Annotated in this window: 50 protein-coding genes and 6 pseudogenes (1 of these 56 running past the window's edge); 28 read left to right on the forward strand and 28 right to left on the reverse strand. The window is 72.6% G+C overall.

Annotated features, from left to right (window positions below):
- Positions 1–790 precede the first annotated feature (790 nt).
- The 3 genes from ACZ7D7_RS08565 to ACZ7D7_RS08575 all read right to left on the reverse strand — a co-directional run bounded on the left by ACZ7D7_RS08565 (position 791) and on the right by ACZ7D7_RS08575 (position 2,668).
- On the reverse strand, positions 791–1,225 hold the full coding sequence (locus ACZ7D7_RS08565) for an Hsp20/alpha crystallin family protein (protein ID WP_470823226.1): 435 nt from the start codon (positions 1,223–1,225) through the stop codon (positions 791–793).
- A 223-nt stretch (positions 1,226–1,448) separates the two neighbouring features.
- Positions 1,449–1,898, reverse strand: a complete 450-nt coding sequence (locus tag ACZ7D7_RS08570) for a pyridoxamine 5'-phosphate oxidase family protein (RefSeq protein WP_470823227.1) — start codon at positions 1,896–1,898, stop codon at positions 1,449–1,451.
- 470 nt (positions 1,899–2,368) lie between these two features.
- Positions 2,369–2,668, reverse strand: coding sequence for a hypothetical protein (locus ACZ7D7_RS08575; protein WP_470823228.1), 300 nt, complete (start codon positions 2,666–2,668; stop codon positions 2,369–2,371).
- Positions 2,669–2,931: 263 nt separating this feature from the next.
- Here ACZ7D7_RS08575 and ACZ7D7_RS08580 point away from each other — a divergent pair, with 263 nt between their 5' ends.
- Positions 2,932–3,933, forward strand: coding sequence for an Acg family FMN-binding oxidoreductase (locus ACZ7D7_RS08580; RefSeq protein WP_470823229.1), 1,002 nt, complete (start codon positions 2,932–2,934; stop codon positions 3,931–3,933).
- Positions 3,934–4,030: 97 nt separating this feature from the next.
- Here the strand turns inward: ACZ7D7_RS08580 and ACZ7D7_RS08585 are convergent, their stop codons facing one another.
- Positions 4,031–4,423 carry an STAS domain-containing protein gene (locus ACZ7D7_RS08585; protein ID WP_470823230.1) on the reverse strand — a complete coding sequence of 131 codons (393 nt, stop codon included), beginning with the start codon at positions 4,421–4,423 and terminating at the stop codon, positions 4,031–4,033.
- A 339-nt stretch (positions 4,424–4,762) separates the two neighbouring features.
- Between ACZ7D7_RS08585 and ACZ7D7_RS08590 the strand changes: the two genes are divergently transcribed.
- From ACZ7D7_RS08590 to ACZ7D7_RS08625, 8 genes and pseudogenes are all read left to right on the forward strand, one after another.
- Positions 4,763–4,963 (forward strand): hypothetical protein, encoded by a 201-nt coding sequence (locus ACZ7D7_RS08590; protein WP_470823231.1) that lies wholly within the window; start codon positions 4,763–4,765, stop codon positions 4,961–4,963.
- Positions 4,964–5,163: 200 nt separating this feature from the next.
- The gene (locus tag ACZ7D7_RS08595) at positions 5,164–6,045 is read left to right on the forward strand and encodes a universal stress protein (RefSeq protein ID WP_470823232.1); all 882 of its coding nucleotides are present in this window, start codon (positions 5,164–5,166) and stop codon (positions 6,043–6,045) included.
- Between the two features lie 159 nt (positions 6,046–6,204).
- Positions 6,205–6,996: an HAD family hydrolase gene (locus ACZ7D7_RS08600; protein WP_470823233.1), complete on the forward strand. Its 792-nt coding sequence runs from the start codon at positions 6,205–6,207 to the stop codon at positions 6,994–6,996.
- Complete coding sequence (locus ACZ7D7_RS08605; RefSeq protein ID WP_470823234.1) at positions 6,993–9,362, forward strand: glycoside hydrolase family 65 protein; 2,370 nt, start codon at positions 6,993–6,995, stop codon at positions 9,360–9,362. Before ACZ7D7_RS08600 ends, ACZ7D7_RS08605 begins: the two co-directional genes overlap by 4 nt.
- Before the next feature lie 148 nt (positions 9,363–9,510).
- A complete protein-coding gene (locus tag ACZ7D7_RS08610; protein ID WP_470823235.1) occupies positions 9,511–10,413 on the forward strand; it encodes a universal stress protein in 903 nt (300 codons plus the stop codon).
- A gap of 39 nt (positions 10,414–10,452) precedes the next feature.
- Complete coding sequence (locus tag ACZ7D7_RS08615) at positions 10,453–10,575, forward strand: hypothetical protein (RefSeq protein WP_470823236.1); 123 nt, start codon at positions 10,453–10,455, stop codon at positions 10,573–10,575.
- A 139-nt stretch (positions 10,576–10,714) separates the two neighbouring features.
- Positions 10,715–11,338, forward strand: coding sequence for a hypothetical protein (locus ACZ7D7_RS08620; protein WP_470823237.1), 624 nt, complete (start codon positions 10,715–10,717; stop codon positions 11,336–11,338).
- Positions 11,339–11,473: 135 nt separating this feature from the next.
- Positions 11,474–11,901 (forward strand): annotated as a pseudogene (locus tag ACZ7D7_RS08625) (Crp/Fnr family transcriptional regulator).
- 59 nt (positions 11,902–11,960) lie between these two features.
- Here ACZ7D7_RS08625 and ACZ7D7_RS08630 read toward each other — a convergent pair.
- Complete coding sequence (locus ACZ7D7_RS08630) at positions 11,961–12,293, reverse strand: OsmC family protein (protein ID WP_470823688.1); 333 nt, start codon at positions 12,291–12,293, stop codon at positions 11,961–11,963.
- Positions 12,294–12,407: 114 nt separating this feature from the next.
- Between ACZ7D7_RS08630 and ACZ7D7_RS08635 the strand changes: the two are divergent.
- Positions 12,408–12,689, forward strand: a pseudogene (locus tag ACZ7D7_RS08635) (hypothetical protein); the annotation flags it as partial.
- A gap of 264 nt (positions 12,690–12,953) precedes the next feature.
- On the opposite strand, the gene ACZ7D7_RS08640 reads toward ACZ7D7_RS08635, so the two are convergent.
- From ACZ7D7_RS08640 to ACZ7D7_RS08655, 4 genes and pseudogenes are all read right to left on the reverse strand, one after another.
- Positions 12,954–13,502, reverse strand: a complete 549-nt coding sequence (locus tag ACZ7D7_RS08640; protein ID WP_470823238.1) for a phosphatase PAP2 family protein — start codon at positions 13,500–13,502, stop codon at positions 12,954–12,956.
- Positions 13,503–13,629: 127 nt separating this feature from the next.
- Positions 13,630–13,980: pseudogene (locus ACZ7D7_RS08645) on the reverse strand (YihY/virulence factor BrkB family protein); the annotation flags it as partial.
- 394 nt (positions 13,981–14,374) lie between these two features.
- Complete coding sequence (locus ACZ7D7_RS08650) at positions 14,375–14,884, reverse strand: Rv1733c family protein (RefSeq protein ID WP_470823239.1); 510 nt, start codon at positions 14,882–14,884, stop codon at positions 14,375–14,377.
- A gap of 294 nt (positions 14,885–15,178) precedes the next feature.
- Positions 15,179–16,743, reverse strand: a pseudogene (locus ACZ7D7_RS08655) (SulP family inorganic anion transporter).
- Between the two features lie 349 nt (positions 16,744–17,092).
- On the opposite strand from ACZ7D7_RS08655, the gene ACZ7D7_RS08660 reads away from it, so the two are divergent.
- Genes ACZ7D7_RS08660 through ACZ7D7_RS08670 form a run of 3 tightly spaced genes read left to right on the forward strand, consistent with a single transcriptional unit; the run spans position 17,093 to position 21,050 of the window.
- A complete protein-coding gene (locus tag ACZ7D7_RS08660) occupies positions 17,093–19,786 on the forward strand; it encodes a bifunctional acetate--CoA ligase family protein/GNAT family N-acetyltransferase (RefSeq protein WP_470823240.1) in 2,694 nt (897 codons plus the stop codon).
- 15 nt (positions 19,787–19,801) lie between these two features.
- A complete protein-coding gene (locus tag ACZ7D7_RS08665) occupies positions 19,802–20,536 on the forward strand; it encodes a CBS domain-containing protein (protein WP_470823241.1) in 735 nt (244 codons plus the stop codon).
- Between the two features lie 16 nt (positions 20,537–20,552).
- Positions 20,553–21,050, forward strand: coding sequence for a flavodoxin domain-containing protein (locus tag ACZ7D7_RS08670; protein ID WP_470823242.1), 498 nt, complete (start codon positions 20,553–20,555; stop codon positions 21,048–21,050).
- Positions 21,051–21,121: 71 nt separating this feature from the next.
- On the opposite strand, the pseudogene ACZ7D7_RS08675 reads toward ACZ7D7_RS08670, so the two are convergent.
- The 9 genes and pseudogenes from ACZ7D7_RS08675 to ACZ7D7_RS08715 form a co-directional block, all read right to left on the reverse strand.
- Positions 21,122–21,323: pseudogene (locus ACZ7D7_RS08675) on the reverse strand (tyrosine-type recombinase/integrase); the annotation flags it as partial.
- Positions 21,324–21,327: 4 nt separating this feature from the next.
- Positions 21,328–21,936, reverse strand: a complete 609-nt coding sequence (locus tag ACZ7D7_RS08680; protein ID WP_470823243.1) for a dihydrofolate reductase family protein — start codon at positions 21,934–21,936, stop codon at positions 21,328–21,330.
- 235 nt (positions 21,937–22,171) lie between these two features.
- The gene (locus ACZ7D7_RS08685) at positions 22,172–22,714 is read right to left on the reverse strand and encodes a DUF4396 domain-containing protein (protein WP_470823244.1); all 543 of its coding nucleotides are present in this window, start codon (positions 22,712–22,714) and stop codon (positions 22,172–22,174) included.
- Positions 22,715–22,774: 60 nt separating this feature from the next.
- A complete protein-coding gene (locus ACZ7D7_RS08690) occupies positions 22,775–23,068 on the reverse strand; it encodes a heavy-metal-associated domain-containing protein (RefSeq protein ID WP_470823245.1) in 294 nt (97 codons plus the stop codon).
- A gap of 429 nt (positions 23,069–23,497) precedes the next feature.
- Complete coding sequence (locus ACZ7D7_RS08695) at positions 23,498–24,814, reverse strand: lysine N(6)-hydroxylase/L-ornithine N(5)-oxygenase family protein (protein ID WP_470823246.1); 1,317 nt, start codon at positions 24,812–24,814, stop codon at positions 23,498–23,500.
- Complete coding sequence (locus tag ACZ7D7_RS08700; protein WP_470823247.1) at positions 24,811–25,413, reverse strand: GNAT family N-acetyltransferase; 603 nt, start codon at positions 25,411–25,413, stop codon at positions 24,811–24,813. Before ACZ7D7_RS08700 ends, ACZ7D7_RS08695 begins: the two co-directional genes overlap by 4 nt.
- Positions 25,410–27,209: an IucA/IucC family protein gene (locus ACZ7D7_RS08705; RefSeq protein WP_470823248.1), complete on the reverse strand. Its 1,800-nt coding sequence runs from the start codon at positions 27,207–27,209 to the stop codon at positions 25,410–25,412. Before ACZ7D7_RS08705 ends, ACZ7D7_RS08700 begins: the two co-directional genes overlap by 4 nt.
- Positions 27,206–28,744, reverse strand: coding sequence for a pyridoxal phosphate-dependent decarboxylase family protein (locus ACZ7D7_RS08710; protein ID WP_470823249.1), 1,539 nt, complete (start codon positions 28,742–28,744; stop codon positions 27,206–27,208). Before ACZ7D7_RS08710 ends, ACZ7D7_RS08705 begins: the two co-directional genes overlap by 4 nt.
- A 12-nt stretch (positions 28,745–28,756) precedes the next feature.
- The gene (locus tag ACZ7D7_RS08715) at positions 28,757–30,568 is read right to left on the reverse strand and encodes an IucA/IucC family protein (protein WP_470823250.1); all 1,812 of its coding nucleotides are present in this window, start codon (positions 30,566–30,568) and stop codon (positions 28,757–28,759) included.
- A 248-nt stretch (positions 30,569–30,816) separates the two neighbouring features.
- Between ACZ7D7_RS08715 and ACZ7D7_RS08720 the strand changes: the two genes are divergently transcribed.
- Entirely contained in the window at positions 30,817–32,304 is a 1,488-nt protein-coding gene (locus ACZ7D7_RS08720; RefSeq protein ID WP_470823689.1) for an MFS transporter, read from the forward strand.
- Between the two features lie 39 nt (positions 32,305–32,343).
- Here ACZ7D7_RS08720 and ACZ7D7_RS08725 read toward each other — a convergent pair whose 3' ends face one another.
- From ACZ7D7_RS08725 to ACZ7D7_RS08755, 7 genes are all read right to left on the reverse strand, one after another.
- Positions 32,344–34,422, reverse strand: a complete 2,079-nt coding sequence (locus tag ACZ7D7_RS08725; RefSeq protein ID WP_470823251.1) for an iron ABC transporter permease — start codon at positions 34,420–34,422, stop codon at positions 32,344–32,346.
- Entirely contained in the window at positions 34,422–35,417 is a 996-nt protein-coding gene (locus ACZ7D7_RS08730) for an ABC transporter substrate-binding protein (protein WP_470823252.1), read from the reverse strand. Before ACZ7D7_RS08730 ends, ACZ7D7_RS08725 begins: the two co-directional genes overlap by 1 nt.
- A gap of 70 nt (positions 35,418–35,487) precedes the next feature.
- On the reverse strand, positions 35,488–36,297 hold the full coding sequence (locus ACZ7D7_RS08735) for an ABC transporter ATP-binding protein (RefSeq protein WP_470823253.1): 810 nt from the start codon (positions 36,295–36,297) through the stop codon (positions 35,488–35,490).
- Positions 36,298–36,558: 261 nt separating this feature from the next.
- A complete protein-coding gene (gene secD / locus ACZ7D7_RS08740) occupies positions 36,559–38,841 on the reverse strand; it encodes a protein translocase subunit SecD (RefSeq protein WP_470823254.1) in 2,283 nt (760 codons plus the stop codon).
- Between the two features lie 82 nt (positions 38,842–38,923).
- Positions 38,924–39,442 carry a hypothetical protein gene (locus tag ACZ7D7_RS08745; protein ID WP_470823255.1) on the reverse strand — a complete coding sequence of 173 codons (519 nt, stop codon included), beginning with the start codon at positions 39,440–39,442 and terminating at the stop codon, positions 38,924–38,926.
- Positions 39,443–39,474: 32 nt separating this feature from the next.
- On the reverse strand, positions 39,475–40,143 hold the full coding sequence (locus tag ACZ7D7_RS08750; RefSeq protein WP_470823256.1) for a response regulator: 669 nt from the start codon (positions 40,141–40,143) through the stop codon (positions 39,475–39,477).
- Entirely contained in the window at positions 40,140–41,117 is a 978-nt protein-coding gene (locus ACZ7D7_RS08755) for a HAMP domain-containing sensor histidine kinase (protein ID WP_470823257.1), read from the reverse strand. The genes ACZ7D7_RS08750 and ACZ7D7_RS08755 overlap by 4 nt, the downstream gene beginning before the upstream one ends.
- A gap of 244 nt (positions 41,118–41,361) precedes the next feature.
- On the opposite strand from ACZ7D7_RS08755, the gene ACZ7D7_RS08760 reads away from it, so the two are divergent.
- From ACZ7D7_RS08760 to ACZ7D7_RS08775, 4 genes and pseudogenes are all read left to right on the forward strand, one after another.
- The gene (locus ACZ7D7_RS08760; protein WP_470823258.1) at positions 41,362–41,691 is read left to right on the forward strand and encodes a TraR/DksA C4-type zinc finger protein; all 330 of its coding nucleotides are present in this window, start codon (positions 41,362–41,364) and stop codon (positions 41,689–41,691) included.
- 65 nt (positions 41,692–41,756) lie between these two features.
- Positions 41,757–42,194 carry a TraR/DksA family transcriptional regulator gene (locus ACZ7D7_RS08765; protein ID WP_470823259.1) on the forward strand — a complete coding sequence of 146 codons (438 nt, stop codon included), beginning with the start codon at positions 41,757–41,759 and terminating at the stop codon, positions 42,192–42,194.
- Positions 42,191–42,997, forward strand: a pseudogene (locus ACZ7D7_RS08770) (rod shape-determining protein); the annotation flags it as partial. The gene ACZ7D7_RS08765 and the pseudogene ACZ7D7_RS08770, both read left to right, overlap by 4 nt.
- 596 nt (positions 42,998–43,593) lie before the next feature.
- Positions 43,594–44,190: an Rv1733c family protein gene (locus tag ACZ7D7_RS08775; RefSeq protein ID WP_470823260.1), complete on the forward strand. Its 597-nt coding sequence runs from the start codon at positions 43,594–43,596 to the stop codon at positions 44,188–44,190.
- A 212-nt stretch (positions 44,191–44,402) separates the two neighbouring features.
- On the opposite strand, the gene ACZ7D7_RS08780 is transcribed toward ACZ7D7_RS08775, so the two are convergent.
- Positions 44,403–45,251 (reverse strand): SGNH/GDSL hydrolase family protein, encoded by an 849-nt coding sequence (locus ACZ7D7_RS08780; RefSeq protein WP_470823261.1) that lies wholly within the window; start codon positions 45,249–45,251, stop codon positions 44,403–44,405.
- 323 nt (positions 45,252–45,574) lie between these two features.
- Here ACZ7D7_RS08780 and ACZ7D7_RS08785 point away from each other — a divergent pair, with 323 nt between their 5' ends.
- The 5 genes from ACZ7D7_RS08785 (at position 45,575) to ACZ7D7_RS08805 (ending at position 50,366) form a co-directional block, all read left to right on the forward strand.
- A complete protein-coding gene (locus tag ACZ7D7_RS08785) occupies positions 45,575–46,129 on the forward strand; it encodes a TetR/AcrR family transcriptional regulator (RefSeq protein WP_470823262.1) in 555 nt (184 codons plus the stop codon).
- 124 nt (positions 46,130–46,253) lie between these two features.
- Positions 46,254–47,279: a LacI family DNA-binding transcriptional regulator gene (locus ACZ7D7_RS08790; protein WP_470823263.1), complete on the forward strand. Its 1,026-nt coding sequence runs from the start codon at positions 46,254–46,256 to the stop codon at positions 47,277–47,279.
- A gap of 229 nt (positions 47,280–47,508) precedes the next feature.
- Positions 47,509–48,639: a glycoside hydrolase family 12 protein gene (locus ACZ7D7_RS08795; protein WP_470823264.1), complete on the forward strand. Its 1,131-nt coding sequence runs from the start codon at positions 47,509–47,511 to the stop codon at positions 48,637–48,639.
- Between the two features lie 181 nt (positions 48,640–48,820).
- Entirely contained in the window at positions 48,821–49,033 is a 213-nt protein-coding gene (locus ACZ7D7_RS08800; protein WP_470823265.1) for a hypothetical protein, read from the forward strand.
- Positions 49,034–49,286: 253 nt separating this feature from the next.
- Positions 49,287–50,366: a lytic polysaccharide monooxygenase auxiliary activity family 9 protein gene (locus ACZ7D7_RS08805; protein WP_470823266.1), complete on the forward strand. Its 1,080-nt coding sequence runs from the start codon at positions 49,287–49,289 to the stop codon at positions 50,364–50,366.
- A 65-nt stretch (positions 50,367–50,431) separates the two neighbouring features.
- Here ACZ7D7_RS08805 and ACZ7D7_RS08810 read toward each other — a convergent pair whose 3' ends face one another.
- On the reverse strand, positions 50,432–50,845 hold the full coding sequence (locus tag ACZ7D7_RS08810; RefSeq protein WP_470823267.1) for a VOC family protein: 414 nt from the start codon (positions 50,843–50,845) through the stop codon (positions 50,432–50,434).
- Between the two features lie 149 nt (positions 50,846–50,994).
- Between ACZ7D7_RS08810 and ACZ7D7_RS08815 the strand changes: the two genes are divergently transcribed.
- The 5 genes from ACZ7D7_RS08815 (at position 50,995) to ACZ7D7_RS08835 (ending at position 56,200) form a co-directional block, all read left to right on the forward strand.
- Complete coding sequence (locus ACZ7D7_RS08815; RefSeq protein ID WP_470823268.1) at positions 50,995–53,412, forward strand: molybdopterin oxidoreductase family protein; 2,418 nt, start codon at positions 50,995–50,997, stop codon at positions 53,410–53,412.
- Positions 53,409–53,900 (forward strand): hypothetical protein, encoded by a 492-nt coding sequence (locus ACZ7D7_RS08820; protein WP_470823269.1) that lies wholly within the window; start codon positions 53,409–53,411, stop codon positions 53,898–53,900. The genes ACZ7D7_RS08815 and ACZ7D7_RS08820 overlap by 4 nt, the downstream gene beginning before the upstream one ends.
- A gap of 92 nt (positions 53,901–53,992) precedes the next feature.
- Positions 53,993–54,712, forward strand: coding sequence for a helix-turn-helix transcriptional regulator (locus ACZ7D7_RS08825; protein WP_470823270.1), 720 nt, complete (start codon positions 53,993–53,995; stop codon positions 54,710–54,712).
- The gene (locus ACZ7D7_RS08830) at positions 54,709–55,686 is read left to right on the forward strand and encodes a pyridoxal-phosphate dependent enzyme (RefSeq protein ID WP_470823271.1); all 978 of its coding nucleotides are present in this window, start codon (positions 54,709–54,711) and stop codon (positions 55,684–55,686) included. The genes ACZ7D7_RS08825 and ACZ7D7_RS08830 overlap by 4 nt, the downstream gene beginning before the upstream one ends.
- Positions 55,687–55,840: 154 nt before the next feature.
- On the forward strand, positions 55,841–56,200 hold the full coding sequence (locus ACZ7D7_RS08835) for a cupin domain-containing protein (RefSeq protein WP_470823272.1): 360 nt from the start codon (positions 55,841–55,843) through the stop codon (positions 56,198–56,200).
- A gap of 61 nt (positions 56,201–56,261) precedes the next feature.
- On the opposite strand, the gene ACZ7D7_RS08840 is transcribed toward ACZ7D7_RS08835, so the two are convergent.
- Positions 56,262–56,576, reverse strand: partial view of a vWA domain-containing protein gene (locus ACZ7D7_RS08840; protein WP_470823273.1) — the final stretch only. 1,050 nt of this gene lie beyond the right edge of the window; 315 of the gene's 1,365 nt are visible here — the last part of the coding sequence; its start codon lies beyond the right edge, outside the window; the stop codon is at positions 56,262–56,264.

Genomic DNA, 56,576 nt, shown 5'->3' on the forward strand with positions numbered 1-56,576 from the left:
GTGCGGTCCGTGGGCCCGGCCAGGAAGGCCGGACCGCCCTCGTAGGGCGTGTAGTTGGCCTGGATGAAGTCGCGCACGTCGATGCGCTCACGCCAGCGTCGCCCGGCGAAGCCGCGCCACGCGTTCGACGCGCTCTCAGTGGTTTCCACGCCTGTCGGGGCCACGGTCGCCATTACTGCCTCCGGATCGCTCGCGACGTCGTCCGCAGAGGGGCGCGGACGGACTCTGCTGTCGATGTTCGTCCCACGCGGGGACGGCGGACAGGGTCTGCGGGAGCCCTCCGCGCCGCCATCCGGCCCTCGTCCTGCCGGGCTGCCGGGACCGATGCGCCCGGTGCGATGGGGCCGTTCGACCCCTCTCAGCCCAGGGCGCCGCAACGGCGGCGACACGCGGGTTTCTGCCTGTTGGACAGAGATCACCGCCGTGCCTGGCCATGGAGGGTGCCGGCCCGTGGGAGACACCCCGGCGGGCGGGCACACGGGCGGGACAGCGCCGTACAGGCCCGCTCATGGGGCCGAACGGCCCATAGTCCAGGCCCTGCTCCGGGCCGAACGGCCGGTCGGCCCCCGGGTCGGGACCATCCGGCCCTACAACGCGTCGGCCATCGACGGTGCCATAGGAAACGAGCCGAGGGCCACCAGAAGACACGGCGAAGCGGAGCGAAACCGCGCACCGTGCAATTGGGGCCCGCAAGAAGCGGGCGGCCCTCGGCTCCATGTCACAAGAAACAAGTGGAGGGGGACGGGTACGCGGCCGGGACAATGACCCCGGCCGCGTACCCGTGGTCGGCTCATCGCGTACCGGCACGCAGAGGTTCCCGCACCGGGACGGTGATGATGCCTGTCTTCCGTTCCAGCACCGGCATCCTGATGGTCAGGACCCCGTGCTTGTACTCCGCCGTCGCCTCGTCGTCCTTCGCCCCGGCCGGCAGCGGCGTGAAGTGGCCGTAGCGGCGCGTGCTGCGGCGCTTGTCCGGGGATTCCGCTCTGCGCTCGGCACGCAGGGCCAGGAAGCCCTGCGCGACGGTGATCTCCACATCCTTCGCGGGGTCGACGCCCGGCAGCTCGGCCTGCAGTACATACGTCCCGTCCGTCAGGCGTTCCTCGACGTGGATGCCGTGCGTTTGCGTCGGAACCGTGTCCGTCACGGGGAATCCCGCCTCCGCCCAGTCGGACAGGTCGGGCAGAGTGAGCCGACCGGGGAGCCGTTCGATGGTGCCGCTCATGTCTTGCTCCCCTTCCTCTTCACTCCAGCGTCATCCGCCAGAGCCCGGCCGCGCATGGGCCGACCGGCCCCTTGCACGGCCCGGTCGGCCCGCGATTCAGCTTGCCGTCTGGTCGGCGGGCCGGCGTGGGAAGGCACCAGGAACAGCATGGGCAGTCTCCACGCACGGGACGGGCCGGCCCGCTCGGGGGCAGGGAACGGTAGCTGAGTACGAGCGCCTCACCTCAGGCGGACAGCTCCACGCCGTAAAGGCTCCGGCCTCCGACCAGCTCGCGCCCGGTGATCAGTTCCGCCTCGATGCGGATGAGCACGTCGTCCGGTGATGGTGCCCAGGAACGAGGCCCGGTCCGCTCCAGCCGCGCACGTTCCTCAGGGTCGGTCACCAGCCGGGCTCGGCCGGTGACGACGACGCTCCAGCCCGAGTGGACGGCGGCGTCGACCTCGTCCGTCTCGAAGGCGACCACCGCGCCGTCGACGGCCCGGGCGAGCTCGGAGTCCGCCGAGGTACGGATCAGTACCGCCGCCCCCCGGGACCCCGTGTCCAGGGTGAAGTTCACCGGCAGGACCGCGGGCAGGGCCTGGCGCGTGTGGACGATCCGGCCGACGGGGGCCGTGGCCAGCAGCCGCAGGCACTCCTCCCGGTCGAGTTCGCGAAAACCGTCGTTGGCGTACATGGGGCCGCTCCAGTTCTCGTCGCGTGCCGTGGGTCTGGGCCTACGGTCCAGGCTCCGCGCCGCAGCGACCTCCCGGGAGGGCCTACCGGTCCTGCACGGCGCAGAATGCGGCCCTCTCGTCGAGGACATCCGTCCCGCCGATCGGCCGTGTCCCGGCCGCTGCGCATCACGTCGGGGCGCCGTCGCCAGGGTCGTCTGCCCGGGCTCGTGCCGTCCGCTGCGCTGCCCGGCCAGGACCGACCGGTCTTGTGCCCCCAGCGAGGTCCGACCAGGTCCCACTCGCGTCCCCACCGCTCGATGCGTCGCCGGCCGGGCCACCGTCGTGCGACGGCACCGGCGCCGAACGTCAGGCCGGCGAAAGCGAGCGCTGCACCCGAGCCGATGACCCCTGCCCGCGTGACGGCCCGGGCAGCCGCCGACGGCCGGGAAGTGAGGTCGCCGTGGCTGTCGGTCCAGACCACGACACTCGATCAGCGGACCTTCGCCCGGATCCGGGAGCTCGTCTTCGCCACCGACACGGCCTGAGATTCGTACTGGACGAGTACGGCCCGCACGGAGCGCATCTCGGCACGCTGCCCGGCGAAGTACCCGTCGGCGGCCTGGGCGGTCACCGCGCCGACGAGCGCGCCGCCCAGCGTCATGACCGTCCACACGGAGAGGACGATCCACGCCTCGATGACGTCGTCGTGCCTTCGCAGCGGGTTGCTCCGCCACCGCCACAACCTCCGCCTGATGTGGCTCTTCGTGTTCGTACGCTCGCCGCAGGACATCGGTCCGCACCTCCTCGTCGTGCCGCCAGCACGGTGACACCCGGGAGCGAGGGCCGGCGGGGGTCGATCAGACGGCATCGTGAGGCCGAACGGACCCGATTCACCTACGGCAGTGGGCCGTTCAGCCCTGCCCGCGAGAGCCGGTGACGACGTGTGGCCCGACCAGACCCCGGGGCAAGGACTGTCGGCCCCTCACGACTTTCCCGTCGGCCTCGGACACTCGGAGGACAGCAGAACGACGCCGGTCTTGTGAGGAGGGCGCCATGCCCATCAGGCAGCTCGACGCCGCGACTGTGGAGAAGTGCCTCGCCGCCGCCGTCGCCGCACCCTCGATCTTCAACACCCAGCCATGGCGCTACCGCCTGGACCCCGAGGCGGTCGCACTTGAAGTGCGTGCCGCTCCGGAACGGGGCCTGCGCCACACGGACCCGACGGGTCGAGCCCTGCACCTGTCCGTCGGGGCCGCGGTCTTCAACCTGCGTGTCGCCATGGCCCACTTCGGCTGGCTGCCGGTCACACGCCTGCTGCCGAAACCCGAGGACCCCGGCCTGCTCGCCACGGTTCGCCCGACGAGTCCCACGACTCCTGGCCGCACGGGCCGTCGCGCCGACCTCTACGCGGCGATCTGGCGACGGCACAGCAGCCGGTTCCCCTTCTCCGGCAAGCCGTTGCCCCCGCACGTACGCGCCGAACTCACCGAGGCCGTGCGCGTGGAGGGCGCCGCGCTCACCTTCCCCGGACCCGCCGGGACGGCACGGCTGCTGCGCCTGACCACGGAGGCCGAACAGCGCAACAGGAACGACCCCGACCGCGGAGCGGAGAGCCGCCGCTGGGTCCACCGGGATCCGGACGAGCCCACCGACCTCGGCCTTCCGCAGGCGGCACTCGGTCCACAGGACGCTCACGAACGACTCGCCATGCGTGACTTCACCGCCCAGCGGCACCCCGAGCGGCTCCGCTCCCAGCCGTTCGAGACCATCCCCGCCGTCGCGCTGCTGACGACGGAGCACGATCGCCGTACGGACTGGCTGCGCGCAGGCCAGGCACTGGAACACGCTCTGCTCGTCGCCACGGCCCACGGGGTGCGGGCCTCCCTCCTGCACCAGCCGATGGAATGGCCCGACCTGCGCCGTTCCCTGAGTTCCGTCCCCGAACACGCTGGTCATGCCCAGATGCTGATCCGCCTCGGCTACGGCCCGGAGGGCCCTGTCACTCCGCGGCGCCCGCCGCTCGATCTGCTGGATGGCGGGGTCAATGGACCGTAGCCGACATGGCTGAGCACGGGCGTGTCGTCGCTGCGCGGCTGACGAGACGGCGTGTGCTCAGGGCTGATCAGCAGTTGGCTCTTCGGCCGCGAACAGGTCAGCCCACCGTGGCACAGGCGACGCCTGCCGCGGACGAGCGGAGCAGGGGCTCGGGCAGATGGGAGTGCAACTCGAAGACACCGGCCAGGCGAGCGCACCGAAGGATCCGCCGGAAACCAAGGCTGTCGGTCACCAGCCGCAGTCGGCCTTGCCGGGCGAGAACCCGGTTGGGTACGCGGCACAACATGCCCAGGCCGGTGCAGTCGATGAAGGAAACGGGGCGCGGATCCAGCACCAGATCGGCGCCTGAGGCTGAGGTCAGGGCGTCGAGGCGTGCCGAAACGGGCGGTCCCGTGAGGATGTCGATCTCGCCGCACAGCTCCACCATGGTCGTTGCGCCGACGACGCGTTCCGTGTGGTGCGGTGCGGACCTGGTACGGGGTTCGGACATGGTCGAAGCAGAGCGAGGGCGGTGGAGTGAGGGGAAGGGCCGTTCGGTCCCTCCTGGTCCTCTCCCGTACAGGGACCTTGGCGCTGCGGCGCAGGGCTCGCTGTGTCGCGTCCGGGCGCTGGGCGGCGACCTACGCGGTGAGGGCGAACAGCCGACTGAGCGGCCCGGTGACCGGGCGATCGCAGGCGCAGAGCGTGCCGGTCGACTCCTGTCCCGGATGGCTCTGGCGCAAGGGCGCCTGAGACCCCTGTTCGGAGCCGGTCGGCTCATGCGCGGGGACGTCTGCGCGAGTTGGCTGAGAGCGAGGACAACGGCGCTGGCCGAGGGGAGTGCAGGACAGTGGGTACAAGTCTGACACCCGCGTTCTGGGAGCGGTTCGCGGTGCTGTCGGTCGCGGCGGTCGGCGTGACGTGCGTCCCCACCGCATCGCTCGACGCGCTCGCCGTTCGGCTCCTGCGGCGTCGCGTACGCAGGCTGCCGAAGCAGGCCGGGACACTGTCGACGCCTGCCACGGAACGCCCCGTTTCCACCAGCTGCTGAATGGAACGCGGGCCGACTGTCAGCCAAGCGGACGTCCCAGCCACCGAGTGGTTGGCCCTCTCGGCCGCGTACGGGCATGGGCCGAACGTCCCCCTGCCCTGGCCCGACCGCCCCTTCCGCCGCCCCGCCGAGGGTGCGACGGTGACACGGAGGTCCAGCGCTGCGCGCACGCCGCAGCCCGATGAAAGGCGGTGGGGAGGATGACACTGCCCCTGGTCGTGGGCGTCGACGGATCTGATTCCAGCCTCCAGGCGGTCGACTGGGCCGCGGATGAAGCAGCCCGACATGGTGTCCCCCTGCGGCTGGTTCACGCCTCGCTCTGGGAACGCTACGAAGATGTCATGCCGTCGGACAGCACGGAGCACCCGTCCGAAGAGGTCATGGCGGAGAACATCGTCGGCTCCGCGGCCGAACGCGCTCGACGGCGCCACCCGGGTGTCGATGTCTCGACCGAGGTGGTGCCCGAGGAAGCGGACTACGCCCTCCTGCGCGAAGGCAACAACGCCTGGGCCCTGGTGACGGGATCGCGGGGCCGCGGCAAGCTGGCAGGGCTGCTCCTCGGATCGGTGGGCCTGGCCGTCGCGTCCCGTGCCCACTGCCCGGTGATCGTGGTCCGGGGGGACAAGGCCGGCCTGGCCGGTACCCACGAACGGATCCTGCTCGGCGCGGGAGAACCCGACACGAGCGGCGAGGCGGTCCGGTTCGCCTTCCGGGAGGCCGAGGCGCGCAAGTGCACCCTCGACGTCGTACGCGCCTGGCGCTGCCCCGCACACGAGACAACCGACCACCCCCTGCTGACAGGTGAGCCCGCGCACTATCACGAGGAGCGGGCGTCCACTCTGCTGGACACCCTGGTCCGCGATGCGGTGGCGGACCATCCGGGTGTCCGGTTGCGCCGTGCCACCGTCGAAGGACCTGCCCGCAAGGTGTTGCTGCACCGCTCTGCCGCCGCGGACCTCCTGATCATCGGAGCCCGGCGCAGGCACGGCCACTTCGGGCTTCAGCTGGGCCGGGTGGGGCACACCATGCTGCATCACGCCGTCTGCCCCGTGGCGATCGTTCCGCAGTGGGCCGGACAGTGAACCGCACCGCTCGATCCACCCCTTCGTCCTTCCGCGTCCTACCTGCCAAGGAGCACGCATGACAGTCCCCGTCGGCATCGGCGGCCCCGGCCCGTACGACGACGAGTGCCGCCGCGGCGACCGGCCGTCCGGCCCCACCGCCCACAGGGCCGGGCGGCCGTGAACGCCTCGGCGGCCGCATCGTCCCCGGTGTCCCGCAGCGTGCTCGCACCTGCGCTGAGAGACGTCCGGGCCGTCGTCTTCGACACCGACGGAGTGATCACCGACTCGGCCAGGGTGCACGCCGCCGCGTGGAAGACCGCGTTCGACGCCTACCTGTGTGAACACCGGCCCGAAGACCCCGGCTTACGCCGTCCGTTCGACGTGCGGGACGACTATCTGCGGTATGTGGACGGCAAGTCCCGACTCGACGGCGCAGCAGCCTTCCTCGCCTCCCGCGGTTTCGACCCGTCGGCCGGTGACACCGTGCGGGCCGTACAGGCCGTCGCCGCGGAGAAGGAGCGACTGTTCACGCAGCGGCTGCGCGAGCACGGCGTCGACGCGTATCCGGGCACGGTACGGCTCGTCCGTGCGCTGCGCCGGGCAGGGATACCCCGGGCGGCGGCGTCCGCGTCCCGGCACGCCGCCGAACTGCTCACCCGGGCCGGGGTACTCGATCTCTTCGACGCGCTGGTCGACGGCGCCGAGGCCGCCCGGCTCGGGCTGCCGGGCAAGCCACGGCCCGACCTGTTTCTGGAGGCGGCCCGCCGGCTCGGTGTCCCCGCAGGCCGCGCCGCCGTCGTCGAGGACGCGCTGGCGGGCGTCGAGGCGGGCCACCGCGGCGGGTTCGCCCTCGTCGTCGGTGTGGATCGCACGGCCGGTCAGGACACCGAGGAGAGACTGCTGCGGCACGGTGCCGACATCGTCGTACGGGACCTCGGAGAACTGCTCCTGGGAGGGGCGTCGAAGTGACGGGCTGGATGTGGGAGTACGAGGGCTACGACCCGGCTGACGAGCGGCTGCGGGAGTCACTGTGCACACTCGGCAACGGCTACTTCGCCACCCGAGGGGCACTGCCCGAATGCGCCGCCGACGACGTGCACTACCCGGGAACCTACGCGGCCGGCTGCTACGACCGGCTCACCTCGGAGGTGGCGGGACGCCGGGTCGAGAACGAGGACATGGCCAATCTGCCGAACTGGCTGCCCCTCCGCTACCGCCTCCGCGAGCGGCAGTGGCTCACGCCGGACACCGCCACGGTGCTCGAACACCGTCAGGTCCTGCACCTGGCCTCCGGCCTACTGGAACGCCGGACGCGGTACGCGCTCGGCGAGGGGCGCACGCTGTCGGTGCGCCAACAGCGTCTCGTGCACATGGCCGACCCCCACCTCGCCGCCCTGCGCACGGAGTTCACGGCCGAGGGATTCTCCGGCGAGCTCGAAGTCGAGGCCTTCCTCGACGGCGGCATCACCAACGCCGGTGTGCCGCGCTACCGGGATCTGGACGGCCGCCATCTCACCCACGTGCACACCGGCGACGCCGCCCCTGACGAGGTGTGGCTGCGCTGCCGCACCCGCACCTCGGACATCCGCATCGGTATGGCATCTCGCCTGACTGCCGACGTGCCCGTCCTGCCCCGGCACGAACCCCCTTGCGCCATCCAGCAGTTGCGTCTCCACCTGGTGCCCGGCCGCACCGCCACCGTCGACAAGACCGTCGCCCTGCACACCTCACGGGACCCGGCGATCAGCGATCCCCTGCGCGCCGCGGTCGACCGGGTCGGTCGGGCGCCCGGCTTCGACGAGTTACTGGAAGCCCACCTCACGGCCTGGGACCAGCTCTGGCGCCGGGCCGACCTCGACGTCCCCGGCGAGGCGGGTGGCATCCTGCGCCTGCACCTCTTCCACGTGCTGCAGACCCTCTCGCCGCACACCGCAGACCTGGACGTCGGTGTCCCAGCCCGCGGTCTGCACGGCGAGGCCTACCGAGGCCATGTCTTCTGGGACGAGCTGTTCGTCCTGCCCTACCTCAACCTGCACTTCCCCGAGGTGTCCCGCGCCCTGCTCCGCTATCGCCACCGGCGCCTGGAACAGGCCTGCTCCGCGGCACGGGCCGTCGGCAGGCGGGGCGCCCTGTATCCGTGGCAGAGCGGCAGCGACGGCCGCGAGGAGACCCAGGAACTGCACCTCAACCCGCGCTCGGGGCGCTGGCTGCCGGACCACTCCCGGCTCCAGCACCACGTCGGCTCGGCCATCGCGTACAACGTGTGGCAGTACTGCGAAGCGAGCGGCGACACCGAGTTCCTGCACAGCAAGGGCGCCGAGATGCTGCTGCAGATCGCGCGCTTCTGGGCGGACTCGGCCACCTGGGACGAGCACCTCGGGCGGCACCGGATCAAGGGCGTCGTCGGCCCCGACGAGTACCACGACGCCTATCCCGACGCGCGCCTGCCGGGCCTCGATGACAATGCGTACACCAACGTCACGGCGGCCTGGGTGCTGACCCGCACACTGGACGTCCTGCGTGCCCTCCCGGAGCCCCGACGGCGCGAACTCGTCGAGCGGACCGGCCTGGACGGCGGCGAGCTCGAACTGTGGGAGGACGTCTCCCGCACTCTCCACGTGCCCTTCCACGACGACGTCATCAGCCAGTTCGAGGGCTACGGCGACCTCGCCGAACTCGACTGGGACAGCTACCGCGACCGGTACGGCGACATCCGGCGCCTGGACCGGATACTCGAGTCGGAGGGCGACACGGTCAACCGCTACCAGGCGTCCAAGCAGGCCGACGTACTGATGCTCGGCTACCTGTTCTCACCCGCTGAACTTCAGGGCGTTTTCGCCAGGTTGGGCTTCCCGCTCGACGAGGACACCTGGCAGCGCACCGTCGATTACTACCTCGCCCGCACCAGCCATGGCTCCACGCTCAGCGGAGTGGTCCACGGCTGGGTGCTGGCCCGTGCCCGGCGCGCGGAAGCCTGGAGGTTCTGCCAGGAGGCACTGCAGGGCGACATCGCCGACCTTCAGGGCGGCACCACAGGCGAAGGCATCCACCTGGGCGCCATGGCCGGCACCCTCGACCTGGTGCAACGCGGACTGACCGGGCTGGAGACCCGCGACGGTGCCCTGTGGCTCGACCCGGTGCCGCTGCCGGAACTGTCGTCGTACGGCTTCGCCATCCGGTACCAGGGCCACTGGGGCGTACGGCTGCGTCTTGAGCGTGGGCGTCTGCGGATCGCCGTGCCGTCGTCCGACGAAGGACCGATCGACATCAGGCTGCCCGACCGGGCGGTCGGCCTCCAACCGGCCGAGACGTGCCAACTGGTGTTTGCGGAGTGACGGTTACGGCGCGGCGGCGGGGAACCTCGGCCGAGCAGGGGCCGGATGGCCTCGGGTGAGGACCTGGCAGCCCCTCGCAGCGCGGGCGCTGTGGCGTGACGCTGGCCATGAGAGCAGACCGAGACTGTGATTGTTGGAGGTGTGCGTCGTGCTTTCCCCCGTGATCGCCGGAGTCGACGGATCCGCCGAGAGCCTGGCCGCAGCCGAGTGGGCCGCACGCGAGGCAGCGCGGCGCGAACGACCGCTGCGGCTGGTGCACGCCTGGAACTGGCACCCGCGCCAGGCGGACGGCGTGCCCGCCAACGCCGCACAGCGGTACCTGGCCGGGCGCGCGCTGCGCCAGGCGGAAGACCGCATCCGCGGCGTCGTTCCCGCCGTGCGCCTGTACGACGCGCAGGTCGAGGGCCCGGCGACCGCGGCCCTGCTGAAGGAGGCCGATCAGGGCGATCTGCTGGTGCTGGGTTCTCGTGGGCTGAGCGGCTTCACCGGGTTGCTGGTGGGCTCGGTCGCTCTGGGCGTGGTGGCGAAGGCCACCCGTCCCGTCGTGCTGGTACGGGCAGGGGAAGCCGCCGAGGACGAGCACTTCCCGGAGCACGACGCGAGCGCCTCAACCCGGACCGGCTACCAGGACGTTGTAGTCGGCCTCGATCTGGGCGATCCCTGCGACGAGGTGATCGAGTTCGCCTTCGAAGCCGCCCGCCTGCGTCGTGCCCAGCTTCGGGTCGTCCACGCCTGGCAGGCGGCTTCCGCCCTCAGTCTCGGCCCCGGAGACATCGCTCTGGTCGACCATCCGCAGCAGGCTGAGGAGTGGGAGCGCTTCCTGTCCGCCGTGCTCAAGGTGTGGCGCGACAGGTATCCCGACGTCGAGGTCGTCGAAGCGGTGTCGGAGGGCAAGGCCACGACGGCGCTGATCAGCGCCGCCTCCGCAGCGAGCCTGCTCGTCGTCGGCCATCGGCCGGCCGAACGGCCGGTGGGCCCGCGCACCGGTCCCGTAACCCACGCCGTGATCCACCACGTCGGCTGCCCCGTGGCTGTTGTACCCCACGAGTGAGAGCGACAGCGGCGGAAGCCGACTCGGGCCAGTCCCCTCATGGGCCAACCCCTTCCGGCCGAGCGGCTGCGCCCCGAGCACGTCAAGCCTTGTCTGTGCCCGGGGCCTGTCCACGACGGCACCGCCCTGCCCGAATTCGCGGACTGGACCTGGGGCGGCTGAACGGGCCTGGTAGTGGGGACGTTCGGCCCCGCTGTCGGGGCCCAGCGGCCTCTGCGATGGCGAGGGGCGAAGCAGGACATTGAAGGGGCAACGAGAGTCAACAAGACCCCGCGCATCACCCCTGGAAGGGATGAGCATCATGGCAGTGCACGACCACCCCCACCGGCACGTGGGGTTCCGCTTCCCGTCGTCGCGCAAGGCCGGGACAGCCTCCGCGTCCGGCGAGGCGTCGACCGCGGTGGCGACGGCGACCAGCGCGTACGTCTTCGCCGGGCTCCGCCTGCTGACCGGGTTCGTCTTCCTGTGGGCGTTCCTCGACAAGACCTTCGGCTTCGGCTATGCCACCCCCTCCGGCAAGGGCTGGATCGACGGCGGCTCGCCGACCCGGGGCTTCCTCAGCGGTGTCGCCGTCGGGCCCATGGAGTCGACCTTCCACGACTGGGCCGGAGCCGCCTGGGCGGACTGGCTGTTCATGCTGGGCCTGCTCGGCATCGGCCTCGCCCTGATCGCCGGTATCTGCCTGCGGCTCGCCGCGGTCGCCGGCACCGCCATGATGGCGCTGATGTGGATCGCCGAGTGGCCGCCGGCCAAGCACCTCTCCGACGGCTCGGCGAGCATGTCCGCCAACCCGTTCGCCGACTACCACCTCATCTACGCCGTCGTCCTCATCGCCCTCGCCGCCGCGGGCGCCGGCGCGACCTGGGGTCTGGGAAAGGCGTGGGCGCGGCTGCCGTTCGTCAGCCGCAACCGCTGGCTGCTCTGACCGGCTCCCGCGCCTCGATCCGGGGCACCGCCGCCACTCTGGCGGCGGTGCCCCGGATCGTCAGTTCTGTGGGGGCCGGGGAGGTGGCGCTGCCATGACCACTACGACGACCCCGACCATGCCCCGGTGACCACGATGCTTCCTGCCGAGTACCGGGGCAGACTGATGAGCATCGCGCGCGAGGTGGGTATCCCGCAGGGGAGCCGCCTGTTCAACGAGGGCGGACGGGCGGATCACTTCTGGATCGTCAGGTCCGGCACGCTCGCCCTGGACATCCATGGGCCCGGGCGCGACGGCGCTGTGATCGACCGGTTTCGGAGCACTCGTGGGCACGTCCTGGCTCCTGCGGCCCCATGTGTGGCAGATGGGCGCGCAGGCGGTCAGCTCGGTGCGCGCCCATGAGTTCGATGCCGAGACCGTACGGCAGATGTGCCGGATGGATCTCCCGATGGGCCGTGCGCTCGCTGCAGCCGTTGGCAGGGTGGTTTCTCACCGACTGCATGTGACCCCGCGCACGCCTGCTCGATCTGTGTGCCCCCTGCGGCAGCGGACTGTCGGCGTGAACGGGTACTCACGCGCCTGACCGCCGCGTGATGCGGCGCCTGGGTGCGTCCGCGTGCGCTCATGCCTCCAGTTCGACGCCGATCTCGGGTGGCTGGTGGAGCGTGTTGTGGACGGTGCAGTGCGAGGCTACGGCGAGCAAGGCCGCGCGGCGCTGCTCGGACAGCCCGGGCGGCGGGGCGATCGTCATGTGGACGGATGCGACCCGGGCCGGCCGATCGGTGGCCATGGTGAACCGCGTACGGACCCGCAGTCCCGCGCGGTCCAGGCCGTGCCGGTGGAGGTAGCGACCCGCGTAGAAGGCGACGCACGTGGCGAGGGACGCCGCGAACAGCTCTGTCGGCGTGGGAGCGGAGTCCTGACCGCCCGCTTCCTCTGGCTGGTCGACCGTCAGCCGGTGGCCCCGGTCTCGATGGCGTAGGCGTCGCCGTCGACATGGGTGACTTCGAGCTGGTGCACGTCCACTTCCGGAAGCCACGAGGTTGTGATCTTCGGCTCTGTCCGTTGCATGGCCACGTCTCCTCCTGAGCCTCGACTGCTGTCGATATCCAGTTCAGCGCTGCCGGAACGACTCGGGGAGAGGACGAAGGGGGTGGTGTCAGGGCCGTTCGGCCCCGAGTCATCCGACTCGGATGGCCATACCCGTGGGGTATGGAGTGACCGGACGCTCAGCGGCGCGCCGAACGCAGCCTGGAGGCGCTGCGCCGCATGCTGGTGCCCACTGCCAGGGTGCGGCGTGACGGTGGTGGAGGCGCACACCCTGGTGCCCGGGGATGTGGTCCTGCTGGAGGCGGGCGACCGCGTGCCGGCCGACGGGCGCCTCACCGTCGCGGAGTCGGTCGGGGTGGCAGGCACGCTGGACCAGGTCGCTCACCGGTGCCTGCGCTCCGGCATCGGTGCGGTGCGAGCTGTCTGCTGTCATGGATGCCCGCCTGCCTTTCATCTGTCCTTCGTCTGCGTCTCCGACAGGACCGGCGAGCGTTCGCACGGCCTTGGCCTGCCCCTTGCTCCGGTCGGCAGTCCGGGTACCCCCGCGGCACCGCCTGACCGCCCGTCAGAGCACTCGTCGCCGCAGCAGATGCGGTGCGCCCCGTACCATAGCGGCCGCCGCCAAGCCGATCACGGCGCCGGCGGCCACGTCGGAGGGGTAGTGAGCCCCGCTGTGCACGCGCTCCGCGGCCACCAGCGCCGCCGACACCCCGCAGGCGGACCCGGCGGCAGGCCACACTGGCGCGACGGCACCCGCGAAAGCGAAGGCAGCGGCGGTGTGCCCAGAGGGGAAGGAAGAGCTGTCCGCGCGCTCATGGAGTTCCTCCGACGGGACCCATTCCCGCGGTGGGCGGCGTCTCCGGTACAGCTGCTTGGCAAACCCGTTGGACAGCACTTGAGCCGCCGTCATGGCCGCCACCCCCGCAGCAGCGGCCGTACGGCCGCGCCACCCGCCAAACGCAGCCATCGCTCCGGCCGTCGCCAACCACAACTTGGTGTGCTCGGCCGCTTCCTGCACCGCGTGCGCGACCCGCCGCACCCAGGATGGTCCCCACCCGATGACCCTTCTGGCCAGCAGGCGATCCCCGTCGTGCAGATCCACCATTGTTCCCATGAGCAGCCGACTTCCCGTCCAGGGTCGCTTCACACACGTGCCGTGATCGATCGCCTTCCCTGCCGCGAGACCTAGGGAGAACCCACTGGCGGCCCCTGGGTGAGGCTCGCGGCCGGGCTTCCCACTGTCAGGACTTAAGACGGCGGCGGTCCTCGTCGTCCCACTTCCGGGTGTCGCGCGGCTCGACGTACGGCTCTTCCTCGGCCGGGTGACCACCGGCGACGGCGCGTTGGCGGGCCAGCTCGGCGTCGCACTCCAGGCCCAGCAGGATCGCCAGATTCGTGATCCACAACCAGATCAGGAAGATGATGACGCCGGCGAAGGTGCCGTAGGTCTTGTTGTACGAGGCGGAGTTCGCCACGTACAGCGCGAACCCGGCCGAGGCGATCATCCAGATCACCAGCGCCAGGAAACTGCCCGGCGTGATCCAGCGCAACCCGCGCACCCTCGTGTTCGGCGTCGCCCAGTACAGCATCGCGTAGCGCCATTGACAGCACATCGGAACAATGACGAGCCGCACCTCCCCTGACCGGCGGCACCGCACCATCTCGCCTCCGCCTGAGCCCAGGTCCTCGCCCGATGGCGTCCTGAGCAGGAAATGAGCCGGTTCCCTCGTTGCAGTTCTGGTTGCGTTCACCAGCGTCCAGCGCAGTCCACCATCCATCCAGCGCACCGCCCTGTGGCGGGTCAGCATGCCCCTGTGCGTCTGAGGTCCCCCGACGAACGTTGGAAAGCGTGTCGCCACGGAACTGGCTCTGCGCTCGGGGACCAATGGCTCGCCACCCACCCCCCAGCACGGCCTGGTCGTGCTGTGCTCTCCGGGAAGGCTGCCGGACTCGCGCACCGACCGGTGCCGCGTGATGGGCTCTGGATCAGCGGGTCGTTTGCCCCCACTGCGGGCCCACCAGGTCCCAATCCCTGCCCCACTGCTCGATGCGCCGTCGGTCCAGCCACCAGCGTGCGGTGCGGCCGACGGCGAAGACGGCGCCGCCGAGGGCGAGGGCGGCTACGGCTCCGAGGACGCCGGCCTCGACGGCTTCCTCGGCGGGAGTGGATGGTTTCGTACGGATGTGCCCTTTTCCGTCGGTCCAGACCGTGATCTTGGTGCCCGCCTGCTGCCCAGCGTCCACGAGTGTCCTGTCGGTGCGGGTGGCGCCGTCGTGCGCTGTCCAGCGCACCTTCGCCAGAGCCTTGCCGCTGACCACGCCCGAGTCCCTGGAAGCGGTGCGCGGGACATCGGCGACGAGTACAGCCCGGACCGGGGCCAGCTCGGCCCGCTGCCGGGCGAACTCCGCCTCGGCGGCTCGGGCGGTCATCACCCCGGCGAGCGTTCCACCCACCACGATCAGTGCCCACAGGGCCAGCAGGAGCCACCCTTCCATGACGTCATCGCGTCGCCTAAGCGGATTGCTCCGCCATCGCCACAGGCCCAGGCCCGTTCGCTTGTGCTTCCTCTTCGTCTGAAGATCTCCGCGCATCGGTCCGCTCCTTCTCGTCACCTTCAGGAAAGTGACAGACAGGAGTGCGCGACGGGATGGGCTGGCCAGACGCGATCGCAGGGCCAACCGGTGCCAAACCAAGGAGGTGGGGTGGGGCCTTTCGGCCCTGTAGGCCGACGGGAACCGCCGAGGTGCGCTCCGGACCGTGGCGCTGTGGCTGTCCGGCCCAGGGACGGCTCAGTGGTCGCGGCACCACTTCCCATACGCGGCCACAGCGGTGGGCAGCGTGGGAAAGATCAGGTCGCGGCCGACCGACTCCGAAAGACCGTAGGCCTCCAACTCGTCCCTCAGGTCCTGCTTTCACGCGGGCGAGGGCGAAGACGACGCCCCGGCGGCTCAGTCCGCGGCGGAGTCGTAGCGGTATACCAGCAGGCCGGGGATCGTACGGGCTTGGGGGTAGTCGTCGATGTCGTGCATGCCCGCAACGCCCGGGACCAGGCCCTCGACGGCGTCGTGCGGGCGGGCCACCCGGGTCAGCAGCTCCGCCACGGACAGGCCGACGGCGACCAGCACGCCGTACAGGATGTCCAGGGCCAGCACCCCGGCCAGGCGGGCGAAGGCCAGGAACAGCTCCCTGCGGCGGAACGACGCCAGCCGGCGGAAGCCCGCCAGGTCGATCATGCGGATCGCGGCGTACACGACGAGGGCACCCAGCACTGCGGACGGGGTGCTGCTCAGCAGCGGACTGAGGAAGAGCAGAACGGCGAGCACCCCCGCGCCCGCCACCAGGGTGTACGCCGGACTGCGTGCGCCCGCCGAGGAGGCGAGCGCGGTGCGGCTCGCGCTGCTGCTGACCGGGAAGCCGTGCAGTACGCCCGAACCCAGGTTGGCGGTGCCCAGGGCCAGGAACTCCTGGTTGGCGTCGAGCCCGGACCCTGCGGCGGCGCGATCGTCGAACGCCCGCGCCGTGAGGATGACGTCGGTGTAACCGACGAGGAGGACGCCCACGGCGGGCAGCAGCAAGTGCGGAGTCTCGGTCAGGTCCGGCACGGCGAGATCTGGCAGCCCGGCCGGTACGTCGCCGATCGTCCGGATGCCGTGCCGGTTGTCGAGGTCGAACACGGCCACGGCTGCCGTACCGAGGGCGGCGGCGAGCAGCGGGCCCGGGAATGCACGGAGAACCGGGGCATCGCGAAGAGGAACGTGATTGCGACGGCGGAGAAGACGATGGTGGCCAAGTGACCGTCCCGGAGATCCCGTACGAACGACCACAGCTGGGGGAAGAACGACGAGCCTGTCGTGTCCGCCCCGGCGAGTTCCGGCAGCTGATCCACCAGCATGACCAGCGTCCCACCTGCCAGATAACCGATCAGTACCGGACGGGACAGCAGGTCCGCGACGAAGCCCAGCCGGACCGCCCACGCCACTACGCGCAGTAGCCCGACCGTGATCGCGAGCGCGGCGGCCAGCGTGGCGTAGCGCGCCGGGTCGCCGGCAGCGAGAGGGGCGACCACTGCCGCCGTCATCAGTGCGGTTGTCGACTCCGGGCCGACCGAGAGCAGGCGCGATGAGCCGAGCGGGGGACACACGACGAGCGCGGGCAGGATCGCCCACGGACCGGCGACGGGCGGCAGCCCGGCCACGCCCTCGTACGCCATGACCTGCGGAACCAGATATGCCGCCACCGTCGCCCCGGCCAGCAGGTCACCTTTCAGCCACGCAGGCCGGTAACCGAGGAGCACAGCCAGCCCGGGCGTCAGGCGGTGCCACCCTGGAGCAGCCCCGCCCGAGTTCTGGATCATGGCGCTCCTTCCTGTCCGGAACGAGGATCCATCACGGCACGGATGCCCCCGATAGGCCGAACGGGCCGCGGAGTCCGTCAACTGCCCGAGCTGCCGCGCCTTGACGTGCCCTCCCCGTGGCCCGGCGTCTCTTCCTCAGCGCGGGAGCAGGCCTGCCCGTGCCTGATCGACCACAGGAGGGCGCAGTGTCGCTCGGCCGGGCTCGTCCCACTCCGACCATCGGCCGGCGGGGGTGCCAAGGCCCCGGATTAGGGCCGACCGGCCCCAGGCTCGCCCCCAGACAGCCCCTGGGACGGCCCTCCCGCGAGCCGGATCCTCGAAGCGTCACGAGGTTCGGAGGAGGCCCGTCATGACGAACGACGTGCTCGGCCCACGCACCGCCCACGCCCTGCTAGCGGACGGCACCACCGTGTGCATCCGCCCCGTGGAGCCCGGCGACCACGAGCAGGTGCAGGGGCTGTACGAGGAGATGTCCCCGGAGAACCTGCGCCTGAGGTTCTTCGCGGTGAGCCGGCGTTCCGCCGCCATGGCCGCAGACCGGGCCTGTGCTCCGCCGAACTCCGGCTACCGGGCACTGCTGGCCGAGACGCACGGTCAGGTGATCGGCCTCGCCGAGTACGCCAGTGGCGACGACACGACCACGGCGGACATCTCCATAGCCGTGGCCGACGGACTGCACCACCGCGGTGTCGGCACCCTCCTCGTCGAGCACCTGGTCTCAGCCGCCCGCGCGGAGGGCATCACCACGTTCACCGCCGACGCGCTCAGCGAGAACCACGAGGTGCTGAAGCTCTTCGCCGACCTGGGCCTGCGCACGACCCGCCGCTTCGAGGGGCCGGAGGTGCGGTGCACGGTCGAACTCGGCGAGGACGACACCTACCTCTCGGCCGTCGAGGCCCGCGGTCGGGCGGCCAACATGGCCAGCCTGGTCCCGTTGCTGCGGCCGGGCACCATCGCCGTCGTCGGCGCCGGGCGCAAGCCCGGGTCGGTGGGGCGGGCCATCCTCCACCACCTGCACACCGGCGGGTTCTCCGGGCGTCTGTTCGCCGTGAACCCACGTGCCTCGGCGATCCTCGGTGTGCGCTCCTATCCGTCGGTCAGCGCGCTGCCCAAGACGCCCGATCTCGTGGTCGTCGCGGTGCCGGGCGCGGCGATCCCGGCCACCGCCGAGGAGTGCGGCAAGGCGGGCGTACGGGCCCTCCTCGTCGTCTCCGCCGGCCTCGACGGCGACCAGGCCGCAGCACTGATGGCCGCCTGCCGTACACACGGCATGCGGCTCGTCGGGCCGAACTGCCTCGGCGTCTCCAACACCGACCCCGAGCTCTCTCTGGATGCCACCTTCGCAGCCGACCATCCACGTCCCGGCACCGCAGGCGTGGCCGTACAGTCCGGAGGCGTCGGCATCGCGCTGCTCGACGGGCTGTCCCGGCTCGGCATCGGCGTGTCGTCCTTCGCCTCGCTCGGCGACAAGTACGACGTCAGCGGCAACGACATGCTCCAGTGGTGGGAGAGCGACCGCCGTACCGATCTCGCCCTGCTGCACCTGGAGTCCTTCGGCAACCCGCGGGCGTTCTCCCGCACCGCCCGCCGCGTGACCCGCCACATGCCGGTACTCACCGTCGACGCGGGCCGCACCGAGGCGGGCCGTCGTGCCGCCGCCTCGCACACCGCGGCCGCCGCCACCCGCACCATGACCCGCCAGGCCCTCTTCACCCAAGCCGGCATCACCGCGACCCGTTCGGTCGGCGAACTCCTCGAAACGGCCGCCCTGATGCACGCCCAGCCGCTCCCGGCCGGCACCCGCGTCGCCATCGTCACCAACGCGGGCGGAGCCGGAGTCCTCGCTGCCGACGCCTGTGCGGAGGCAGGACTCGTCCTTCCGCCGTTCCCGCCCGAACTGGTCGACGACCTGCTCGCCGTGCTGCCCGACGGCGCCGCCGTCGGCAACCCCGTCGACGCGACCGCTGCGGTGACCGAGGAGCAGCTCAGGAACTGCGTAAACCGGATCACGCGCCACCACGGCATCGACGCCGTGCTGCTGGCCCTCGTCCCGACCGCCGTCGCTGCGGCAACCGGCGACGACCTCGTCAAGGCCCTCACCGACGGCCCGGGCCGCCGGGCACGGCCCGTCGCTGCGATACGGCTCGAACAGGACCTGCCGGTCACGCTGTTGCCCGCCACCGGCGGCGGCGCGATCCCGTCGTACGCCGAGCCCCAGGCGGCGGCCAGGGCGCTCGCCCACGCGGCCCGCCGCGCCGTCTGGCTGAGCCGGCCGCCGGGGACGATCCCCGACCTCGACGAAGTCGACACGGCTCGTGCTCACCAGGTCGCCGAGACCTTCCTGGCCGAAAACCCGGACGGCGGCTGGCTCGACCCACGCACCTGCGCCAGCCTCCTGTCGTGCTACGGCATCCCACAGCTCCCGTGGGCCTGGGCCGAGAGCGAGGACGATGCCGTCATGGCCGCCGACCGCCTGCGCGGCCCCGACGGCCGCGTGGTGATGAAGGCCCACTGGCCGGGGCTGGTCCACAAGAGCGAGCAGCGCGCCGTCCACCTCGACCTCCAGGGCAACGCGCAAGTGCGCGCCGCCTTCCGGGACTTCGGCACCCGGTTCGCGGGCCTGCTGACCGGCGTGGTCGTGCAGCCGCTCGCGGCGCGCGGCACCGAACTGTTCGCCGGAGTCGTCCAGGACGAGGTCTTCGGTCCGCTGGTGCTGTTCGGACTGGGCGGCACCGCGACCGAGGTCCTTGGCGATCACGCCGCCCGGCTCGCCCCGCTCACCGACCACGACGTGCACGACCTGATCACCGCGCCGCGCTGTGCCCCACTGCTCTTCGGCGCGCGCGGCGGCGGGCCGGTCGACCTGGAAGGCCTGGAGCAACTGCTGCTGCGGCTGTCCCGGATGGCGGCCGACCTGCCGCAGCTCGCCGAGGCCGACTTCAACCCCGTACTCGCGACACCGGGCGGAGTCTCCGTGCTCGACGCGCGCGTACGCCTGCTGCCGCGCAGGTCCCAGGACCCGTACCTGCGCCGGCTCCGCTGAGGAGGGAAAACAACCATGAAGCACCACAAGGTCGGTTCCGTGATGACCATGGAGGTCGTCCGTGCCGAGTACGGCACTCCGTTCAAGGAGGTGGCACGGTTGCTGGCCGGCCACCGGATCAGCGGACTGCCGGTCGTCGACGAGGACCAGAAGGTCCTCGGGGTGATCTCCGAGACGGACCTCATGGTCCGGCAGGCGGAGACCCCGGATCCGTTCGAGCCGCCGAAGCGTCGCTTCCCCTTCTCGGGGCTGACGCGTACCGCCCGGAGGCAGGCCGTGAAGGCCCGGGCCCGCACCGCCGGACAGCTGATGACCGAACCGGCCGTCACCGTGCGCGCCGACGCCACCATCGTGGAAGCCGCCCGGACCATGGCCCAGCGGCGCATCGAGCGGCTGCCCGTCGTGGACGAGGAGGAACGGCTGGTCGGCATCGTCACCCGGCGCGACCTGCTCCAGGTCTTCCTGCGGCCCGACAGGGAGATCCGTCAGGAGGTGATCGACGAGGTGCTGGTCCGCACACTCTGGTTGGCGCCCCAGACGGTCGACGTCTCCGTGTTCGAAGGGGTCGTCACACTCACCGGCCACATGGAGCGCAAGAGCGAGACGGAGATCGCCGTGTCCATGACCCGCCAGATCGACGGCGTGGTCGGCGTGGTCGACAAGCTCACCCACCGGCTGGACGACTCGCGTCTCCAGCCCGACGCCCAGGCGCTGCACGGCGTCGCCGACGACTGGCTGCGCCAACTGTGAGAGGAGGCGGACCGCCATGCCCACCAGCGTGCTGGTCGCCTACGGGTCGACGAACGGATCAACCGCGCAGATCGCCGAGGCCATCGCGCAGGTCATGAGCAAGGAAGGACTCACGGCCGAGGCACTCCCTGCCCAGTCCGTGGCGAGCGTGGCGCCGTACGACGCCGTGGTGGTCGGAGGCGGACTGTACGCCGGCCGCTGGCAGAAAGACGCCCGCCGCTTCGTCCGCCGCCACGGCCGTGAACTGGTCGAACGCCCGCTCTGGCTCTTCAGCAGCGGCCCACTCGACCCCTCGGCTTCGGAGCGGGACATCCCGCCCGTACCCGGTGTGAAGGAGGCCATGAACCGGCTCGACGCCGAGGAACACGTCACCTTCGGGGGCTGCCTGGAGGAGGGAGCGAAGGGATGGGTCGCCCGGATGATCCTGCGCAACGGAAAAGGCGGGGACTTCCGGGACTTCACGCAGATCGAGGAGTGGGCGGGGCGCATCGGGAGGGAGCTGACCGGCGGATGAGCCGAACGGCGCGACGAGCCGTACGGCCGCTCGTCGCGCCGGGCCACGGCTGGCGGTTCGCCGAACTCAGTCTTGGCGGCTGTGCTGATGGAGCCGGGCATGAGGTGCCGGTAGATCTTGAAGGTGTTCTCGACGGTCTTGTGGCCCATCCACTCGGCGACGTCGGTGATGGGAATGCCGTGGTGAGGCAGTTGAGGCGAAGAAGTGCCGCATGCCGCAGACGACCACCCCCTCGGGGACGTCGACCTCGCCCGCCTTCTTGATCCGCTCCCACGGATCAGCGGAGCACGCGATACGTCAGGTGCGTGACCGAGTCGGTCGCCCGGGACCGGGTCTGCTGGAGGTTCAGTGGTGGCACGCCGTCGAAGAGGCGGGTGCCGCTGCCGAGGGTGAAGGGCACGATGTGCAGGCGCAGTTCGTCGATCAGGCCGGCGGCGAGGTACTGGTTGATCGTGGTCGCGCCGCCCTGGATCGACACGTCGCCGTCCCCGGCCGCCTCGCGGGCCCGGCTCAGCGCGGACTCGATTCCGTCCGTGACGAAGTGGTACGTGGTGCCGCCGGCCATCGGCTGCGGGTCGCGCGGGTAGTGGGTGAGCACGAAGACGGGGGCGTGGAACGGCGGGTTGTCGCCCCACCAGCCGTTCCAGTCCCGGTCCCACTCGCCGCGCACGGGCCCGAACATGTTGCGGCCCATCACGTAGGCGGCGGCCGCCCCGAGCCGGTCGATCTCGGCGCGGTTCTCCTCCGGGTGCTCGAACATCCAGGCGTGCAACCGGTCCCCCCGGCCGTCTCCGCCGTCGTCGCCGAACGGGCGTTCCTCGGTCTGGTGGAGCCCGGCCGAGTAACCGTCGGCGGAGATCGTCAGGTCGCTGACCACGGTGCTCATGTCGATTCCTCCGTCGATGCGCTTTCTGTGGGCATTCCAGCACGATTCAGGCGAGGCCGAGTCGGCCCAGCAGGTCGCTGACGGTCGCTCGCGTCAGCTCCATGACGGACAGTGAAGCGCACGGCACTGACAAGGGGCGCCCGGCGGTCGCGCGGTGGTGGTGGGGGGGGCGAGGAACGGGAAGCCCGGGGTGGCCTCTCGCGAGGTGCCCCGGGCTGATCGGTCCCGTTGGTGGTCAGTGGTAGGCGTGGACGACCGCGTGGCCCTTGCCGCGGCCGATCATCCACTTGTTGACCGGCGTGGTGATCACGAAGGCCACCGCGAAGCCGCCCAGCAGGGCCGACCAGAACAGTCCGTCGGACAGATGGGCGTCCATGGCCCCCGGCGTGAGGGCGATGATCGCGTTGTCCACGAACTCCATGACGGCGATGGAGGCCGTGTCGGCCGCCAGCGCGACCTTGATCGCGGCCTTCAGGTCCAGTCCGGCCCGGACCACCGCGAACAGGGTGAACGAGTAGCCGAACAGGAACGCCAGGGTGATCGCCAGGACCATGGTGGGCACGTTGGCCCAGCCCAGCGCCGTCCCGATGACCATGCCGAGGATCTCGCCGATGGCGCATCCGGTCAGGCAGTGGAGCGTCGCCTTCACGGCCGTGGACCAGGAAGCCCCGCGGCCGTGCCCGCCATGTTCGCCGTGGTCGCCGTGTCCACCGCCGTGGTGACCTTCGTGCCCGCTGTGGCCGTGAGCGGCGCCCGCGTGGTGCGCGCTGTGGTCCATGACCTTCCTCCTTGTTCGGTCTCGCGGTCGGAGCGTGATGCCCCGCGTTCTTCCCTGGTGTCAGGCGCGGCCGACCAGCTCGTAGCCCGCCTCGTCCACCGCGGCACGGACCGCCTCCTCGTCGAGGGCGGCGGTGGAGGTGACCGTCACTTCGCCGGTCTTGGCGACGGCCTTCACCGCCGTGACGCCGTCCAGGGCGGAGAGCTCCTCGGAAACGGCGCCCTCGCAGTGGCCGCACGTCATGCCCGACACCTTGTAGACGGTGGTGACGCCGGCGCCCTGGGCCTCGGTCGTGGTGCCGGTGCCGCAGGTGCCGCAGCAGGAGCCGGTGCCGGAGTTCGTCTCAGTGGTCATGGCTACATCCTTGGGTCCGGGTGCGTGGGTTGCCTGTCGTGGGGGGGCGGAGCCTCTCCCCACGACAGGAGAACCATATACCCCCTAGGGGTATTTCGTACAGGCAGATGTGCCGATCGGGGGTGTGCGTGGCGCTCAGCGGTGGTGCGCGTGGCCGCCCGGGGCGCGCAGGCCGGACAGGGGCACCGTCACGAGCCGGTCGGCCGCCGCCGCGGAGGGCAGGGCGGCGGCCGTGGCCGAACGGGTGGCCGACGCCCCGGCCCGGACGAGGCTCTCCGGCGGCGATCCGACCGGGGCGAGGATCCAGCTGGCCGCCGACGCGGGCGCGGCGCTCGGTCGCGCTGGTCGTGGCGGTGGTCCGGTGAGCGGGGTTTCCCGCGCACCGGACCACCGGGGCCTCCGGGGCCGGCGAAAGGCCGGTCCATCCGGCTACGACGCGGGCCGCGGTGCCTCAAACGTGGTGAACGCGCTCTTCTTCGGCAGCCGGTAGGTCTCGCGGCCGGTGACGGCGTTGAGGATCGCCGCGTTGCGGACGGCTCCGATGTCCAGGTTGGGGGAGGAGACGCCGTGCGCGTGCACCTCGGCGTTGGCGACGAAGACGCGGCCGGTGATCCCGTCGGCGAGTTCGACGGAGTGGTCCAGGCGGACCCGGGGCCGGCCCCGGCGGTCCCGCAGCAGCAGGTCGTCGACCGGGGCCAGGAAGGCGGGCGTCCGGTTGCGGTAGCCCGTCGCGGCCACCACCAGGTCGGTGGTGTGCTCGAAGGCCTGGCCGGTGTCGCGGTGCCGGCACGTCAGCACCGCCCGCCCCGACGCGTCCACGGCCGCCGACTCCACCGCGGTCCCGAAGCGCAGTTCCACGTCGGCCAGGCCGTGCTCCAACTGGCGCCGGTAGAGCAGCTCGTGGACCTCCTCCAGGGTGTCGGTGGAGATGCCCTTGTAGAACTGCCACTGCTCGCCGACCAGCCGGTCGCGCACGTCCTCCGGCAGCGAGTGGAAGTACTGCATGTAGGCCGGGGTCGTCATCTCCAGCACCAGCTTGGTGTAGTCCAGCGGCGCGAACGACGCGGTGCGGGTCAGCCAGCTGACCGCCGGACCGCCCTCGATGTTGCGGCCCAGCAGGTCCACGACGACCTCGGCGCCCGACTGGCCCGAACCGACGACCGTCACCTTGCCCGCCGCCGCCACCTCCGCCGTGCGGTACAGGTACTCCGACGTGTGCAGGATCTTGTCCTCGGGCAGGCCGGCCAGCGCGTCCGGGACGTGCGGTGCCGTGCCGATGCCGACGACGAGGTTGCGGGCGGGCAGCCGTACCCGCGCGCCGTCGCCGCGTACGGCGTGCACCGTGAAGCGTTCGGCGGCGTCGTCCCAGTGCACGGCCTGCACGCGGTGCGAGAAGTGCACCGAGGGCAGTCTCGCCGCCGCCCAGCGCAGGTAGTCCTCGTACTCGCGGCGGGACGGGAAGAAGTTCTCCCGCACGGTGAACGTGTAGAGCCGGTCCATGTCGTGGAGGTACGACAGGAACGACAGCGGATGGCTGGGCGCGACCAGAGTGACCAGGTCGGCGAGGAAGTTCACCTGCATCGAGGCGTCGCCGAACATCATGCCGCGGTGCCAGGTCAGCTCCGGCCGCTCCTCCAGCACCACCAGATCGAGGTCGTCCACGGTCGAGGCCAGCGCGGCCAGGCCCAGGTTGAACGGGCCGCAGCCGATGGCCACCACGTCGTACTCGGCGGTCAGGTCCGTCATCGGGGCATGTCCTCCTCACGGCGCGGACGGACGAGCAGGGCGGCGGTCTTGTCCGGGAACGCGACCTCTCCGGCGGGCCGGAAACCGGCGGCGGCGAACGCCCTGAGGGACGGCGCGTTGTTCACGTCGGGCTCCGCGACCACCCGGGCGCACTCCGGATCGGCGGCCAGCAGGCCCTCGGCGACGGCGCGCAGCAGCGACCGGCCGAGGCCCCGCCCCGTGCGGTCCGCCTCGCCGATGGCGATGTGCACGCCCAAGTCGCGCGGGGCGTACGGGTAGTGCTCCGCGAGCCGGTCCCGCAGCACCCGGTACACCTCGATGTACGCCAGCGGCCGGCCGTCCAGGTCGATCAGCACGGGCAGGATCGCGTCGCCCGCCAGATGCCCGGCGATCTCCTCGGCCCAGCGCCCGCGCGGCCACGCCTGGTGCCAGAAGGCGTCGATGTGGGGCGACCGCATCCAGCCGTGCACCAGGTCCAGATCGGCGCCGTCGGCCCGCGCGACCCGCGCCGACCAGGGGCCGTCCAGGCGGGGGAGCGGCGGCCCGGGGACGGCGGCGGCCGGGGCCGCCTCCCGCCGTACCGGCTGTAACGACGTCATGCTGCGGCCTCCCGCAAGGGGTTGGGGGCATCCAGGTAGACGGACTGGGCGTCCAGGGGTGCGAGTACTTCGTCGATGCCGTGCAGCCGGGTGAGCAGATTGCCCTTGCACGGCAGGGTGTCGGCCTCCAGCCAGCGGCGGGCCAGCCGGTCGCCGTCGGGTCCCGCCTCAGCGAGCGCGGGCAGGGCGGCCCGCAGCCGCTCGGCGAGCACGGCGAGCAGCCTCCGCTCGTCCGCCAGACCGTCCACGGCGAGACAACCCACAACCGACAGGGCCTGGTTGCGCAGCAGGTAGTACGACAGCCGGTCGTCGACCAGGGCGTCGTCGACGACGGCCAGCGTGGAGGAGTCCGCGCCGAGCCGCTTCAGCAGACCGGGCAGATAGGAACCGGCGAGGTAGTAGCCCTGGTTGTCGCGGAACGTGCCGCCGGTGACCCGGCCCCGCTCGTCCAGCCGGACGAGGGTGTTCTGCTGGTGGGCCTCCAGACCGATGCCGGTCGCGGCGTACAGGTGCAGCATGGGCACGAGCACCTTGTCGGTGTAGTCGGCCGTCCACTGCTCGGCGGCCCCGGAGCCGAGTCCGGCGACCCGTTCGCCGAGCGCGCTGCGGCCGAGACCGGGACGCGGCGCCACCAGGCCCACCAGACAGCGCAAGTCGGCGATGTCCGGGGGCACTTCGCGTACGGCGACGTCGAGTCCGGTCACGTCGGGGCCCTCCGGCCGGCCCGGTTCGTCGACCGCGATCCAGGCCGGGTCACGGGTGATCGCGAAGCCGGGGTGGGCCAGGAACGTGCTCTCCGCGTACCCGGCGTCCAGCAGCCGGTTGATCTCCAGGCCGCGGCGCAGCTCCGTACGGGTCGACTCCCTGCGGGAGTTGGTCAGCCGCAGCCCGAGGGACAGCTTGAGCATCACGTCGGCGCCCGGCCGGTACACCGTGCGCACGCTGGAGGTCGGCCACCACTCGGGGCCCAGCTCGCCGAGCGGCTCCAGGGCGCCCGAGTCGACCAGGGCCCTGATCCGCGGGCGGTGCAGCAGGTCGCGGGCCTGCCAGGGGTGGGCGGGCACCAGCACCCGGCCGTCGTCCGGGCGCCGCCCGGCCAGGTCGGCGAGGAGTGCCACGGTGTCCCGGCCCGCCAGGGACGGCGCCCCCTCGACCGCGTCGTGCGAGACGACCGACGCGTCGGCGGCGAACCAGTGCAGCCGGAAGGAGCCGCGCAGCTCGGGCGAGAACGCGGCGGCGTCACGGTCCGAGACGCCGTCCCGGCTCTTGGGCGCAGGGTGGTTCAAGTGGCCCAGCAGCAGGCCCTGTTCGGCGTCGAGGAAGCCGTCCACCCCGGGCGGCGGCTGCGGGCGCGTACGCCGGTCGGCGATGAACGAGGCGACGCGGCGCACCGATTCGGCGGTGCGCTCCACCAGGTCGGCGACCTCACCGGCCGGGACGCCGCCGGGTCGGCTGCCTCCGCGCACGGCGGCCTCGGTGGACAGCAGCGCGACCGCCGTCACGGGGTCGGCGACCGCGCCCAGTGGCCCTCCGGGGCCCTCCAGCCGGGTGGGCGCGAACCGGTGCCAGCCGGTGGGCGAGCAGTGGGTCACCTCGGTGACGAGGGCGAGGCCGGCTGTCGGCAGCTCCACCCGGAGCGGGCCGGGCGCGACGGGAGTGCCGGTCTCGCGCAGCCAGCAGCGCAACAGCGCCTCGACGTGGGCGTGTTCGGCGGCGCCGCGCGCGTCCAGCGCGTGCAGGGGGTCGGTGGAGCCGGTGGCGGGGGCGGGGGTCGAGGCCGCGGTGGTGATGCTCATGCGGCGCCCTCCTCGAGGAGTCGTTCACAGGTGCGGCCGGCGTTGAGGACGATGTCCACCAGGCCGTCGATGTCGTCTGTGGTGGCGGTCGGGTTGAGCAGGGTGAACTTCAGGCACACCCGCTTCGGGGAACCGGGGCCCGCGGTCGCGGCCTCGGTGCGTCCGACGAGGGCCGTGCCGGACTCCAGCAGGCGGCGGCGCAGGGCGCCGTTGAGGGCGTCGGCGGCCGCAGGGTCCGCGCCCCGGTAGCGGAACACCACGGTGGTCAGTTCGGCCGGGGCGACGAGTTCCAGGTCGGGTTCGGCGAGGATCCGCCGCTCGGCGTGGCGGGCGAGGTCGTGGCAGGCGTCGACCATGCGGCCCATGCCGCTGCGGCCGTACGTCAGCAGGGTCGCGGCGGCCTTCACCGCGTCGGGGCGGCGCGTGGTCTGCAGGCTGCGGCCGAGCAGACCGTCGTAGCCGGCCTCGGAGTCGTCGGTCGGGTTGAGGTAGGCCACCTGCCGGTCGAGGGCGGTGAAGGCCGTCGTGTCGGACACGAGCAGCACGCTCGTGGCGGCGGGCAGCCAGCCGATCTTGTGCAGGTCGAGGGTGACCGAGTCGGCCAGCTCCAGGCCCGCCAGCCGGCCGGCCAGCCGCTCGGAGAACAGCGCGCCGAACCCGTAGGCGGCGTCCACGTGCATCCACACGCCGTGGTCCGCGGCGATCTCGGCGATCTGCGGCAGCGGGTCGACGGAGCCGAAGTCCGTGGTCCCGGCGGTGGCGACGACGGCGACGGGCGTCCGGTCGGGCCCGAGCGCGTCGAGGGCGGCGGCCAGCGCCTCCGGCCGCATACGACGGTGCTCGTCCACCGGCAGCGGGCGGACGGCGGCCTCGCCGAGGCCGAGGGCGGCGCAGGCGCGATGGGTGGAGAAGTGGGCGAGTTCGGAGCAGAACACCACCGGGCCCGGCAGCCCCACCACGCCGTCCTCACGGGCGTTGACACCGCGCCGGTGGGCGGCGGCGTCCCGCGCGAGCAGCAGGCCGAGCAGATTGGACAGGGAGCCGCCCGGGGTGAGGACACCGTCGGCGCGTTCCCCGAGCCCGGCGAGACGCGTCAGCAGACCGACGAGCCAGCGTTCGACGGCGATGGCCGACGGTCCGGAGTCGTACGTGTCCAGCGAGGCGTTCTGGGCGCTCGCGAGGGCGTCCGCCGCGACCGCGACCGCCAGCGTCGGCGGCTGCAAGTGGGCGGCGGCCCGGGGGTGGGAGAGGTCGACGCCGTGCTCGGCCAGCACCGTGGCCAGCAGTTGGAGCGCGGCCTTGGGCCCGAGCCCTTCGGCGGGCAGCTCGGCGGGCCCCAGCGCGGCGCAGGCGGCGGCCAGCACCTCGGCGGGGGTGCCGGACGGGACGGGCCCTGCCGGACGGCGGGCGGTGGAGGCGGCGTCGACGGCCTCGGTGAGCGCGGCGAGCACCTCGGCGAGTCCCTCGCGGGAACCGGCGAGCAGGGACGGGGGGAAGTCGGTCGTGAGAGGTCGTGATTCGGTCAGCGGTGTCACGGCCTGTGCTCCTCAGCCTTCCGCGAGCGGGTTGGGGTGGGTGCCGTTCGGGTACAGCGCGTGGCGCAGGGCCCGGTCGCCGTAGCGGGTGACCACGATCCGGTCGCGGTTCAGGCCGTACCGGGGGATCTCCGGGGTGAGCAGGTCGTACTCGGCGAACCGCTCGGCGAGCTCCGGGAAACGCTGGTGGAAGCCGAGGACGGTCTGCCGCACCAGGGACCAGAACGTCTTCTCCGGCACGCCGAGCTGCTCGGCGCACAGCGGGGCGAGGTAGCGGAAGTGGCCGACGAACACCTGGTCCACGACGTGCTGGCGGATGATGGAGGGGTGCTTGCGCGGCAGCACGTGGTCGTGCCCGTCCGGCTCCGGGCCGCGCTCGGGCACGTCCGTGAAGGACACGCACACGTCGTCGACGAAGTCCTTCAGGTACAGCCGGACCGGTACGTCGTTCTCGTCGTACCCGAGCAGCGTGTTCTGCCCGTGCGGGTTGAAGGTGACCCCGTACCGGTACAGCACGTGCATGATCGGCACGAGCAGCGTGTCGAACAGCCTGCGCAGCCACTCCTGCGGGTCGAGGCCCGACGCCCGGACCAGTTCCGCGACGAACGCGTCCCCGGCGTGGTCGACATGGAGCAGCGAGGCGAAGGTGCGCACCCGCTCGCCGGCGTCCCGGTGCGCCGACACCGGGTCGCGCCAGATGCAGCCGAGGGTCTCCAGGTGCTGGTAGGGCGCGCCGTCGAGCTTGGACAGGTACGGGTGGCGCACGGTCACGGACGCGACCTCGCCGAGGAACACCGTGCGGCACTCGTCGGTCAGGAACGGGTCGCGTTCCACGAGGCCGCGCAGCCACTGGGTGACGACGGGCGCGCCCATCGTGCAGTGCGGCGGAATGCCCCGCCACACAAGGGTGTTGAGGATCTTCAGGGGCAGTTTGACGTCGTAGCGCTCGGGCGTCGAAGCGTTGGCCATCGTGCGGATGGACTGGCCGGGCAGATACGTGTCCGGGCTCTCGCCGAGCGGGACGATGCGCCGCTGCGCCACGTCGGCGGCATGCAGGATCTGGACGGCGTGGTCCCACTGCCAGGGGTGCACCGGCATCCACACGTACGCCGACGGGTCCACCCCGGCCTCGGCCAGCACGGCGGCGAAGCGGTCGCGCGTCCGCGGGTCCAACTCCCGTTCGAGGACGCGCTCTTCGGACAGCTCGGAGGTGCCGCGGAACTCGGCGAGGCCGCGGTGCACGGCCACCCACTTCAGCCTCAGCGGCTGTGCCGCCTCGGGGGCGTACTGGCGCACGTCGGTGGCGGAGAAGCCGATCCGGCCCTTGTTCGCGACGAGCAGGTTGTGCCCGGTCATACGGCACTCCAGCTCGGTGTGCCCCAGGTCGCGCAGCTCGGCGACTGTCTCGCCGCCGTGCGTGAGGCGCGCGGCGTCGACGGCGAGGGTGGCGGAGAGCTCGGTGAAGTAGGTGGCCACGGTCGACGGGTCGGTGCCGAGGGTCGAGGCCGACTCCATGAGGAACTGCTGGGCGTCCCAGGCGGGTTGGGCGATGGAGTTGCCGAGCATGCTGGTGGCGGTGCGGGTGATCGACTCCGGGTCCACGCGCAGCCAGCCGAACGCGCCGGGCACGGCCCGGAACGCGTACGTGGTGCCGCTGTCGAGGTCGACGCGGTAACCGCCGTCGCCGGTCTCGACCGCCTTGAGCATGTCCTCGAAGCACCACTCGCCGATCGCCTTGGCGAGGAGTCGACGGTTGGCCTCCCGCCAGGCCGCGGGGGTCACGTCCGGCAGCGCGGGAACGGGATGGTCGGCGGGCATGGGCATCAGGCGGCTCCGATGTCTGACTGGATCTTGGCGCTCCAACGCCTGGACGTTCGAGCGGGCTTACATTAGGTTAGGCTTACCTTATGGACAAGGTTAACTTTCGGCCACAGAGCCGGAGTTGACGACTGACGCTCCGTCAATTCAGCGCACCCGTCGGCCTGCCCGTGAACTGCACTCCGAGGTGATCAGCGGTGTCGTCCCGCCGAGGTACTCCCCGATGGACCTTCGCCCTGGTCTGTGCCGGTGGCGTGATGATGACCCTCGACGTGACCGTCGTGAACGTCGCGTTGTCGGACATCTCACAGGATCTGGACGCCGGCCTCGACCGGGTGCAGTGGACGGTGTCGGCGTACTCGCTGGCGTTCGGCGCGCTGCTGCTGACCGCCGGCGCGCTGTCCGACCGCGTGGGGCGCCGGGCCGTGTTCACCGCCGGCATGGCGCTGTTCACCCTCGCCTCGGCCGCGTGCGGCCTGGCGCCGGACGCCGGTTCCCTCATCGCCGCGCGGGCCGCCCAAGGGCTGGGCGGGGCCATGGTGTTCGCGCCGACGCTCGCCCTGATCGCCGCCGTCCACGAGGGCGCCCGGCGCCGGGCCGCGATCGCCGCGTTCGCCGCCGTGGCCTCGGCGGCGGGCGCGCTGGGCCCCGTCGTGGGAGGACTGCTCGTCCACCTGCTGGGCTGGCGCTGGATCTTCCTCCTGAACGTCCCCATCGGCATCCTGGTCGTGGCCGGAGCGCTGACCCGCATGCCCGAGTCCGCCGCGCCCGGCGACACCCGGCGCCGCATCGATCTCCTGGGCGCGGTCCTCGCCGTGGGCGCGCTCCTGGGGCTGCACTATCCACTGGTCGCGGGCCCCGCATCCGGCTGGACGTCGCCGCGGGTAGTGCTCTCGGCGACCGCCGGAGTAGCGCTGTCCGTGGCCCTGGTGGCGGGCCGGCGCCGCGCCGACGGCCTGATCGACCTCACCCTGCTGCGCGTCCGGGCGTTCTCGGGAGCGGCGGCGCTCGGCTTCCTGGCCAGGCTGACCAGCCTCGGTGTGCTGGCCTTCACCACCCTCTGGCTCCAGAGCACGTACGCGTACTCCGCGCTCGAAGTGGGCCTGGCGCTGCTGCCGCTGACGGGCAGCCTGCTCGTGGCCGGCCTCTTCGTCGCCCGGCTGCAGAAGTCCTTCTCCGCCGACGCGTTGGTGGCCGGCGGCTTCGCGGCGCAGGGCCTGGGCCTGCTCGGCCTCGCGGCCGCGGCCGCGGGCGGCGGATGGGCGGCGACGGCCACGGGACTGGTGCTGCTCGGCGCCGGCGGGGCCGTCATCTTCCCGCCGCTGATGGGCGTGGCGGTCGGCTCGGTGCCCGCGGAACGGGCCGGGACGGCGTCGGGGCTGACCAACGCGTGCTACCCGCTGGGCACGGCGACGGGGGTGGCGGCCTTCGGGGCGGTGTTCTCGGCCCGGCTGGGCGCGGGCCTGTCCGACGGCGCGGGCACGGGCACGCCGCTGCGGGAGGCGGTGGAGACGGGCCGCTTCGAACTCCTCGACCCCGCGTTGCGGCCGTTGGCCCGGTCGGAGTTCTCGGCGGCGTACACGGCGGTGTGCGTGGCCGCGGCGGTGGTCTGTGCGGCGGGTGTGCTGGGGGCGCGCACGCTGCGGGTGGACGGGGCGAACGAGGCCGACGCCCCGACTCGGGACGGCTCCGTCACCCGGCGTCGGGGCGCACGAGGGGCAGGACGCGCGGCCCGGCGCTGACGGGACGCCGCCGCGCCCCCGCCCCACCCGGCGGACGCGTTACGCGTCGCGCGTCCGCCGCAGCAGCCACACCAGGTACGGTGCGCCCACCAGTGCCGTCACGATGCCCACCGGGATCTCCGTCGGGGCGAGGAGCCAGCGGCCCAGGGCGTCGGAGGAGACGACCAGGACCGCCCCCAGCACCGCGGCCATCGGCACCATGCGCGTCGCGCTGTTGCCGACGACGCGGCGGGCCAGGTGCGGGGCGACGAGGCCGACGAAGCCGACGGCGCCGACCGCCGCCGCCGTACCGGCCGCCAGTACCGCGCCCGCGCCGAGGACGAGCAGCCGGGCCCGGCCCAGCTCCAGGCCCAGCGCGCGCGGCAGTTCCTCGCCGAGGGCGAGCAGGTTCACCGGCCGGGCGGCGATCACCAGCAGCACGGCGACGAGGGCGGGCAGGGCCAGCCAGCCCAGGGCGCCGAAGTCACGCCCGTACGTGCTGCCCGCGAGCCAGCCGAGGGCGGACGCGAGGTTCATCTGCGCGCCCACCACCATGATGTTCACCAGGGCCATCGACGTGGCGGCGGCGCCGAGGCCGACGAGGACGACCCGCGTCGGATCGAGCCCGCTCCGGCCGCCGCCGCGCGTGCCCCGGGCCACCAGCACCACCACGGCGAGCATCAGCACGCCGCCGATCCCGGCAGCGGCGGGCAGCGCGGCCAGCGGCGCCGACGGGACGACGAGGATGACGGTGATCGCGCCGAGGGACGCCCCGCCGGTCACGCCGACGAGCCCCGGCTCGGCCAGCGGATTGCGCACGACGGCCTGCACCGCCGCTCCGGCGACGGCCAGGCAGGCCCCGGCGAGCGCGGCCACGAGGACGCGCGGCAGCCGGTAGGACACGACGGCCTCGGTGATCTGTTCCGCGGAACCGAACAGCGCCGACCCGAGCTGGCCCCAGCTGATCTGCACGTCGCCGACGCGCAGCGACACCACCATCGCGAGGGCGAGGGCGACGAGTCCGCCGCCGAGCGCGGCGGCGTAGCCGGGCGCGCGGCGCCGGTCGGAGACGACGACCGCCGCACCCGTGTCGGCGTCACCCGTGCTGACCCGGCGGGCCATGGCCATGAAGACGGGCCCGCCGATCAGCGCCGTGACCACGCCCACCGGAATCTCCGCGGGCTGCGTGGCGGACGGCGTCACGATCAGCTGGGCGGCGGCGTCGGCGCCGAGCACGAGCCCGGCCGTCAGCAGCGCCGACATCGGGATGAGCAGCGCGTGCTTGCGCATCCCCAACTGCCGCACGATCACGGGGCCGATGAGGCCGACGAAGCCGATCGGGCCGGCGAGGGCGACGGCCGAGGCCGACATCAGCACGGCGACGAGGAACGCCGCGGGACGGACGCGTTCCACGCGTACGCCCATGGCCTGGGCGGTCTCGTCGCCGAGCGCCAGCAGGTCCAGGGGGCGCGCCAGGAACGGGGCGATCAGCGCACCCGCGAGGACGACCGCGCCGAGCGTGAGCGGCCGTTCGAGGCCGGACTGCAACAGAGTGCCATTGCCCCAGAAGAACAGTCCGCGGGTGGCCTGCACGTCGAGCATCTGCAGGAACTCCGCCGCCGAGGTGGCCGCCAGGGCGACGGTCGCCCCGGCGAGCAGCACCCGTCCGGGCGTGAGGACACCGCCCGCCGTGAGCAGGTACACGACGGCGACCGCGACGAGCCCGCCGAGGAACGCCGCGCCCCCGGCCGGGACCGGGCCCAGGCTCACGCCGGTGAACGCCACGAGCACCACGGCGAAGTACGCCCCCGCGTTCACCCCGAGCGTGTCGGGCGCCGCCAGGGGGTTGCGGGTCGCGCCCTGGACGAGCGCGCCGGACACGCCGAGGGCGATGCCGACGACGAGCCCGGTCAGGGTGCGCGGCAGCCGGCTGCCGACCAGGATGTCCCCGGTGCGGGGATCGCCGTGACCGAGGAGCCACGCCACGATGTCGCCGATGCCCACCCCGGATGCTCCGAGGCCGAGGTGGACGACGGCGACCAGGCACAGGAGGAGGGACAGGCCGCCGCCCACGAGCACAGCTCGTGGGCGGCGGCCGAGCGGACGGGCCGGAGCGGCCGTCAGTTGCTCCGAGGCCATCAGACCTTCAGGGCCTTGCCGGTCTCGTCGAGGATGTGCAGCGCCGACAGCGGGCCGCCGAACAGCCAGGTGCCCGGGTCGAGCGGCAGCGCCCTGTCGTTCTTGACGAAGTCCAGGCCCTTCCACACGGCGTTGTCCGCGAGGTCACCGGTGAACGGGTTGTCGTTGTCGGCGGCCACGTACAGGAACGTGGCGTCCTTCTCCACCTTGGTCAGGCCCTCGACGCCGACCGTGGTCATGCCCCACGCGTCGGACGCGCCCTTCCAGCCGTTCTTCAGCCCGGCCAGGTTGAGCACCTGCGGGGCGATGGCGTCGTCGGTGAGCATGCGGATCGAGGCGGCACCGTTGGCGGTGAAGCCCTGGGCGAGCGCGTACTTGAGGCCGCCCTTGCCGGCCTTCTCCAGGCGGGACTTGAGGTCGGCGGCCTTCGCGTCGATCTGCTTCGTCACCTCGGCGGCCTTGTCCTCCTTGCCGACCGCCTTCGCCAGCTCGGTGAAGTTCTTCTTCATCGTCTCGAGCTGGGGCTTGGTGGTGTACGTGAACGACAGCACGGGGGCGATGCCCTGGAGCTGCTTGAGGTTCGCCTTCGACCGGTCGTTGTCGACCACGATGAGGTCCGGCTTCAGCGCCTTGATCTTCTCCAGGCTCGGCTCGTTGCGGTCGCCCACGTCGGTGACCTCGCCCGGCAGGTCAGCGCCCTTGGCGGTGATCCACGTGCCGTAGCCCTTGTTGTCGGCGTTGCCCGTCGGGGTGACACCGAGCGCGACCAGTTCCTCGGCGTAGGTCCACTCCAGCGTCACCACCTTCGTCGCGGGCTTGTCCAGAGACACCTCGCCCTGCGCGGTGTCCACGGTGATCCTGCCGTTCGAGGCCTTGTCCCCGCCGGACTTGTCGCCCGCGGTGTCCCCGACCGTGCCGGAGCCGCAGCCGACGGCGGTCAGCACGAGCGCCACGGCGGTGCCGCCCGTCGCGAGGGCGCGCAGCATTCTCTGCATGTCGAATCTCTCCTTGTTGCTGGTGTCACTGGTGACGCGGGGCGAACCGTCGTGGGGGGTCGGCCGTGGGTCAGGACGCGGCGGGGGCGCCGGACCGCTGGGGGAAGCAGGCGAGGTATCCGCTCTGCGGATCGCGCACGACGTTGACGCGCAGGCCGAAGGCGCGGTCGATGACGTCGGGCGTGAGGACGTCGTCCGGGGAGCCGGAGGCCGTGATCACGCCGTCGGCGGCCACGACGACGTGGTCGGCGTAGGCCGCCGCCTGCATCAGGTCGTGCAGCACCACGCCGCACGCGATGTCGTGCTCGCGGGCCAGCCGCCGCACCACGTCGAGGACTTCGAACTGGTGGCGCATGTCGAGATAGGTGGTGGGCTCGTCCAGCAGGAGGACGCCGGCCCGCTGCGCCAACACCATGGCCAGCCAGGCGCGTTGACGCTCACCGCCGGACAGCTCGTCGAGCCGGCGGTCGACCAGCGGGCCCGAGTCGGTGACGTCGAGGGCCCAGTCGATGGCTTCCGTGTCCTCGGTGGTGTGCCGGGCGAGGGCGCCGCGATGGGCGTACCGGCCGTGTCGTACGAGTTCACGGACCGTCACGCCGGCCGGTGCCTGCGACGACTGCGGAAGGAAGGCGAGGCGCTGCGACAGCGTGCGGCGCCCGAGCGAGCGAAGTGGTGTGTCGTCGATCCGGACCTCGCCGGAGACCGGCGGCAGAAGACCGGCCACCGTCCGCAACAGGGTCGATTTTCCGCACCCGTTGGGGCCGACCAGGACGGTGATCCCACCGGCCCGCAGGGACAGGTCCACGTGCTTCAGCACCGGCCGTCCCGCGTGCCCGACGTCCAAACCCTCGGCCACCAGACGGACTTCGCCTAACGACACCACATCCCCCTCCTGCTGCCGGGCCCAACGGCGCCACCATACAATTTAGGTAAGGCACACCTAATGGCTCGGCTCCGATCCGTACAACTTGTGACCATGTCGAGATCTGCCGCGCTCCCGTGCGCCCCCGCGCATGCCCAACTGCCCTTGTGCACAGCGAGAGATGGGGTGTAAAGCACCCGATTCGGCCGGCCTGACGCTCCTCTTGCCGGTCGCCGTGCGCCGTCCGGAACGGGCGGGCGCACGGCGCCAGGCGTCGGTTCAGCGGTCCTGCGACGGTTCCGGCGTCTTCACCGGCCGGCGGCGGCGCGCCGGTTCCTCGTCCCGGTGGAGTTCGATCGCCACGGGGACCGCCGTGAAGACCGACGAGTACGTGCCGACGGCGACGCCGATCAGCAGGGCGAGTGCGAAGTCGGTCAGGGAGTCCCGGCCGAGGACGGCCAGGGTGGCGAGGATCATGAACGCTCCCAGGCCGGTGTTGACCGTGCGGGGCAGCGTCTGGAGGATCGCCCGGTTGGTGACGTCCGCGAGCCGTTCACCGCGGTCGCGGCGCACGAGTTCCCGGACGCGGTCGAAGACGACCACCGAGTCGTTGACCGAGTAGCCGATGACGGTGAGCAGCGCCGCGAGGAACACCCCGTCGACGGGCTTGCCGAGCCAGGCGAACACACCGACCAGGATCAGCACGTCGTGGGCCAGCGCGGCGACCGCGGCGGCACCGAACCGCCACCGGAACCGCACCGCCAGATACAGGAGTTGAGCCGTCAGCGCCACGGCGAGGGCGATCAGCGCGTTGCGGCGCAGCTCCTCGCCCAGACTCGGGCCGATGAGCTCGTCGCGGACCTTGTCCGTGGCACCGCCGAGCGAGCCGACGGCCCGCGTGACCTCGCCCGCCTCGCTGTTGGTCAGCTCCGCCGTGCGCACCGTGAGACCGCTGTCGCCCGACGACTGCACGACCGCCCGCGGGAACCCCGCGTCGGCCAGTACCGCACGGGCCCGTTCGGGGTCGACGGGCCGGGCCGTGGAGTACTCGATGAGGCGCCCGCCGGTGAACTCGATGCCGAAGTCCAGGCCGCGCATCGCGATGCCCGACGCCGCGACGACGAGCACCACGGCGGAGGCGGCCAGCCAGCGGCGCGGCCGGCGCATCAACCGGGGCGCGCGACGCGTGAGCCGGTCACGGACCGCGCCGCCGGTCGCGATGCCGGTGAGCCGCGGGCGGCGCCGCAGCCACGCGCGCGACACGGCGAACTCGGTGAGCACCCGCGTGATCACCAGGGCGCTCACCATCGACGCGAGGACACCGATGCCGAGCGTCACGCCGAAGCCCTTCACGGGCCCCGAGCCGAGGAAGAACAGCAGGACCGCCGCGATCAGCGTGGTCACGTTGGAGTCGGCGATCGCGCTGAACGCCTTGGTGAACCCGGCGGTGAGAGCGGACCGCGCACTGGAGCGCCTGCGGCCGGTGTACTCCTCCCTGGCGCGTTCGAAGACGAGCACGTTGGCGTCCACGGCCATGCCGATCGCCAGCACGAACCCGGCGAGGCCCGGCAGGGTCAGCGTGGCGCCGAGGGCGGCCAGCGCGGCGTACGAGATGAGGCCGTAGCAGGCCAGGGCCACCACCGCCAGGGCGCCCGTCGCCCGGTACACGGCGATGACGAACAGCCCGGTCAGGGCGGTGCCGATGACGGCGGCCCACGCGGCGGCGGTGATGGCGCGTTCACCGAGGGCGGGGCCCACGGTGTGCTGCTCGATGGTCTCCACGGGCACGGGCAGCGCCCCGCCGTTGATGAGCAGGGCCAGTTCGCGGGCCTCGGTGTCGGTGAAGGAGCCGGTGATCTGCGTCGAGCCGCCCGGGATGCCCGTGCGGCAGGCGACCGACGGATCGACCTGCGGCGAGGAGATGATCCGGTCGTCCAGCACGATCGCGACGCGGCGCTCCGGGGAGCCGGCCGGATGGCAGGCTGCCTCGCCCGTCAGCCGGCCCCACTCGCCGCGGCCCGCCCTGTCGAAGTCGACGGTGACGTGCCAGCCGGCGCCGGTCTGCTGGTCGAACCGGGCGTCGGCGCCCTTGACGCCCTGCCCGGTCAGCGTGGCCGCCTTCAGCCGCAGGAACCCGCCGGACTCGTCGGGCAGGACCCGTTCCCGGGGCCGCTTCGGCAGGGGCTCGGACGTGTCGTCGGCGGCGTCGGCCGCGCCGAGCACCTGGTGGAAGGTGAGCTGCGCGGTGCGGCCGAGGACGTCGGCCGCCTTCTCGGGGTCCTGCACCCCGGGCAGTTCGACGATGATGCGGTTGCTGCCGGAGCGGACCAGGGTGGGCTCGGCGACGCCGAGCGCGTCGATGCGGCCGCGCAGCACCTCCAGGGTCTGGTCGGTGGCCGCGCTGTCGGCCTCCGTGGTCGGGGTGGAGCGGGTTTCCAGCACGATCTGGGTGCCGCCGCGCAGATCGAGTCCTAGACGGACCGGCACGGCGACGGCGATGAACAGGGACAGGGCGAGCACGGTGAGGGCGAACAACGCCCTCACCCGGGCGGAACGGATCAACGGAAGGCCTCCGGCGGGCACACCGCGGCGGCGCGCGGCCGACGGGCCGGTCCGCGGCGCGGTGGACGGACAGGACGGGATGTCAGATGCCGGTGGCCACCGGTGGCGCCCGGCCCCGGTCCTGCGTCCGGTGATGCGGGTACGGCCGCACGAGCCCGTCCGCCGGCCCGCGCGGCGCGGGCGCGGGCGGGGCGACGACCGGGGCGCGGGGCGTGGTGCCGACGAGCTGGCCGTGCGGCGCCGTCCGTTCCCCGTGCGGTTCCTGGCGGGTGCCCGCCTGGGTGGTGCAGACGGCGGAACACCGGTCGCCGGCATGCGGGTCGGGAACGGCACCGTCGGCGGAACCCGCCCCCCGGCCCGCCCCCGTGCCGGCCCAGCCGTACGCGCCCTTGCCCGGCCCCGGCCCGGTCCCGCCCGCCGCCGCGGCCGGGTGCGCGCCCGCGGTGAGCGCCGGACCGGTGGCAGGGACGGAGCGGACGTCGCCGCCCGTGAACACGGCGAGCAGCGTGGCCAGTACGGCCGCCACCGCGGCGAGGGCCACGGCGGGCCAGCCGCCCCTCCGGCCACCGGGGGAGCGGCGCGAGGACGCCCCGTACCGCATGCGCCCGCCCCCTTCCCCGTCGTCGGCCGGCCTCAGGGCTCGACCAGGCCCGCGCGGATCGCGTACCGCGTGAGCTCCAGGCGGTCGCGCAGACCGAGCTTGTGCAGCAGGTTCGTACGGTGCCGCTGCACGGTCTTGACGCTGATGAACAGTAACCCGGCGATCTCCTTCGAGGAGTGGCCCTCCGCCACCAGTTTGAGGACCTCCTCCTCGCGGGGCGTGAGCACGCGGTCGGGCGCCTCCTCGCCGTGCCGGACGCGGTCGAGGTAGTTGCGGATCAGGGCGGTGACCGCGCCCGGGTAGAGGAACGGCTCGTCACGCATCGCCGCGCGGCAGGCGGCGACCAGGTCGCGGTCCGCGACGGACTTCAGCACGTAGCCGCACGCCCCGGCCTTCAGGGCCTGGAAGAAGTACTGCTCGTTGTCGTGCATCGTCAGCATCAGGACCCGCAGTCCGGGCTTCAGGGCGACGAGTTCACGCGCCGCCTGGAGCCCGGTCAGCCGCGGCATCGCGATGTCCAGGACGGCCAGGTCCAGCTCGTGGGCGCGGGCCATGTCGAGTGCCTCGGCGCCGTCCCCGGCCTCGGCGACCACTTCGAGGTCCGGCTCCTGATGCAGGATGAGCCGCACTCCGCGCCGTACGAGGGCGTGGTCGTCGGCGAGGAGGATGCGGATGGCGTCCGCGCCGCCGGGCACCGTCACCGGCCCCCATCCGCGCCGGACGCCGCGAGCTCCGCGACGGGCGCCGCGAGCCGCACGCGCGTGCCCGAACCGCCGGGCCCCGGCGAGATGTCCAGGCTCGCGCCGATGAGCAGCGCCCGCTCGCGCATGCCGCGGATCCCGGCGCCCTCGCACGCGGCGCTGACCCCGCGGCCGTCGTCGGTGACGGCCAGCACCAGCGTCGGCCCACTGCGCCGCAGCGACACCTCGACCTTCCGCGCGTCCGCGTGCCGGGCCGCGTTGGTGAGGCTCTCCTGCGTGACGCGGTACAGCACCAGCTCCGTCTCGGATGCCAGCGCGGGCAGGTCGGGCGAGAAGCGGCGCAGCACCTGAAGGCCGGTGTGGGCGGCGAAGTCGTGGGTGAGCGAGGTCAGGGCGCTGACCAGGCCGAGGTCGTCCAGGACGCCCGGCCGCAGCCGGCGCACCAGCCGGCGCACCTCGTCCAGGCTGTCCCGGGTGATCTCCTGCACCTGGTGCAGATCGTCGCGCAGCGGCGCGTCCGCCTGGTCGGCGGCCCGCTTCAGGGCCAGCAGGATCGCGGTCATGCTCTGCCCGACCTCGTCGTGCAGCTCCTGCGCGATACGGCGGCGCTCGGCCTCCTGCGCGAGCAGGGCCCGCGCGCTGCTGGTGGCGCGCTCGTGCTCCAGCCGCTCCAGCATGGCGTTGAACGTGCGGATCAGCTCGGTGACCTCACCACCGCCGTGCACCGGCAGCCGCTGTCCGGGGCGCAGCAGGTCGACCGTGGTCATCAGCCGCGTCAGCCGGTCCAGCGGGGCCAGACCCCAGCGCAGCAGCGCGCCGTTGGCGACGAGCATGACGCCGAGCCCGCCCACCAGGATCACGGCCTCGGTCAGCAGGACCGGCACGGAGACGGTCACCGGAGCCCACAGCAGCAGCGCCGTGGCCGTACCCAGCACCACGGCGTTGAGCCCGAAGATCCGCCAGAACAGCGACACCGCGACTGAGTCCCCTTCCCGGACAGCGGCTCGTCCCGACCGAGCCCGCCGACAGCCTGCCCGCCCGCGCGCGCCGGGTCGATGGGGCCTGACCCCCATTTCGGGCCGGGCCGCATGCCCATGCGCGGCCGGTGTGGAGCCCGCGACCGCGCGGAAATGGGGTCTGCGCCCGATGGGCGTCCGGCGCCCCGGCGACCAGGGTGGAGACACCGTCCGCACCCTCACCCCGAGAGAGGTTCCCGCCATGTCGCTCGACGGCGTCGCCCCCACCGAACCGCAGCTCCAGCGCCCCACCGCGCACGAGGCCCGCCAGCGCCTCGAACACGCCCGCGCCACCCGCCTCACCCAGCTGCGCGCCCTCGACGCGACCGGGCAGTCGCCGGACGACCAGGTGATGGCCGCGCAGCGCGACGCCATCGAGCGGGTGCTGAAGGAGATCGACGAGGCCTTCGCCCGGGTCGACCAGGGCACCTACGGCACCTGCCAGGGCTGCGCCAAGCCCGTCCCGGCCGAGCGGCTGGAGATCCTGCCGTACACCCGTCACTGCGTCGCCTGCGGGCGCCGCGCCGCCTGACCGGCACACGTCCCGCCGTCGACGCCGTTCCCTACGGGTCGACTCCGTCACGTACAAGGGGTGCAGTGGTGAACCAGCAGTCCGTCGGCGCGTTCGCCGCCGGCCATCTCACGCCCGAGGACCTGTCCGAGCTGCGCGAGAGCCTGCGCGAACAACGCCGTTTCCGCCTGGAGCAGTTGCGCCGGATCGAGTCCGACGCGGGCGCGGGCGCGGATGCGGATGCGGATGCTGCGGAAGGTCCGCGGGGCGAGCCGCACCCGGACGGCACCCCGCCCGTTCCCCACGACCGTGCCGCCCTGGCCCGGCACGAGGTGCGCCGTACGTTGTCCGCCTCTGCGCGCATGGTCCTCGCCGACGTCGGGGCCGCTCTGGCACGCATGGCCGAGGGGCGCTACGGCAGCTGCCTGCTGTGCCGGCGTCCCGTTCCGCGCGAGCGGCTGGTGGTCGTGCCGCAGGCCCGCTACTGCGCCCGCTGCCAGCAGGTCAGGGAGGCCGGCCGATGACCACGGCACACCGTCGCTGCCCCGCGGCCCGGCACCGGCCCTGGCCGCGGTGCCGCCAGTGCTGCGGCGTCGCCCTCGACATGGGCAGCTCCCGCACGCGCGCGTGGATCGCCGGACGCGGACTCGTCCTGGACGTGCCCACGGTGGCGTTCCCGGACGGAGCCACCGTCCATCCCATACGGCGCGGCGCCATCCTCGACACCCCGGCGACGGCCCACATGCTCGACCGGCTGCTCGGCCACCGCCTGCCCCGCCTCACCCGCCCCCTGGTCGTCGTGGCCACACCGGTCCTGGACGGCGTGACCTACCGGACCGAGGCGCGTAAGGCCGTGAAGGTGCTGCGCCCCCGCGGCGTGCTCACCGTGCCCGCCGCGCGGGCGGTCGCGATGGCGGCGGGCGCCGACCTGTCGCACCCCCAACTCGTCGTGGACATCGGGGCACAGCTCACCGAGGTGGTCCTGCTGTCGGACGGCGCCGTCACCGACGCCCGCCGCATCGCCCTCGGCACCGCCGACCTCGACACCGTCGCGCCCGCGCGGATCGGCGAGGCCGTGGCCGTCATGGTGGCCGCGATGCTGCGCCCGGACCGCGCCCCGCTCACCTCCCCCCTCGCCTCCGACGCCCTGCTGCGGGGCGTGCTCCTGGCCGGCGGGGGCGCGCTGCGCTCCGAGCTCGTCCACGACCTGTCCCGCAGGCTCCCCGCCCCCCTACGGCCCGTCCCGGCACCGCACACCGCGGCCGTCCGCGGCGCCGCCCTGCTCCTGGAAGCCGCACACGCCCACCCGTCGACCACCGGCACGGCGCGGCCCGCCACGGGCACAGTGCCGTACGCCACGGGTGCAGTGCCGTACACCACGGGCGCAGTGCCTCACGTCACGGGCACCGTGTTGCCCGTCACCGGCACCGCGCCGCCTCCTGCGGACGCCGTGCCGCCTCCTGCGGACGTCGTGCCGCCTTCTGCGGACGTCGTGCCGCGTCCCGGGGACGCCGTGCCACCTTCTGCGGACGTCGTGCCGCGTCCCGGGGACACCGTGCCACCTTCCGGGGACGTCGTGCCGCCTTCTGCGGACGCCGTGGCGCGCCCCGGGGACGCCGTGCCGCCTTCCGGCGACACGAGCCCGTGCTCCCGCGGGACCGACCGGCCGTCGGACGGCAGCACCTTGCCGTTCGACGGCACCGCCCGACCTGCGCACGGCAGCGCGTCGCCACTCGACGCCGCCATCCCGTCGCTCGACGGCACCGCCCGGCCCGCCTGCGACACTGCCCTCCCGGCTCCCAACGGCATCGCCCGGCCCGCCCAAGTCCCCGCCCCGCCGGCCCACGACGCCACCCCGCCGGTCGACGCTGCCACCCCGCCTCCCGACGGCACCGCGCCGCCGCCCGAGCCCGCCGGCTGACCGTGCACGCGGACGGACTCCCGCGCGTCCCGCTGTGGCGGTGGCGGCGCAACCCGCTGCGCCGCCGCACCGACCGGGTGCAGGGCTGGATCGGCCTCGCCGTACTCCTGCTCGTCCTCGCGGTCGCGCCCACCGCCGGGCACCTCGCGGGCGAGACGGCCCACCGCCACTACACGCGGCTCGCCCAACTCCAGTCACAGACACGGCAGTACGCCACCGCCGTCCTCGTCCACGACGCCCCTCGGCACCCCGAGCCGGGCTCGGACGAGGAGAAGCAGACCCGCTACGAGGTCACGGTCCGCTTCACCGGGCCGGACGGACGCCCGCGCACCGCGAGGACCGAGGTGCGGCCGGGGCTGCCCGCCCACAGCCGCGTGCCGGTCTGGGTCGGCCCGGACGGCACCCTCACCGACCCGCCGCTGACCGCCGAGCAGATAGGCGGTCGCAGCAAGGGCTGGACGGTCATCACCGTCCTGGCCGTCGGCCTCGCCGGCGCGGTCGCCAACGGCGTCGCGGCCCTCGTCCTGCGTCGGCGCAACCTCGCGGCGTGGGAGGCGGCCTGGGCCGAGACCGCGCCGCGCTGGACGAGTCCTTCCTGACGCCCGGCGCGGCGCACCGACGGCCGAGCACCGCCAACCGAGCACCGACGGCCGAGCACCGCCAACCGAGCACCGACGGCCGAGCACCCCCAACCGAGCACCGACAATCCAGTACCGCCAACCGAGCACCGACAACCGAGCACCACCCGAGCCACCGCCGTGCACCCCACCCTCCGCCGAGCGACGGGCCGCGCCGCGCCCAGGCCCGCCGGTCAGCCCAGACCGAGCGTGCTCATCGTCTGGTCGGCCATCCGGGCCTCACCGAGGGCGTTGGGGTGGACCGGCACGATGTTGTGCCCGAACAGCAGCGGCTCGATCCACCGGGTGCCGCTCGGCTTGCACGCGTCGTGACCGTCCGACGTACGGGAGAAGTCCACGTAGGTGGCGCCCGTCTCGCCGGCGGCGCGTTCGACCACGGCGTTGAGGTGCGCCTGGATCGCGCGCAGGTACGGCACGTCCCCGGAGGCGATCGGCATCTTCGCGAAGCAGGACGGGTCGGCGGTGGCGGGCATGATCCACGGGTAACCCAGCACCGCCACACGGGCGTTGGGCGACTTCGCGCGCACCTTCTCCAGGGCGGCCTTCAGCGCCGGATACGTACTGGAGTCGATCTTGTCGTCGAAGGAGCTGCCGTACCGGTCCTTGCAGGGGCTGCCCTGGCCGCCGCTGAGCAGCCCGGCGGTGCCGCAGGCGAGCATGGCGCCGATGAAGGTGTTGTTGTCGTTGCCGCCGATCGTGAGCGTCACGAGGTCGGTGTCCTGGCGCAGCGCCTCGATCTGCGGCGGCACCCCGGGGTACTGCGCCTCGGTGAAGTCCTTGGTCTGCGCGGCACCGCAGGTGACGTCCGTGAGCCGGGCGCCGGTGCGCGAGGCGAGGACCTTGGGGTAGTTCGCCTTCGAACGCAGGCACAGCGGTGAGGACAGGTCGACGGGCAGTACGCCCGAGCCCGCGCTGTAACTGTCGCCGAGGGCGACGTAGTCGAGGGTCGTGGTGGCGTGCGCGGCGGGTCCGGCGACCGCGAGGGCGGCGACGGACGCCGCCGCAGTGATTGTCGCGGTCATGACATTGCGGAGTGCGGGCATCGGCGTCTGCTCTCTCTCGGCACGGCGCACCGCGAGCGGGCACGACGGTGCCCCCGGCGTGCCGGGTACGGAAAACGGGCGGCTCAAGCAGCCGAACGGGCGGCTCCGGCGAACCGCGTGTGCAGGGTTACCGCGCGGTTCTACCGCTAGGTAATGTGCGGCCGCCCCGACCGGGAGTCAACTATGTTGACCAACCTTCTTGAATTCCACACGACCGGAGCCACAGGCGCCCCTGGCCCCACACACGACCCCCGCCCCGCCCTGCGGTCCCAAGGGCCGCCCCGCCTCCTATCCTTGCGGGCATGCCGCAGACCGGAGCCGGTACCACGACGCGCGACGCCATCCACGCGAGCGCGGCCCGCCTCTTCCGGGAACAGGGGTTCGCCCGGACCACCGTCCGCCAGATCGCGGCGGCCGCCGGGGCGGACCCGGCACTCGTGATCCGCCACTTCCGCAGCAAGGAACTGCTGTTCCTGGAGACCATGCACCTGACCATCGACGACGAACCCCTCCTCGACGTGCCACTGGAGCAGTTGGGGGAGAGGCTCGTCGAACTCCTCGTCGACCTCGAGGGATCCGCGCGCGGCATTTTCCTGGCCCTCGTGCGCGGCAGCGGCGAGAGGCAGATCGCCGAGCGCCTGAGGGTCAGTCACGAGACCGCCCTCGTAAGGCCGTTGCGCGCCCGGCTGTCCGGACCCGACGCCGACGTCCGCTCCCGGCTCGCGGGAGCGATGGCCGCCGGACTGCTCTACGCGCTGTGGCTGGCCGGCGACGAGACCCTGCTGCGCGCCGACCGCAAGGAACTCGTGTCCCGGTACGGCCCGTTGCTCCAGGAGGTCCTCACCCCGCGCCCGTGACCGCCGTCCGGCGCCCGCCGGATGCGGACCGGTCCGGGGCCCGCCAGGTAGAGACCAGTCCGAGACCCGTCGATCAGGTCGCGCCCTGCCCTTACTATCGGGTGATCTCGTGGGGGAGGTCGACATGGGCAGCAGGCAGCGCCCGGGCACACCGACGCTGGAGGAGGTGGCCGCTCTCGCCGGAGTCGGCAGGGGGACCGTCTCCCGCGTCATCAACAACGCGACAGGCGTGCGCGATTCGACACGCCGCGCCGTCGAGCGCGCCATCGCGGAACTGGGCTACGTGCCCAATCTCGCGGCGCGCTCCCTGGCCGGGCGGCGCGCCGACGCCGTGGCGCTCGTCATGACGGAGCCGGACTGGCGACAGTTCGGGGAGCCGTTCTTCTCCGCCGTCGTCGGCGCCGTGGGCGACGCGCTGACCGACACCGGCGTGCAACTGCTGCTCACCCTCGTCCGCACGGACATCGAGCGGCAGCGCTTCGTGGAGTACGCGCGCGGCGGCCGGGTCGACGGCGTGCTGCTGATGTCCGTGCACGCCAAGGACCAACTGCCGGACATGCTCGCCGACGCGGGCCTGCCCACCGTCCTGCTGGGGCGGCGCTCGGGCGACGAGAGCGTCACGTACGTCGACGCGGACAACGTCGGCGGCGCCCGCAGCGCGGTCAACCACCTGCTGAGCACCGGGCGCCAGGCCATCGGAACCGTCACCGGGCCGCTCGACATGTACGTCGCCCAGTGCAGACTGCGCGGCTACCGCGAGGCACTGGAGCGCGCCGGTGTCGAGGTCGTGCCGTCCCGGATCGTGGAGGGCGACTTCACGGAGCAGAGCGGGCGCGCGGCGACCGCCGAACTCCTCGCGCGGGCACCGGAGATCGACGCCGTGCTCGCCGCGTCGGACACCATGGCCGCCGGGGCGCTCAGCGCGCTGCGGGCGGCCGGGCGCCGGGTCCCGGAGGACGTCGCGGTGGTCGGCTTCGACGACTTCCGGCTGGCCCAGCACACGGAACCGCAGCTGACGACGGTCCGTCAGCCGGTCGAGGAGATCGGCCGGACCATGGTGCGGCTGCTGCTGGAGGAGATGGAGGACACGGCGGTCGCCTGGCGGCACGTCATCCTCCGCACGGAGCTGGTGCGGCGCGCCTCGGCGTGACCGAATGTTTCGGGAGCGCTCCCAGACGCCGGGAGGCCGTTCTGGATCAACCCCGGTGACCTGCGGCTTCGAAATTGGTTCGACGCGATTGGTGCGCACGGGGTTGTCAGGGACATGGGCGGCTTCTACAGTCCCGTCCGAACCGGGAAATGGGAGCGCTCCCATCAGTGGGGAGATGGGAGCGCTCCCACCCGGTTCGCCACCCGCAACCTCCCGGAGAGGCCTCCGCATGCGACCGTTACGGCGTCAAACCCGCGCCCTGCGCGGACTGTTGGCAACGATCCTCACCGCCCTCGCCTCCGTCGCGGCTCTGGTGACCGCGACGGCACCCGCCCAGGCCGACACCACCATCTGCGAGCAGTTCGGGTCGACCGTCATCCAGGGACGCTACGTCGTCCAGAACAACCGCTGGGGCACCAGCGCGACCCAGTGCGTCACCGCCACCGACACCGGCTTCCGCCTCTCGCAGGCCGACGGCTCCGTGCCCACCAACGGCGCCCCGAAGTCGTACCCGTCGGTCTTCAACGGCTGCCACTACACCAACTGTTCGCCGGGGACCAACCTCCCCGCGCAGATCAGCAGCATCTCCAGCGCGCCCTCCAGCATCTCCTACGGCTACGTCAGCAACGCCGTCTACAACGCCTCGTACGACATCTGGCTGGATCCGACGCCCAAGACCGACGGCGTGAACCGGACCGAGATCATGATCTGGTTCAACAAGGTCGGTTCGATCCAGCCGATCGGCTCCCAGGTCGGCACGGCCACCGTCGGCGGCCGCAGCTGGCAGGTGTGGTCGGGCAGCAACGGCTCCAACGACGTGCTGTCCTTCGTCGCGCCGTCCGCGATCTCCAGCTGGAGCTTCGACGTGATGGACTTCGTCGACGCGACGGTCGCCCGTGGAATGGCCCAGAACAACTGGTACCTGACGAGCGTCCAGGCCGGCTTCGAGCCCTGGCAGAACGGCGCGGGCCTCGCCGTGAACTCCTTCTCCTCCAGCGTCAACACCGGCGGCTCCACCGACCCGGGCACCCCCGGCGGCCCGGCGGCCTGCCAGGTGACGTACGCGACGAACGTCTGGTCGGGCGGCTTCACGGCCGACGTCACCGTCAAGAACAACGGTTCGGCTCCGGTCGACGGCTGGAAGCTCGCCTTCACGCTGCCCTCCGGACAGCGCATCTCCAGCGCCTGGAACGCCACGGTGAGCCCGAGTTCGGGCGCGGTCACGGCGAGCCCGGTCGCCCACAACACGCGCATCGCCGCCGGCGGGAGCACGACCTTCGGCTTCCAGGGCACGTACAGCGGCACCTTCGCGAAGCCGACCGGTTTCAGCCTGAACGGCACCGCCTGCACCAGCGTGTAGCACCCGGGCCGGCCCGCAACGCCCGAGCCGGCCCGCGACACCCGCACCAGCGTGCAACGCCTGCGGTGGGACCGTCACCCCGCCGCTTCCCCAACGCTCCGGGACCCGCTCGCTTCCCCAGCGCCGACAGGGCGGGTCCCGGGGCACGACCGACGTGGACCGCACGGAAAGGCCGTTCCCCATGAGCCGCACGCCGTCCGTCAGCCGCCCGGCCACCGTGGCCGCGCTGTGCGCCGCGACCCTCGCCCTGACCGGGCTGACCGCCGCCGCCCCGTCCGCCGTACGGGTCACCGCTCACCCCTACGAGGACTTGCCGCTGCCGGTGACGGGCCGCGTCGCCGTCCCCCTCACCTCCCTCGACGGCGCGCCCGCGCCGGGCTGCACGGGCACCTGACCCGGACCACCGGCACCTCGACCGCCCCGCGATCCGCCGGTGTTCCGCGTCCGCCCGACCCCCCATGCACCCCTGTCCGTCCGGTGGGAGCCGCCCCGGACGGACGGGGGCACCAGCGCCTTCGTCCCGCGGCCACCGGTCGCGGGACGGAGGGCACCGAGCACCACGGATCCGCCGCACCACAGCACGACGGCACCACGGCAACGCAGCGCAACAGAACCGCGGAAGTGAACCATTCGGGACAGGAGAGCCCATGTCATTACGCACGAGATTGATCTCCCTGGCGGCGGTGCTGGCCACACTGCTCGGCGCGCTCGGTCTGACCCTGCTCGGGCAGGGCAAGGCCGAGGCGCACGGGGTGGCGATGATGCCCGGCTCGCGCACCTACCTGTGCCAGTTGGACGCCATCACAGGCACCGGCGCCCTGGACCCGACCAACCCGGCGTGCCGGGACGCCCTCAACCAGAGCGGCGCCACGGCCCTCTACAACTGGTTCGCCGTCCTCGACTCCAACGCGGGCGGACGCGGCGCCGGTTATGTGCCCGACGGGAAGCTGTGCAGCGCCGGTGACCGGTCGCCGTACAACTTCTCCGCCTACAACATGGCCCGCTCCGACTGGCCGCGGACCCATCTGACGTCCGGCGCGACCATGAAGGTCAAGTACAGCAACTGGGCCGCGCACCCCGGTGACTTCCGGGTCTACGTCTCCAAGCCGGGCTACTCGCCGAGCACCGAGCTCGGCTGGGACGACCTGGAGCTGATCCAGACGGTCACCAACCCGCCCCAGACGGGCTCGCCCGGCACCAACGGCGGCCACTACGCCTGGGACCTGAGGCTGCCCTCGGGCCGGTCCGGGAACGCGGTGATCTTCATCCAGTGGGTGCGCTCGGACAGCCAGGAGAACTTCTTCTCCTGCTCCGACGTCGTCTTCGACGGCGGCAACGGAGAGGTCACCGGCATCCGCAACGGCGGCACCACGCCGAGCCCGGACCCGACGACGCCCACCCCGGACCCGACCCACACCGGGTCCTGCATGGCCGTCTACAAGATCGTGAACTCCTGGGGCGGTGGCTTCCAGGGCTCCGTGGAGGTCATGAACCACGGCACGTCCCCGCTCAACGGCTGGGCGGTGCAGTGGAAGCCCGGCGCCGGCACGAAGATCACCAGTGTCTGGAACGGAACGCTGTCCACAGCGTCGGACGGCACGGTCACGGTCAGAAACGCCGACCACAACCGGACCGTGGCGGCGGACGGCACGACGACGTTCGGCTTCACGGCGTCGTCGACGGGCAACAACCTGCCCGCCGGAACCATCGGCTGTGTGACGCCGTAACCGGTTGAGCGCCACGGGGAGCGCCGCGCGGGCCACGCGCGGCGCTTCCTTCGCGCCGGGGCGCGTCAGCCCTGGGGCTGGGCGATGTTGACCATCCACGGGACGCCGAACCGGTCGGTGCACATGCCGAACACGTCGCCCCACATCTGCTTCTCCAGCGGCACGGCCACCGAGCCGCCCTGGGACAGCTTCTCCCAGTAGCCGCGCAGTTCCGTGTCGTCCTCGCCGCTGAGGCTGACGGAGAAACTGTTGCCCGGGTTGTGGTCCATCCCCGGTGGGACGTCGGAGGCCATCAGCGTGAAGCCCGAGGGTGTCTCCAGCATGCCGTGCATGACCTTGTCGGCGTCCGGCGTGTCGGCCTGGCCGAAGTCGCCGTAGCTGTTGAGGACGAGCGTGCCGCCGAAGACGTCCTTGTAGAACTCCATCGCCTGGCGGGCGTCACCGTCGAAGCTGAGGTACGGGTTGAGGCGCGAGGCCATGGGAACCTCCTGAAATCGGGTGGGAAGCCGTTTTCGAGCACCGTAACGCGGGCCACTGACAACGGCGCGTCGCGCGGGACGGCCGGGTGCGGGGGACGTCCGGCGGGGTACCCGGCGGGCCGACCCGTCCGGCGGAGGAGTGGTGCCCCGTGGCCGAAGCACGCATCGACGACCCCTGGGGCGAGCGCACGCCCTACGGCCCCGGCACGCCCTGGCCGGCGCGCGTCGACACGCACCTCGCGGCCGGGGTCACCGAGGCGGACGTGGAGCGCTGGGTGCCGTCGGCCTCGCTGCTGCACTCCAACGGCGACGCGATGGACATCGCCGTACGGCAGGGCCGCATCGTCGGCGTCCGGGGCCGCGCAGCGGACCGGGTGAACCGGGGGAGGCTCGGCCCGAAGGACCTCTACGGCTGGCAGGCGAACCACTCCCCGGACCGGCTGACCAGGCCTCTCGTGCGCGAGGACGGTCGCCTTGTGGAGTGCGACTGGGACACCGCCATGGACCGGATCGTGCGGCGCTCCCGGGAACTGCTGGACGAGCGGGGCCCCGGCTCGATCGGCTTCTACACCACGGGCCAGCTGTTCCTGGAGGAGTACTACACGCTCGCCGTCCTCGCCCACGCCGGCGTCGGCACCAACCACCTCGACGGAAACACCCGGCTGTGCACGGCGACCGCGGCCGAGGCCCTGAAGCAGACCTTCGGCAGCGACGGACAGCCCGGCTCCTACGAGGACGTCGACCACGCCGACACGATCGCCCTGTTCGGGCACAACATGGCCGAGACGCAGACCGTGCTGTGGATGCGGGTCCTGGACCGCCTCGCCGGCGACGACCCGCCCGCGCTGCTCTGCGTGGACCCGCGGCACACGCGCGTGGCGCGGCGCGCCGACGTCCACCTCGCCCCGCGCGCGGGCACGAACCTCGCGCTGCTCAACGCCCTGCTGCACGAGATCGTCCGCACCGGCCGGATCGACCGCGCCTTCATCGACGCGCACACGGTCGGCTACGACGAACTCGCCGCCGCCGTCGAGCCGTGCACGCCCCGCTGGGCCGGGCGCATCTGCGACGTGCCGGCCGCCGGGATCGAGCGGGCGGCGGAGCTGCTCGGCGGCGCGCGACGGCTGCTGTCGACCGTGCTGCAGGGCGTCTACCAGTCGCACCAGGCCACCGCCGCGGCCGTCCAGGTCAACAACCTGCATCTGATCCGCGGCATGCTGGGCCGCCCGGGTTGCGGCCTGCTCCAGATGAACGGCCAGCCCAGCGCCCAGAACACCCGGGAGTGCGGCGCCGACGGCGATCTGCCCGGCTTCCGGAACTGGCAGAACGACGCGCACGTCGCCGAGCTGGCCGAGGTGTGGAACGTCGAGCCGGAGGCCGTCCCGCACTACGGGCCGCCCACGCACGCGATGCAGATGTTCCGCTACGCCGAACAGGGATCGATCGGCATGCTGTGGATCACCGGCACCAATCCGGCCGTGTCCCTGCCGGAGCTGCGCCGCATCCGCTCGATCCTCACGCAGGAGCGGCTGTTCGTCGTGGCGCAGGACCTGTTCCGCACCGAGACCGCGCAACTCGCCGACGTGGTGCTGCCCGCGGCGACCTGGGGCGAGAAGACCGGCACGTTCACCAACACGGACCGCACCGTGCACCTGTCCGAGAAGGCCGTCGAACCACCGGGCCGGGCCCGCCCGGACCTCGACATCTTCCTGGACTACGCGTCCCGCATGGACTTCCGCGACAAGGACGGCGGTCCGCTGATCGGCTGGCGCGACCCCGAGTCGGCGTTCCGCGCCTGGCAGCGGTGCAGCGCCGGACGCCCCTGCGACTACACCGGCCTGAGCTACGAGCGGCTGCGCGACGCCGGCGGCATCCAGTGGCCGTGCACCGAGGACGCCCCCGACGGCACGGCGCGGCTCTACACGGACGGCATCGCCTTCGCCCACCCCGACGTCTGCGAGAGCTACGGCAAGGACCTGATCACCGGGGCCTCCGCCGAGGCCGCCGACTACCGCTCCCTGAACCCCGAGGGGAAGGCGGTCCTCAGGGCGGCCGAGTACGTCCCGCCGCACGAGGACACCACCCCCGAACACCCCCTCCAGCTGATCACCGGCCGGACCGTGTACCACTTCCACACCCGCACGAAGACCGGCCGCGTCCCCGAACTGAACGCCGCCGCCCCCGACGTGTGGGCGGAGATGTCGCCCACGGAGGCCGCCCGGCAGGGACTCGCCGACGGGGACCTGGTGCGGGTGGCCACCCCGCGCGGTGCGGTGCGCGCCCGGCTGCGGCTCACCGCCCTCCGCGACGGCATGGTCTTCCTGCCGTTCCACTACGGCTACTGGGACACCCCCGAGGGCCACGGCCCGCCCGGGGACGGCGACGGCCGGGCCGCCAACGAGGGCACGGTCACCGACTGGGACCCGGTGTCCAAGCAGCCCCTGTTCAAGACGTGCGCGGCCCGTGTCACCCTGCTCGCCCGCCGGGCCGACGCGGACGCCGACGCCGTACGGGACGCCGGCGGCGCACGGGATGCCGGCGGCACACGCGAGGGGAGCACGGCATGACCGGCGTCGCCCTCACCCTGCGCGCCCTGCACGACGGCGAACGCGACCTGGAACGCGACCTGTTGGCCGCCGCCGCACGGCACCGCGCCGATCATGAGATCCACCACGTGCTGACCGACCTCGCCCGCTGGTCCCGCGACCACACCACCGGGCTCGCCGAGACGGGCCGCGACCACGGCCTCGACCTCGGCGGTGCGCGGGACGACCCCTCGCCCGGTGTCCTCACCGCGCTGCGCGAGAAGGCGGCCGAGGCGTTCGGCCGGCGTCCCGAGGCGGGCCTGCTGCTCCTGCGCGACCTGACGGACCTGCACCTCGCCGCCGCGCGCAACTCGCTGTACTGGGAGATGCTCGCCCAGACCGCGCAGGCCACCCGGGACGAGGGCCTCCTCGCCCTGGCCTCCGCCTGCCATCCCCGGACACTGCGGCAGATGCGGTGGACCAACACGATGATCAAGGAACTGTCGCCGCAGTTGCTCACGAGCGTGTAGGCGTCCCCCGATCAAGTGATTGGACTTTTCGTCCAGTGGCTGGACGTGTAGTCTAGACGTGCTTGGACGGATGACGGAGGACGGGGGCGGACGTGAAGAGGTCACTGGACGGTGAGCGGGACGCGATCCTGGCCGCCCTGCGCCCCGTCGTCGACGGACTCGCGGCGACCTTCGGCCCCGTCTGCGAGGTCGTGCTGCACGACTACCGGCGCCCCGAGCAGTCCGTGGTCGCCGTCGCCGGATCGGTCACCGGACGCGCCGTGGGCGGCGCGATGAGCGAGATCGGCCTGCGCGTCCTGGCCCACGGCGACGACGCGCGCGACGACCTGAACTACCTGACCCGCACCCAGGACGGCACCCCGGTGAAGTCGTCCACCATGCTCCTGCGGGACTCGACGGGCACCGTCTTCGGCGCCCTCTGCGTGAATCTCGACATCGGTGCCGTCACCAGGGCCCGCGAACTGCTCGGCGCGCTCGCGGGCATCGCCGCCACCCCCGCCGAACTGCCGACCACGACCTTCGGCAACGACATCGACGCCGTGGTCGACGCCGTCGTGGACACCCACCGCACCCGCCAGGACAAGAGCTGGACGGAACTCGACCGCGCCGCGCGCCTGGAGCTGTTCCGCGCCCTCGATGCGCGCGGAGTCTTCGAAGTGCGCCGCGCCGTCGAGCAGGTCGCCGCCCGGCTCGGCATCTCCCGCGCCTCCGCCTACAACTACCTGTCCCGCGCGCGGACCACGGAGCAGGACGGGGGGACCGACCCGAAAACCGCCAAGGCAAGCGACACCACCGCCGGAGGACACGCGTGACGAACACCACCCCGCCCGTCACCCTCGACGACGTCCGTGACGCGGCCGCCCGGATCGAGGGCGTCGCCCACCGCACCCCCGTCCTGCGCTCCCGCACCCTGGACGCGCTCGTCGGCGCCGAAGTCCACCTCAAGTGCGAGAACTTCCAGCGCGTCGGCGCCTTCAAGTTCCGCGGCGCCTACCACGCGGCCTCCCGGCTGACCCCCGAGCAACTGGCCAGAGGCATCGCCGCCTACTCGTCCGGGAACCACGCCCAGGCCGTCGCCCTCGCCGCCCGCGAACTCGGCAGCACCGCCGTCATCGTGATGCCGGAGGACGCCCCGCCGTCGAAGCGGGACGCCACGGCCGGCTACGGCGCCGAGATCGTCACCTACGACCGCTACACAGGCGACCGCGTGGCCATCGCCGAGGCCCTCGCCGCCGACCGCGGCCTCACCCTCATCCCGCCCTACGAACACCCGCACGTCATCGCCGGACAGGGCACCGCCGCACTCGAACTGCTCGAAGAAGCAGGGGAGCTGGACTGCTTGATCACCCCGGTCGGCGGCGGTGGGCTGATCGCCGGAAGCGCGACCGCGGCGAAGGGACTGCACCCGGCCGTCCGCGTGATCGGCGTCGAGCCGGAGGCCGGGGACGACACCAAACGGTCGCTGGAGGCGGGCCACCGCGTCAGCATCCCCGTCCCGCACACCATCGCCGACGGGCAGGCCCTGCACACCCCGGGCGAGCTGACGTTCTCCGTCAACCGGCGGCTCGTGGACGCGGTCGCCCTCGTGACGGACGACGAGATCCGCGACGCCATGCGGTTCGCCTTCGAACGGCTGAAGATCGTCCTGGAACCGAGCGGCGCCACCCCGCTGGCCGCGCTGCTCAGTCGCCGCGCGGGCCCCCTGCCGCGCCGGATCGGGGCGATCCTGTCGGGCGGCAACATCGACGCGGAACGCTTCGCCCGGCTCTGCGGCCCCGGCGCGTGACCACGACGTGCCCCCCGCCGTGCCGTCCCCCGGATGGCGCCCTCCGGTTGACGGGCGGAGGATGAAGTGGTGGGGCAGGGCTGCCGCCGGGTCGCTCCAGGCCGACGGAGACCGGCCCCGGCCGTACTGAACACGGCCGGAAGGGAGGAGCGTCATGTTCGAGGTGAAGACGCTCGACAAGCCGGACGAGCGGCGGGACTTCCCCAGTGGCCATCTGGAGGCCGTCCACATGTCCGGGCTGGACTTCGCCGTGGCCACGTTCGAGCCGGGCTGGCGCTGGTCCGAGTCGGTGGCACCGATCGCGGGCACGGAGAGCTGCGAGGTCCACCACAACGGCTACGTCGTCCAGGGCCGCCTGCACATCCGCATGGACGACGGCGGCGAGGGCGAGGTCGGCCCCGGCGACGCGTTCGTGTGCACGCCCGGACACGACGCCTGGGTGGTCGGCGACGAACAAGTGGTCCTCTACGACTTCGCGGGCGGCATGGCGCAGGACTACGCGAAGGCACAGTGACCCGGCGCGACAGGGTGCCAACCGGGAGCAGCCCCGGGCACAACCGGAAGCAGCCCCGGGTTCAGACCGGGAGCAGCCGGGAGACCAGGGCGCCGAGCTGGCGCGCGTTGCGGCACTCGTGCATCTCGACCAGCTCGGCGTAGTCGGGCGCGGCGGAGTCGCCCGTGCCCCACAGCGAGCCCGGCTCGGGGTTCAGCCAGTAGACGCGGCGGGCCCGTTCCGCGATCCACCGGACGGCCGGCAGGTTCGGGTCGCTCTGGTTCGTGCGGGCGTCGCCCAGCACGAACACCGTGGCGCGCGGCCCGACGGCGTCGCCGTACCGCTCGGTGAACTCGCCCAGGGCCACGCCGTAGTCGCTGCTGCCGTGCCAGCCCGT

The sequence above is a fragment of the Streptomyces sp. NPDC037054 genome (genome assembly GCF_055606745.1).

Excerpts from the sequence above, each read along its gene's own strand:
- ACZ7D7_RS08660 (WP_470823240.1), top strand. The coding sequence starts at position 17,093 with ATGACGAACGACGTGCTCGGCCCACGCACCGCCCACGCCCTGCTAGCG.
- ACZ7D7_RS08805 (WP_470823266.1), top strand. The coding sequence starts at position 49,287 with ATGTCATTACGCACGAGATTGATCTCCCTGGCGGCGGTGCTGGCCACA.
- ACZ7D7_RS08640 (WP_470823238.1), bottom strand. The coding sequence starts at position 13,502 with ATGGGAACAATGGTGGATCTGCACGACGGGGATCGCCTGCTGGCCAGA.
- ACZ7D7_RS08780 (WP_470823261.1), bottom strand. The coding sequence starts at position 45,251 with ATGACCGCGACAATCACTGCGGCGGCGTCCGTCGCCGCCCTCGCGGTC.
- ACZ7D7_RS08700 (WP_470823247.1), bottom strand. The coding sequence starts at position 25,413 with ATGACGTCGTTACAGCCGGTACGGCGGGAGGCGGCCCCGGCCGCCGCC.
- ACZ7D7_RS08670 (WP_470823242.1), top strand. The coding sequence starts at position 20,553 with ATGCCCACCAGCGTGCTGGTCGCCTACGGGTCGACGAACGGATCAACC.
- ACZ7D7_RS08760 (WP_470823258.1), top strand. The coding sequence starts at position 41,362 with ATGTCGCTCGACGGCGTCGCCCCCACCGAACCGCAGCTCCAGCGCCCC.
- ACZ7D7_RS08785 (WP_470823262.1), top strand. The coding sequence starts at position 45,575 with ATGCCGCAGACCGGAGCCGGTACCACGACGCGCGACGCCATCCACGCG.
- ACZ7D7_RS08595 (WP_470823232.1), top strand. The coding sequence starts at position 5,164 with ATGACACTGCCCCTGGTCGTGGGCGTCGACGGATCTGATTCCAGCCTC.
- ACZ7D7_RS08835 (WP_470823272.1), top strand. The coding sequence starts at position 55,841 with ATGTTCGAGGTGAAGACGCTCGACAAGCCGGACGAGCGGCGGGACTTC.
- ACZ7D7_RS08665 (WP_470823241.1), top strand. The coding sequence starts at position 19,802 with ATGAAGCACCACAAGGTCGGTTCCGTGATGACCATGGAGGTCGTCCGT.
- ACZ7D7_RS08680 (WP_470823243.1), bottom strand. The coding sequence starts at position 21,936 with ATGAGCACCGTGGTCAGCGACCTGACGATCTCCGCCGACGGTTACTCG.
- ACZ7D7_RS08695 (WP_470823246.1), bottom strand. The coding sequence starts at position 24,814 with ATGACGGACCTGACCGCCGAGTACGACGTGGTGGCCATCGGCTGCGGC.
- ACZ7D7_RS08685 (WP_470823244.1), bottom strand. The coding sequence starts at position 22,714 with ATGGACCACAGCGCGCACCACGCGGGCGCCGCTCACGGCCACAGCGGG.
- ACZ7D7_RS08650 (WP_470823239.1), bottom strand. The coding sequence starts at position 14,884 with ATGGAAGGGTGGCTCCTGCTGGCCCTGTGGGCACTGATCGTGGTGGGT.
- ACZ7D7_RS08730 (WP_470823252.1), bottom strand. The coding sequence starts at position 35,417 with ATGCAGAGAATGCTGCGCGCCCTCGCGACGGGCGGCACCGCCGTGGCG.
- ACZ7D7_RS08585 (WP_470823230.1), bottom strand. The coding sequence starts at position 4,423 with ATGTCCGAACCCCGTACCAGGTCCGCACCGCACCACACGGAACGCGTC.
- ACZ7D7_RS08615 (WP_470823236.1), top strand. The coding sequence starts at position 10,453 with ATGGGCCAACCCCTTCCGGCCGAGCGGCTGCGCCCCGAGCACGTCAAG.
- ACZ7D7_RS08810 (WP_470823267.1), bottom strand. The coding sequence starts at position 50,845 with ATGGCCTCGCGCCTCAACCCGTACCTCAGCTTCGACGGTGACGCCCGC.
- ACZ7D7_RS08725 (WP_470823251.1), bottom strand. The coding sequence starts at position 34,422 with ATGGCCTCGGAGCAACTGACGGCCGCTCCGGCCCGTCCGCTCGGCCGC.
- ACZ7D7_RS08580 (WP_470823229.1), top strand. The coding sequence starts at position 2,932 with ATGCCCATCAGGCAGCTCGACGCCGCGACTGTGGAGAAGTGCCTCGCC.
- ACZ7D7_RS08575 (WP_470823228.1), bottom strand. The coding sequence starts at position 2,668 with ATGTCCTGCGGCGAGCGTACGAACACGAAGAGCCACATCAGGCGGAGG.
- ACZ7D7_RS08715 (WP_470823250.1), bottom strand. The coding sequence starts at position 30,568 with ATGCCCATGCCCGCCGACCATCCCGTTCCCGCGCTGCCGGACGTGACC.
- ACZ7D7_RS08745 (WP_470823255.1), bottom strand. The coding sequence starts at position 39,442 with ATGCGGTACGGGGCGTCCTCGCGCCGCTCCCCCGGTGGCCGGAGGGGC.
- ACZ7D7_RS08795 (WP_470823264.1), top strand. The coding sequence starts at position 47,509 with ATGCGACCGTTACGGCGTCAAACCCGCGCCCTGCGCGGACTGTTGGCA.
- ACZ7D7_RS08790 (WP_470823263.1), top strand. The coding sequence starts at position 46,254 with ATGGGCAGCAGGCAGCGCCCGGGCACACCGACGCTGGAGGAGGTGGCC.
- ACZ7D7_RS08620 (WP_470823237.1), top strand. The coding sequence starts at position 10,715 with ATGGCAGTGCACGACCACCCCCACCGGCACGTGGGGTTCCGCTTCCCG.
- ACZ7D7_RS08565 (WP_470823226.1), bottom strand. The coding sequence starts at position 1,225 with ATGAGCGGCACCATCGAACGGCTCCCCGGTCGGCTCACTCTGCCCGAC.
- ACZ7D7_RS08820 (WP_470823269.1), top strand. The coding sequence starts at position 53,409 with ATGACCGGCGTCGCCCTCACCCTGCGCGCCCTGCACGACGGCGAACGC.
- ACZ7D7_RS08705 (WP_470823248.1), bottom strand. The coding sequence starts at position 27,209 with ATGAGCATCACCACCGCGGCCTCGACCCCCGCCCCCGCCACCGGCTCC.
- ACZ7D7_RS08800 (WP_470823265.1), top strand. The coding sequence starts at position 48,821 with ATGAGCCGCACGCCGTCCGTCAGCCGCCCGGCCACCGTGGCCGCGCTG.
- ACZ7D7_RS08690 (WP_470823245.1), bottom strand. The coding sequence starts at position 23,068 with ATGACCACTGAGACGAACTCCGGCACCGGCTCCTGCTGCGGCACCTGC.
- ACZ7D7_RS08570 (WP_470823227.1), bottom strand. The coding sequence starts at position 1,898 with ATGTACGCCAACGACGGTTTTCGCGAACTCGACCGGGAGGAGTGCCTG.